The organism is Azospirillum baldaniorum, assembly GCF_003119195.2.
GTDB lineage: Bacteria > Pseudomonadota > Alphaproteobacteria > Azospirillales > Azospirillaceae > Azospirillum > Azospirillum baldaniorum.
In genome coordinates this window covers 115,035-171,775 of sequence record NZ_CP022261.1, presented here as the reverse complement: position 1 = coordinate 171,775, position 56,741 = coordinate 115,035, and the positions used below count along the sequence as shown (strand labels likewise).

Sequence of the window (56,741 nt, the reverse complement as noted above, 5' to 3'; positions counted from 1 at the left end):
GAAGCGCTGGAAGCGACGCTGGATCGCCTCTGCCAAGTCCGACGCCGGGGCCGGCTGCCCGGCCAGGACGTCGCGCAGGATCAGGCGCGGCTCGTCCAAATTCCGAATGGTCAGGTCGCCCACGCACCACTCTCCCGCACCGTCATCCTGGTCGCTCCCATCCATGGTACGGCAGCGTACCGTCGCCATCAAGATTCGGCGTATCCGCCGATGGCGCGCAGCATTGCCGGACGGCGGGAGTGTCCTACCGTTCCCACGCGATATGAAGGCCCAGGATTTCCGACAGCATCAAAGAGACGGCGCGAACAAGCGGGCGTCCCACAGCACGGGCCGCGGCCGGGACGCGCGGATGTCGGCGAAATCCGGGTGAAGCTGGTTGATCAGGAGGTTGCGCTCGAAGCCCATGGCCGGGTGCGACGGCACGACCAGAACCGCCGAACGCCGGCTATCGTACCACGCATCACCATAGGCCCGGCTGGCGGCGTAGCCGGAATCGTCCCATCCGGTTACGTCGCCGGGGCCGATCTCCTCCACCACGACGTGCCCTGGGACGAAGATCTCCGCGAACTGCTGGCCGGTCGGAATTCTGCCGATTCGGGTGTGCGCCAGTTTCTCGAGCATCGCGGTGGCAAAGCCGAGCCCGGCGTAGACGACGTATCGCCCCTTGGAATTCCAGCGGCCGCCGGTTTTGAAGGCCCCGCCGCCGTCCAACAGGGGGAAGCGGTCATCCGCGATGCGGAAGGCCGTCAACGGGCCGGTCGGGTGCGATGGCATGGGTTACGCGGGCAGCCCGTGCAGGATCGCGTCAAGGATGTCCTCGACATGCCGGGCCCCGAACTCGTCGACGGCCACCTCGATGGGGGCACGGTCGGCGAATTCCGGGTGCGGCGTCGTCAGCCACTGCCGGGCGTCCTCGACATTGCGCCACACGTACTCGGCGTGCGCGATGACGTTCGCCACGCGCGCGGTGCGCTCACCCTCCGCTGGGGTGAGCCGTCCCTCCCGAAGGCGGCGCTTAAGCGTCCCCTCCGGCACGATGCGGTTCATCAATATCCGGCGCGCCGCCGGATCGGCGTAGACGTGCCTGGCGACCCGGTCGAGGGCGTCGACGGCCACCCCCTCGCCGATCCGGCGCTGCAGGTCCATCGGCGTGGCGACGGTGCGGCCGAACGTGGCGCGGCCACCCATGACGTTCACGATCTCCTGAACCTGCATCACCGCCTCCAAACCATCTGGTCCCATCATATAGGATCAGATGATCGGTGCGCAAGGTGCCTTGGGACCGTCGGTGTCCTATGGTGGCCCTGTCCAAGAGGGCAGGCATCTCCTAGCTACGACGTGGGCCCGGCCAATGGAGCCACCTTTCCCGTCAGGGCGCCTTCTGCTCCGCTTGGATCAGCAGGGACGCCTGCACCGAGGTGAGCTTGGTGTCGATCAGCGACGACAGTTTGCTGTAGCGCTGCAGCTGCTGCTCAATGTGCCGGCGCACCTCCGGGGAGGCGAGCGCGTCGGCCACCAGCGAGGCCAGGTACGGCTTCACGGCCCGATGCCGCCGGACGAGGTCGGGAGACCCGGCCCGGATGATCGCCCGTACGCGGTCCGGATCGGCTCCGGCCTTCAGCGCCGCGACGGCGACGACGCGGTCGACGGCGTCCGGATCGGTCAGGCCGTAATAGCGCGAGATGGCGGCCTGCTGCTCGTAGACCTGCCGGGCCTGCTCCTCGGCGAGCGGGCCGTTGTACCCCGCGATGCCGTCCAGCTCGCCGATAGGGTCCACAGCGCCTTCATAGGCCATGCTCCGGCTGTCTTCGACCCCCTCCACGACATCCGCGGCCCGCTCCAGAAGCATCCGGCCGGCCGGGGCGAGTCCGCCGTCGTCGGCATACAACTTGACCGGCGGCCCGCCGGAGAGCTGCCTCTTCGTTCCGACGACCATGCCTCCGCGCTGCCAGTGCACGGCGCGCGGGTCCTGGCCGGCGATGGCCGTCACGAGCCTGGCGGCGGCGGTCAGAACCCGCGGCGCCGTGCCGAGCGGGTCCCCCTTGGGGGCCAGACGGACGAAAGCGTCGTAGCGGGCGGACCCCCGGACCACACAGGCCGGCTCCAGACCCGCCGCGGACAGTTTGGCCAGGCCGGGCTTGGTGACGCGGCTGATCACGACGAGACCGTCCGGCGCCTCGGGTGCGATGCTCACATCGTAGCCGCTGTCGCTCCACTCCCGGACGAGGCCGACGGTGAGCGCCGCGGCGGGCAAGCGACGGCTCATCCGGCGCTCCGGATGGAAAGGGTCGGCCAGCCGGACCAGGAGTTTCTCCACCCGCAGGGCCGCGACCTGCTCCGGCACGCCCAAGCCGGCTCCCGGCCGGCGAAAGGAGCGCGCGGACGCAAAAGGCACTGCGGTCTGTTCACTCCCAAACGCCCTGTCCATCCCCATCACCAGTCGTCCGCCAAAGCCTCTGCCGTCAGCGACGGCTCGATGTGTCCCGGGAAGGCGGCCACCACCTGCAACTCGTGCGGCGGCGCCACGCGCAACTGCACCAGCCCCATCGCGGCGAGCCCCGTAGCCGCCCGGGTGTGCGCAGCGGCCGACGTCAGGACGTCGCCGCTGTACCGCCAGTATGCCACCACCGTGTGTTCGCCCGCCACCTCACCGTTCGGCGCGGCCCGTGCCCCGCTCCCGAGCAGGAACGCATCGATGTCCTGAACCAGGGCGGAGGGCTCCAGGCGGCCACGGTAGACGGCCACGCAGAGGAAGTCGGAGAAACCGCTTCTTCGGCGCGCCTCGCGGGCCGCCTCGAGCGTGCTTCCGCCGTCGACGTGGTCGACCAGCCCCGTGCGGGCGCCCGGATCGAAGCCGACCACGGTCCACATCATGGCCGGGTCACGCGGCCGGAGCCACGCGGCCGGCCAGATCGTCGGCCATGATCCGGGGAGCGAAGTCCTTGCCGTCACGCCGCGTGGGCATGTACTGCAGGCGCGCGTCGGTGATCTCGACGCGCACGCCGTCGTTGACGAAGCCGTTCGCCTCGATGGCCGCCCGGTCCCACACCACGACCTCGTGGCAGGCCCGGCTCTGTCTGCCGTCCGGCGCCTCGACCACGGTTTCCAGATCGAAGGCCAGATAAGCCGCCTTGTCGCCCCGGCCTTCGCTGAAGCGTGGATCGCCGTGGACGACGCCTTCCAGATGAACGCGGTTGCAATCCTGGACCCCCTTGGCCTCGTCGTCCGGAATCCGACCGATCGAGCCGAAGTCGGCGTCGACCTTCACCCGGACACGCTGCGGGTCGCGGTCGCCCTCCCCCGGCTCGTAAGCGATCCGGCCATGGACCCGGACGATGTCGCCTTCGCGGAACTCGTCGCGAAGGTCGGTGGCGAGATCGCCCCAGACGCTGATCGGGTGGTAGCCCCGGATGTCCCGGTCGGCGCCCTCGAGTTGGACCTGGGTGTGCACCGACAGCCAGAGCGACGCGACCTTGCGGCCCTGGCTGTAGGTCGGCTCTCCCGCGACGGTGCCGACCAGTTCGATCTCGCTGCGCCCCGGATCGGTCGGAGTTCGGTCGTCGGCTCGGCCGCGGTCTCCACGACCTCGCCCGTTGCCGCGATCCTCTCCGCCGCGGCCACGATCGCCCCGTTCGTTCCGGTCGCGGTCGCTCCGACCGCGTGCGCCGCGATCCTCCGCGCTGCGCCCGTGGTCGCCTCGATCGTTCCGGTCGCCCCGCCCTCGGTCGGTCGACCGACCGGAGCGGTCGTCGCTTCCGCCGCGCGCGCTCCGGTCGGCGCCGGAACGCTCCCCCGCACGCCCGTCATCGCGCCGATCATCTCCCCGGCGGTCATCACCCCGGCGGTCACCGCGGCCGTATCCCATGTCTTGCCTCCAGCTCATAGAATGGACGATGGAGGCAGCGTAGCGACGCAGGGATTCGCCGTTCGAGCACCCGCGTGCACCAGTCAGCGGACACGCCCGTCCCGACGTTCCCGGCGTGGCTGCGAGGGTGTGCCGGCACGCTCCGGCGGCATCGCGGCGGCCATGCGTTCCACACGCGCGCGGATGGCGTGCACGAGATGGTCCGCGTCTCCGGCGGGGAAGGTCCGATCCACGGTGTCGGCCAGAACGGCGAGTCCGTGACGGCGGGCGGCGCGGTCGCGCGAGGCTTTCGCATCGGTCGCGCTTGCCCGGGCGGCCTCCCAGCTCGATTCCCCGGGATCGCCGAAGGCCAGCGGGCGATGGGCGGCGTACCAGGCCGCCAGCTTCGGGTCTTCCGCCGCCATCGCGTCGCGGGACCGGGCAGCTGCGGTGGGATCGATGGGGAGACCGTCCCGACCGGCCTGCGCCCGCTCGATGTAGCCGGACCCCCACGCGGCGGTCCAGTTCGGGACGCGGCGCTGCAGATTGTCGAGTTCCTTCATCAGCGGCGGCTCCGCGTCCGGGCGGTCGCAGCGTCGCTCGGCGCTGACGTCGAAGCCGCTGGCCCGGGCGTTGCGGGCAAGCGCCGCGCGCAAGGCGTCGAGGACCAGCCCGTCGCGATCGAGGCGCAGCGGAGCGTCGGGCGGGGTGCCGATCACCGCATGGACATGCGGATGATCGGCGTGATCGGTGTGCAAGGCCCAAAGCACCGTGTTGTCCCACACCGCCAGAGTCTCGCGGATCGCCGAGGCCACGGCGATCTCCACGCGCGGGGCATCGGCCGGATGGTCGACGGGAACCGTGAAGACCAGATGACGCGCGCGGACCCGGTGATCATCGGGGCCCTCCATGGACGGCCAGGACGCCAGAACGGCGTCGATCTCCTGCGGCGGGACCGGGCGGCTCCACTCGTCGAAGACGGCGACGGCATCGCCCGGACGGATCGCCGCGCCGTCGGCAAGTGCGGCCTTCTGCTCCGCGGCGAAGTCCTCGGGGGCCAGCCGGTCGGCGCGCGCGATGTAGTCCACCAGCCGCGCCACCGAGGCCCTGGTGCGGCGTCCGGCACCGATCGACTTGACGACGCAGGGCCGCAGGCCGCGGCGCTGCGCCCCGGCGGCGATGCCCGCCCGCTCGAGAAGGGCCGCGCGCAACGCGCTTTGCAGGTTCAGGCTCACGTTCGGTCTCCGGATCAGCGGTGCGGCGGACGCCGCACGTAATCGCGTTGCGGCTTCGGCGAGGGCCCGCCGGTGCGCCGGAAGCGCTCGGCGGTGCTCGTCACCGCGCCCTCGGGCGCCGGCGCCGCCACGGCGGCGGAGGGTTCCGGCGGGCGATCCGTGGAAATGGACGAGGTGACGGGTTTCGCAGGGCGACGTCCGAGAAGGTGGGACAATGGCCCGAGGACGTCCCGCTCGATGGCGACCAGCACGCCCTCGATGCGAAGCCCGCTCACCTCCGCCGAAGGCCGCGAGCCGCGTTTCTCCAGATGAACGTCCCGGACGAGCTGGTTGAGGTTGGAGCAGGCGCCCGTCACCTGGGCGAGGATGCTGCGCAACGCCTCGGTTGCCGCCGGGGCGAGAGGCGGTGGCGCTGGGCGTGCCGGCGCGGGGTTCGAGGCCGGGGATCGCGCGTCCATGGGCCCATCCATCGCCGCGCAGTCGGCCTTCACGATGGCCCGGAGGTACCCGCTGACGTTGGGCTTCCCGTCACCGTCCAGAAAACCACGCCGGCACGCCGCGTCCTTGAGCTGAGCCCGCTCGCTCGGCGAGATCCGGAACTGCACCAGCTCGTTCCGCTGCTCGCCGCGTGGCAAGGGAGGCCCTTCGGGGCGGGCGCTTGCACGACTGTAATGTGTTGTCACGACATGCACCTAATCTTGCCTGCACAAAACGTCTGTCGCATCGACCGCCTAATGGGGGTTGGGCACCCACGCCGCAATCCCGGATTTCGGTCACCGAACCCTAGAGTCCAACCTTCGTGGGCAAACGACAACCCTATGTACGGACGGCGGCGGAAAATGCATCCGATCGCCACCCACGGCTCAGAAATCGTTCGGAATCCAGACCTGTCCCTTGGTCAAAGGCACGTCTGGAGGCACGGCTTCCAGAGCCGGGTTCAGGTCGTAGATGCGCTCCAGCCGGACGCCGTGCCTTTGCGCCGCCCGCGCCAGGGTTTCGTCGTCCCGGATGTCGGCCACGCGCCGCCGGGCGTCCGCGCGCGGCTTGGCGGGGGCCGCCTTGGGGCCGCTGGAGGCTGTCTTGGGCGCGTCCTTCGGCTTGTCCGGCGCTGGGGCGGATGCGGCGGGCAGGCCGGCCAGGCGCTTGCCCAGCTCCGTCTCCACCGCGCTCAGCCGCTCCAGCGTCCGGTCGGCCTGGTCCAATATGTCGGCGAGGCGGCGCACGGCCTCGGGGTCGACCGAAGGGGTCGGCGCCGCCGGCACGGCGATGAAGGGTGGCGACGCTGGAGCCGGTGCGGCGTCCGGCGGCGGCAACGCCGGCGGCGGTGACGGCGAGCGATCGACCGGCTTGGTCTCGGCCGCAGCCTTTTCCGCAGCCGGTGGCGGTGCCGATTGCCCTCCGAAGGCCGGCGATGGTTTCGACGGCGCGGCGGGTGGCAACGAGGCCACCTCGATGGCCGCCGCCGGCGTTGCGGTCGGCGGAGCCGCGAGGCCGGGAAGCACGCTGCGACCGGCATCGCCCTCCCCTCCGGCGGACGACAGCCCAAGCAGCATCGGCGCCTCCCGGCTGTCGGCTTCGCTCGGCGGCGCCGTGACGCCGTTGCTCTGGGTCATGACAACGCCGAGGATGGCCATGGCCGCGGTGCTGGCGATGAGGACCATCGCGGCGTTCCTGGTGCCGCGCAGAACCGCCTTGCAGAAGCGGTCGACCCTGCCGCCCAGCGTCGACTGCGGCGAGGCCGGCGGCGTTACGGGCCGATCGGCGCGGACATCGGTGCCGGACCGGTCGGCGGCATCCGGAGCGGAAACCATTCCCGGGATATTCCCATTCCCGGCACCTCCAAGGCGGGCGCTCGGCGATCCATGAACCGGCGCGCCCATCGTCCGCGCGGACGGATGTTCCGCCGCCATCCGTTCCGCCTGGAGCAGGCTTTGCCGCGCCGCCTCCAGCACCCCCTCGAGCTCGGTGATCCGCGCGTGCGCCGCGCCAAGCGCCTGGTCGGCCACCGTCAGGCGGCGCTGCAGATCGCTCGCATGGGCGGCGTTCTCCTCGCCCCGGCGCCGGGCATCGGCGAGATCCGCCGCCATCTCGCCCAGGCGGCGCTCCAGCTCCTGAAGCGCGCCTGGCGGATGAAGTTCGACGTCGCCCGACCCTTCCTTCAGCAGGGCCGCGACCAACAATCGGACGGTCGCCGCCCCGTCGCGCACCAGATTGGCGACGCGCACGGTCAGCGGATCGCCGACCACGGCCAACCCCTGATCGGCGGCGAGCAGGTCCAGCAGACCGGCGGCATCGGCCTCGCGGTTCGCCCGTGACAGGTCGGCCAATCGGCGCGCCATCTCCTTCGCGGGAGCCGTTCCCTTGAAGTTGAGGCGGTGGATGCCGTTCTCGTCGCCGTCGTCGGGCGGTGGTCGCGGCGCGTCCGCCATCGGGGAGGGTGATGATCGCTTTGCCATGCCGGGGCTGTCTGAAGAACCGATGGCAGTACGGTAGCCGGGGTTGGTATGGGCGTTCGAGCACCGGCGGAAGGCTGGGCGCCCAATTTTTCGATTTGGGCGCCCAACCATCGGGCCGTGATCGGAAATAATGTTTCAGGTCATAAGGTTAGGTTTGGGCGCCCAGCTTTTCGAACTGGGCGCCCACTGGACGCCCAGCATTCGGGGGTGGAGCGGAAAAATTGTTTCCGGTCAGAGGGTTGGCATTGGGCGCCCAACATTCCGAAGCGGGCGCCCGGTGGGCGTCCAATCTCCGTGCCTGGGCGCCCAACCCAAAACACTGGGCGCCCACTGTCGCCGGTCGAGCGCCCGGCCTCCACGCACGGAAGGCTTTTTAAGGCTCTGCGACCAAGGGAAGGCGCCCGCCTTGGGGATGGATGGGGGAAACGGGCGCCCGCCTTGGCCACGCCGTCGGACCGGGGGAGGGAGAGCAGGTCGCCGGGGCGTCCCTGCGACAACCCCAGCGCGAACACGGGGCGGCGAAGGCCTCCCCTCGGCGCGAGCGGCGGAAGCGGAAGGCGCTGAGTGCACCCAGCCGGACGGTTGAGGACGTCCGCCGGACGTCCGCCGGACGTCCACAGGAACGGATCAGGCTTTCCAACGAGCCATGTCGGGGAGCCGGTGGCGTGCCGGGCGGACGGGAAAGCCGCACACCGGGACGGCGGACCGGAGGGCAAGGCGATGCCGCACAGCCCAGGATAGCGGAAGTGGCCGAACGCCCGGGGCAGCCGGCGGCCCGGCCCGGGCAGTGCGGCAGTTCCATCTTCAGGGTTTCCGGGCGGACGGGGATGGAAGCGTTCCGGGCGAAAAGCACCCCTGGCGGCGTCGCGGAACGACTGCGGGCGCCCGCCTCGCCCGGAGCCGACACAAGGGCGGAATGCAGGGCGCCCAATGGGCGCCTGGATCTCCCGACACGGGTCGGCGACGGAACGTTTCTCCGCCTGCGGCCCCTCCCCCACCCCGTCCCTCTTCGTAACTGGGCGCCCAATTTTTCGATTTGGGCGCCCAGCATTTGGACGTGGGCGCCCACTGGGCGCCCAACAAAACGCGTTGGGCGCCCAAGCATCCGGCTAAGATCGGAAAAGCCGTTTCCGATCATACGGTTACCTTTGGGCGCCCAAATTTTTGAGCTGGGCGCCCACTGGGCGCCAAAGCATAGGATTCAAATCGGGAAAACTGTTTTCGGTCAGTGGGTTGGCATTGGGCGCCCAGTGTTCGGAACCGGGCATTTTTGCCGAGCGACGCCCGGCGAGGCATCCAAACCAACCGCTGGGGCTCGATTGGCGACCGCAATGACGGGCATGGTCGACGAAGCCACCTCACCATCCGGGACCCCGACGTGTCATGGTGCCCTTGACCGCCGCCTGCATTGCCGCCGTCAATCGAGCCTTGGCAGCTGGTTGAGGGCACTGCACGAAAGTGCGCTTCGACTTTGCGCGTTATGGGATTGCCGCCTCTGTTGGGAATCGGTTCACAAGTTCAGCCGTGGTGCGGGATGATTAGGATTACGGCGCGTAGCAGGCGACGTCGACGAGCCATCGGAGGATCGGCGGCGGCATTTTGAGCATGTCGCCCTCATGGAGCGACCTCTTCACGCCCAAGGGGCTCGACCGGCTGCGACTGAAGGGACCGAACGGGACCTGCGACGAGTTTCACCTCGCAGCTACCGCCCAGAACCTTCGCAAGCGGCCATCTTCGCAAAGGCGGTGTTGTTCCGACCAGAGACATCGTATCTCAGCCCGTCATCCTCCTGACCATGTCGAGACGCACGGAACGGGCGTCTGCTGGACGGGCGCCGCATCCCCTTCCGGATCGTTGTCACCGCGGCCGGCAGGACCCGCGCGCCACGGCGGAATTTTGGCGATGCAATGGCGCGCTTCACATCGACGCCCACATCATTGCAGCCATGCTCGCGAGTCCCCGGCCAACCGGAGCACTCCATGGTGACGGGCTTGAGCCTGCCGCGGCGCTCCTTGGTCGAGACAATCCACCCGGAGGAGACCCCATGTCGCATGGAGCAACGCCGCAGACCACCGAAACAGCCAACCTCCAGGGCGGTGCCTGGCAGTTCGTCGACAAATCGCCGGACGTGAGCGGCCTGATGCTGATGAACGTCCAGAAGGACAACAAGGAACAGGTCGCCTACACAGCGACATTCGACGATATGGCCCCCGTCGCGGTGAAAGTCTCCCAACTCGCCACCAACGCGCAGCACCTGTACGTCTATGCCAACCCCACCGTGATCAATGGGACGGGCAAGGAATGGACCGGCATGCAGACCAGCCTGGTCTCCAGCAACCACGTCGCCGCCGACGGCGTCCATCCGCCGTTCGCCCACTTCCACGAAAAAGAACCCGCGACGCCGAACTGGACCACCCCGACGCTCGGCCCCTTCACCGTCATCGGTGGCGGCAACAGCACCAAGGGCATCGTCCCCGGCGGCCCGCACGGGCTGACCGGTGCGGACGAGTTGTACGCCAATGGAACGCTCGGCGCGGGCGAAACGGCACAGTTCCAGAACCTGGGGGTTCACCAGTTTCCCTACTCGGTGAACCAGGGACTGGCGCAGGGCGGCGAGTTCTACATCGTCCACACGCCCAACCACCTGCCCATCCACACCAGCCTCACCTACGCCATGCCGAGCCTGCAATCGGTCACCGAGGGCGACGGGAACGACAACGGCCTCACGGGCAACGCCGACAACAACCTGCTGTTCGGTTATGGCGGCAACGACGGTCTCTTCGGGGGGCTCGGCCGCGACGTGCTGGCGGGCGGCACCGGGTTCGATCTCCTGAAGGGTGAAGAGGGCGACGACTGGCTGTTCGGCGGCGCCAACGAGGACACCCTCGTGGGCGGCAAGGGCAAGGACCTGCTGGACGGCGGGGCCGGCAAGGACGTTGCCTCTTATGAAGGCGAGGAGGCGGCTGTGACCGTCAACCTGTCGGGGCCGATGACGGCCGGGTTCGTCACGGCGAAAGTGGGCGGTGTTGACGAGGATATCCTGGTCAACATCGAGGACATCTGGGGCGGGCTCGGCGACGATGCACTCACCGGCGACACCAAGGACAATTTCCTCAAGGGTGGCATCGGTGCCGACACCCTCAGCGGCGGCGACGGCAACGACCGCCTGCAGGGCGATCCCGGCAAGGACGTCCTGAACGGCGGCTTCGGCACGGATTATGCGGTGTTTTCGGACAACCTCTCCGCGTATGAGATCAAGACCACTGGCACCGAGACGACCGTCAGTTACAAATCCGACGCCGGGAACGTGGACGTTCTGTCGGGGGTCGAGTTCCTGTCCTTCGCCGACCAGACGATCGCGACGCCGAAAGACCCTTCTGCCAACGCTCCCTTCGTGCCCGACCCGAACCCGCCCACCAAAGCGCCTCCGGGGGCGAACATGATCAACGGCACGGCGGGGAACGACCCCAGCCTGACCGGCACCGGCAACGCCGACGGCATCCTGGCAGGCGGCGGCAACGACACGGTTGACGGCAAGGGCGGGGACGACTTCGTATCGGGCGGTGACGGCAACGACGTGATTCAGGGCGGCACGGGATACGACCTGATCCGCGGCGGCCAAGGGCAGGACAAGATTCATGGCGGTGCGGGAGCCGACATCATCTACGCGGACTCCGGGAACGACCAGGTCTGGGGCGACGGGGGGGCTGACCAGCTCTGGGGCGGCCTGGGCGCCGACACGCTGAACGGTGGTGACGACGACGATCTCATCGTCGGCGAGAAGGGTGATGACCTGCTCAACGGCGGGGCCGGGGTGGACGTGTTTGGGTTCTGGCCAGGCGACGGCAAGGACACGGTGACTGGGTTCGAGACCGGCGATAGCCTGGTCTTCAAGAATTTGACCGCCGCCGACGTCGCCGTAACCATGAGTGCCAGCAACACCGTCTTTACCTGGGCCACCGGCAGCGTAACGGTCAACGCAACGAGCGGTATGGCCGAGGGAACCGACTACTTCTTCGTCGGATAGGGCCATCCTGTTCCACCGCTTCGGCCACCCACAGGCCATCGCCGATCCGCGCCAGGGGAAGCCGATCTGAGCTGGCCAGCAATAAGGGCGTTCCGAAGAGCTCTGTTGCAAACTCTTTCTGTAGGGGTCACTGCACGAAACTGCGCAAATTGTCCGGGATGTGAAGACGTGGCATGAACGTGAGCTCCGCCGCGCTTTAGCGCTCGTTTTCACGACGGGTCAGAGGTCCGGTTCCGGTGTGCACAGGAAGTACGGCCAAGTCGTACTTTCTCCTTGATGCAACTACGGCTCAGCCGTATATTGCCTCTCATGATCACGCACCGCTGGAACCCCGCCAAAGCCGCCCTGAACCTCGCCAACCACGGCTTGCCGTTCGAACTGGCGGAAGTCCTCTTCACCGGCCCGGTGCAGGAGGTGACGGACACCCGCCGCGGATATGGCGAAGTCCGCATCCAGGCTTATGGCCGCATCAACGGCCGCCTGTTCCAGTGCGTGTTCACGTGGCGGGATGAAGGGCGCACCCGCTGGATCATCTCTTTCCGCAAGGCCAACAAACGCGAGGAACGCCGCTATGGCTGACACGACCAAGCTCTCACCGGCGGCCCAGGCCGCCCTGGCGGCGGTGGACTGGAAAGCCATCGACGCCATGACCGACGACGACATTGCGCGCCAGATCGCCGCCAACCCCGACGCCGTGGACCTCGGCAACGCGCCGCCGGAAGCGCTGCGCGTGGTGCACCCGCCCGGTGGCGTGGCTGTGCGGGCAATCCGCGGCAAGCTCGATCTGACCCAGGCCGAATTCGCCGCCCGCTTCGGGTTCTCGATTGGCGCGGTGCGCGATTGGGAGCAGGGGCGCAAGCAGCCCGACGCGCAGGCCCGCGTGCTGCTGCTGCTGATCGACCAAGCCCCCGACATGGTGGCAGACGCGGTGCGCGCCGTCGCCGCCTGACCGCCCTTCCCAACCCTACTGACCAGGCCGCCTTCGGGCGGCCTTTTTCGTGCCAGAACCGAGCGGTTCCGGCACGGTCCGCCTAAGCCACCGTTTTTGCTACTCAGCAGGGGGACGATAACGCGTAGCTGAGCTTAAGTTCATGCCACGTCTTCACATCCCGGACAGTTTGCGCAGTTTCGTGCAGTGCCCTCAACCAGTTGCTGGGGCTCGATTGGCGACTGCAATGACGGGCATGGTCGACAAAGCCACCTCACCATCCCGGACCCGACGTGTCATGGTGCCCTTGACCGCCGCCTGCATTGCCGCCGTTGCATTCACCTACGCGCCGCTGCTCGGCGATCCCCCTTTCCTGGTGGAGCAGGACCTCTACACGCTCTTTGGCGCCGAGCGCGGCCGCGTCGGCGAGTGCGTTCCCAACAAGGACCGGAAGACAGGGAAGATCACGTCGTGGGACTGTGGACCGTTTCAGATCAACACCGGGAACGGCCCAGCCCTCGCCAAGCTCTTCGGCACGACACCGGAGGAGGCCATGCGCCGGGTGACGAACGACGGGTGCCTGAACGCGCATGTCGCCGGCTGGCTGCTCGTCGAGAAACGGCGGGCGGCCAAAGGTGATCGGCACGACGCCCTCGGCCGCTACAACAGCGCCACACCGGGGATCAAGGAAGCCTATCAGGATCTGCTGGAAAGGAGACGCCGGCAGCTGTTCGGAGACGCGGCCATTCCCGCAGCCCGCGCCGACGGGACCACGCCCGGTGCGGCCCGTTAAGCGGGGTGTATGGATCTGCGCCTCATGGCAGTACCTCGCCCTTCAGGATCTCGGTCAACCGCATTCGGCTGCGCGCCAATGCGCTCCACAATGCGCCGGGCGCTGAGCTGAGCGGTTCCCCCGGATCATCGGCCGGTCGGCGCCGAGCGGCACACGGACACGGCTGAAATCAGGGCCGACGTCGCAGGTCCGAAATTTAGGACATCAGGGCTTTTAACCAATCGATAATCCGGTTGACCGGATTGGGAGTGCTGAAACCGACCACGATGAGGATCGTCAGGGCGATCGAGAGGAACCAGCCGTACACGCTGGCCTTCACTCCCGCCCAGGTCCGCGTGCGTCTTTCGACATGGGTGATGATGTTGGTCTGCAGCGTCGCCAGGTTGCCCGACACCTCGTCCAGCTTCGCCCAGATCGCCGTGCGCTGCAGACCGGGCTTTTCTGCTTCGAGGATCTTGGAGCTGTACTCCTGCAACAGCGTCCGCGCAGCGCGGCGCAGATTGTCAATGGTGTTCGAGCCCGGGTTGCGCGATGCGCCCGGCTGAACCGGGAGACCGCGCTCGCGATCCTCGGTGATGCTCTGTTTATAGAGAGCATACGCGAGCAGCCCTTCGATGTCCTTCGGGTTATCCCCCACGAAGTTCCGAAAGGCTTGGCTGAACGTGTTGGGCGGGGTAGCGGCCGGCGAGCCGTCCTGGTATGCCGGCGTCGGGTGATCCGGCGCCGGCGTAGTCCGGTCGGTCATGCAGCTCGGTCGTCGTGCTTGAGCCTGATGGCGTCCTGATATACGTCGTCGCGCACGATGGTGCGCCGCTTGCCGTCCACCACGATGGTGCGAACGGGCGGCAACGGCACGTCGCTGGAGCGCTTCATCGGCTTCAGTTGGACCTCCGGCTTCTTCCCGAACAAACCCGTGATAAACCTCACCGCGATCTCCATCGGTCAATCGACAGCACTTCATCATACCCTAACATATGGCGCATGACTCTGGGCAAGTCATACCTCTTACACGCAAGAGGAATGATGATCATGCTGGCCGCCCCCGGACGAAGGCCCGGCTTGCTTCCGGATGTCGGGATGGGCGGCGCTCCGCCGGGCTCGGCCCATCGCCCACCATTCCTCAGCGGTCAAGTCACAGGGGCGTGCGATACCGGCAAGATGAGCCACGAGCATGCCGCACTTCGGACAACGCTCTCCTGGCAGAGGAGGCCAGTCGACCGCGATTCCGGTCCGCCGGTAGCATGGCAGGCCGAATTGCTTTCTGAGCGCTTCCGGTACCGAGGGGATCATCGCCTCACCATCGACGGCCGGACGGGTGATGGATGGACACCGGTGCCGCAAGGAGCTGTGCCGTCGAGAGGTGACCGCCCAAGACTCAGGAGCGAGCGGTTGGCCATCTCCAGCATTTCCGGCAGCGAACGGACACGGCCGTTGATCTTGAACAGCCCGGGCCCGGCGCCGACGATGGTGTGATCGCGGCTCATCAGGTGGCGGCGCGCCTGATCGACGATGCCATCGGACACCGGTGCCGTGACGGACGCGGCACGACGCATCCGCCCGCCACTCCATGCGGTCCAGCAAGCGTCGATGCGCAAGCGGCGCCTCCCGCCTGCTCGGCGCTCGACCTTGATGGTGCCGTCGTCTTCGAGGCTTTGCAGGAAACGCACGACCGGGGTTTCGCCGCAACCGACGACGTCCGCAAGCGTCGCCATACCCGGACAGGGGCGCTCGTCCCGGGCGACGGCCCGTAGATAGTCCAGCAGCAGCGCCCTGTCGGTGGCGGACAGTACCCTGATCCTCGGCGTCGAGGGCCGTGCCGGTTGATCCTCCATGGTACGCCTCGCTTCTCGTTCGTGGCTTGTCTTCGGTGGCGCGCCCCTGCGACAGGGCAATCAGGTGACAGGGAAATCAGGCATCCCGGTCATCTTCATGAGCGCCCTGCCGCTGCCGCCGATGGCGGCGTCGCTCGCCACCGCCTTCCTGGCCAAGCCCTTCACCGCGGACCGGCTGCTCGCGGCTGTGGAGCGCTCCCTGGCTGGCCGACCACGGGAATGACCCCTTAGAGCGCCTAACAGAACCATCTCTGGACGAAGCGCCAGCAGATGAGGCTGGCCGCGATATGGTGAAAGGCAGTGAAGATGTCGGCGCGCCGTTCGTAGCGGACGGCGATGCGGCGGAAGCGGGCAAACCAAGCGAGCGTACGCTCGACCACCCATCGATATCGGCCGAGACGCTCGCTGCTTTCGACGCCACGCCGGGCAATCCGCGGAATGATCGCTCGTTGGCGCAGCGCCCGCCGGCAGTGAGCGAAGTCGTAGCCCTTGTCGGCATGCAGCTTGGCCGGTCGCCGCCGGGGCCGGCCCGCACACTGGCGGATCGCCGGCACGGCATCGACCAGCGCCTCCAGCAGCTTGCTGTCGTGCCGGTTGGCTGGCGAGATCCTCAGGGCGAGCGGGATGCCGTTAGCATCGACGAGGATGTGGCGCTTGGAGCCCGGCTTGCCGCGATCCGTCGGGTTCGGGCCGGTCTCCTCACCCCCCTTTTTGCCGGGACGCTGGCGCTGTCCACCGCCGCACGATCCCAGTTGATGGCGTTGGCATAGCCGAGACGGTCGAGCAGCACACGATGCAGCCGTTCCCACACGCCAGCCCGATGCCACTCGTGCAGACGCCGCCAGCAGGTCATACCCGAGCCGCAGCCCATCTCCACCGGCAGAAGCTCCCAAGGAATACCCGTGCGCAGCACGAACAGGATGCCGGTCAGCGCAGCACGATCGCACAGCCGGGGCCGTCCGCCTTTCGGCTTGGGCGGCTCCGGCGGGATCAGAGGTTCGATGATCGCCCACAAGGCGTCGCAAACAAGAGGGGCTGCCATGCCCCTACCAACCGTTCCCAGCCGGTTTTGTTACGCACTCTTAACCTTCTGGTGTTGAATGTCTACGATCAAGGCACGCCTCCTGATCGCGCTCGGCGCGATCAGCGATTTTCTCCTGGCGGTCTCCGCAACCGGATGGATCGCGCTGAGCCAATCCAACCAGGGGATCGGCAACGTCTTCAACAATCGCGTCGTGCCGCTGAGGAATCTGAAGGTCACCTCGGACCTGTATGGTCTGAACATCGTGGACACCGCCCACAAGGTCCGCAGCGGTGCGCTGACCTGGGAGCAGGGTGTCCAGTCGATCAATCCGGCCGTCACCGACATCGGCAAGCGCTGGGCCTTCGTCCAGCTCACCGGGATGACGCCGGCCGATTACCGGCGGTGTTCGGCCGGCAGAACCGCGGATGTGCCGGTCTCCGGCAAAGCCGCCGTCTGATACGCGAAGGTTCGGGATGGGGAATTTTCGATTGGTCGATTCATTGGGGCGGTTTCCTTTCGCTCTGTCGGCTGCGGAAACGCAACCGATCGATCAAAATCCGGAAAGCGGCCGAGTTGTTTTTCTGTGTCTGGTAGTAGATATGATAGCCAGGGAATAATGGGCACCAGTCCTCTAGAAATCGGACAAGACGGCCATCGCGGATCATTGCTTGCGCATGATCCTCGATGAGACAGGCAATACCGTGTCCATCCAGTGCTGCGGCAAGAATCATATCGGGATCGTTGAAGGATAATTGTCCTGAAACACGAACCTTCACGTCCTGCTCCTCCCTCTTGAACTGCCATGCGTAGAATTCGCCGGAGGCAGGCAGACGAAAGTTGATGCAGCTATGCTGCACCAGATCATGGGGCGTCGCAGGAACGCCATGTTGGGCGACGTAACCGGGGGAAGCGACAATGGCCAAGCGCAGATCCGGGCCGATCCGAACTGCGACCATGTTCTGCGCAACCAGTTCGCCCAATCGGATGCCGGCATCAAACCTGTCGCCTGCCAGATCGCGCGCCGCCGCGTCGATGTTCACGTCCACTTCGATGTCCGGGTAATCCTTCACGAAACTCCCGAGCATCGGCCATAGCAGGCTGACGGCGGCGTGCCGGGGGGCGGTGATCCTGATCTTGCCTTTCGGGCTTTTCCGCAGCGAGCCGATCGCCCCGAGGCTAAGATCGATCGCGTCGAATGCGGGTTTCAATCCCTGCAGGAACTCCTCCCCCGCCGGGGTCAGGGTGACGCTTCGCGTGGTCCGGGTCAGCAGACGAACGCCCAACCTCGCTTCGAGCCTACGCAACGTGTTGCTCAACGCTGGCTGCGAGGTGCCAAGCCGTGTTGCGGCCCTTGTGAAGCTCCCTTCCTCCGCAACCGCGACGAAGGCGTTCAGGTCGATCAGATCGTCACGATTCACTGGTTCACTCCCTCCTTATTTATAATCTGCAGATATAATTGTTTTGTGATCTTTATATCTAAATCTTACGAACGAGAGTCTGCAAAATTCCGCCTTCGGCAGATGCCGAACGAAGCGCGATGCTCCGGACTGCCAGTCCGGAGCGCACAACAGACGGACCCAACGACATGAGCGATTTCTCACGCCGCGCATTCCTCGCGGGAACCGCCACCGCCACGATCGCAGCCACCGCATCGGGGACGGTGAGTTATGCCGCGGCAAGCGACGGGGCGTCTGCCGGAGCAAAAGGAACCATGCCCGGCATCTACCGTCAGAACATCGGCGAGATCGAACTGCTGTCGATCACCGACGGTGCGAACAGCTTCCCCCGTCGTGATAATTTCGTTTCGAACAGATCGGCGGACGATGTCGCCAAGGCCTTGCAGGAGGCTTTTCTGCCGACCGACCAAATCACGCTCACCTTTACGCCCGTTGTCCTGAAGAGCAGCGGGAAGCTGATCGTGATCGACACCGGACTTGGAGAAGCGGCTTTCAAGCAGAGCAGCGGGGTCGGCGGTCAGTTTCACACCAATCTGGCTGCGGCCGGCTACGATGCGGGGTCGGTAGACCGGGTCCTGATCACGCATTTCCACGCCGATCACATCGGCGGCTTGGTGACTGCGGACGGCAAGCCGGCCTTCCCGAAATCCGAGATCTGGGTGCCGGCGGCCGAATATGCCTTCTGGATGGATAGCGGAAACAGGGCGCGAGCGTCATCGGAAGCCATGGTCGCGAATTTCGAGCGTGCCCGCCGCATATTCGGAATTCTCGGCGACGGGGTGAGGAAGTTCGATGCCGATACGGAGGTTGCGCCCGGCGTCACGTCGATGGCCACTCCCGGACATACCCCCGGCCATTCGTCCTTCGTCATCGCCTCCGGTACTGACAAGCTGATCGTTCAGGGCGACGTGACCACGCATCCCGCCTTGTTCATCCGTCATCCAGGCTGGCATGGGGCCACGGATATGGACCCGGTCACGGCGGAGCGGTCACGGCGAATGTTGTATGATCGAGTGGTGGCGGAACGGATCCTGCTACAAGGCTTTCATTTTCCTTTCCCGGCTCTGGGTCATCTGACGCGCGAAGATGACGGCTATCGACTGGCGCCGGTCATGTGGAATCCAGCTCCGTAACCGCAACAGAAAGGAATGCCGTCGCTGACGGTATTCCTCCATCCGGGTCATGCTGTCGGAGCGCCAATCAGAAACTGCGCCCGACGGCACCGGATCCGGGAGAAGCCGTCATAAAGCTGGCCTGGGTGAGACAATGGGGGCGGGCTGACCGTCCCCGCGCGCGAGGCCCTGGCGCGCGGTGGGGGCGCGGTTGTACAGGGCGGTTTGCCATATCGCCGTAAGCGGTGTTTTCAGGCCACGGCAGTTTCGGCCTGCTGAGCATAGCTCCAGGGCAGCAGCTCATCGAGCCTGGTAGTCAGATGCCCGCTGGCGAGTTTGGTCAGGACATCGGCGAACCAGGCCTGCCGGAACCGTTGGTCGGGGCTGAAACTCGCACGCACCCTGCTGAACGCCCTGGTCAGCGCCTTCGTCCCGGACGGCCCGATCGTCATCGGTGTCGACCATACTCTTGAACGGCGCCGGGGAGCCCATGTCCGCCCAGCCAGTCATTGCTTCGACTCCGTCCGGTCCTCGACGGAGCAGACGGTCACTAGCGGCGGGCTGCGCTGGATGACCGCCATGCTGCTGGTCGAGGTTCCATTCGCCGGCCGCATTTGGGGGCTGCCGGTGCTGAGCGCACTTGTGCCGAGCCGCGCCTGGTGTGAGGCACAGGGCCGGCATTACCGGCTGACCACCACCTGGGCCCGGGCCATCCTGCTGCGCCTGGATGCGCGCCTGTTCGATCCGCCACCAGACCCGCCCTTGACCTTGCAGCAGGTGGTGAAGGGTGCCCGCCAGCCCAACTTGCGGTCCCGTCTGACGGACAAGGCAACGGTCTGGCGCCGGGCTGCCCAACCAAGTCGAACCCGGTGGCGCTCCAGCGGCTGGATCGACTATGCCTGCGGCACGGCGCTGTGGCACCACCAGGGCAAGCCGCTCGTGCCGATCCTCTGGGTGATGGTGCGCTATCCCGATGGCCGGCGCGATCCGGAAGCCTTTCTGTGCACTGACCTGTCGGTGCCACCACGCACCGTCCTGGAATGGTTCAACCGCCGTTGGGCGATGGAGACGACGTACGAAGAGAGCCGGGCACATCTCGGCATCGAAACCCAGCGACAGTGGGCGGATCCGGCGGTGTTCCGCACCGCACCGCTGCTGTTCGGGCTTTACTCGTTGATCACGCTGTACGTCCATCAGAATGCCGGCCGCCTCGCTCTCTCGCCCCGGCGCGCCATTTGGTATCCGAAACCAGCGCCCACCTTCGCCGACGCCTTGGCCCGTCTGCGCCAGCACCTGTGGTTCGAGCAGGCCGTCATGTCGCCCGCGAAAGGGGACATGCTCCAAACACCGCCACCGTTTCTCCGCCGGCTCGTCGACATCGCCTGCTACGCGCCGTAACCCCCCATCATCTGCATTATTGCTGGACTTGTGAACCGGCTCCTAAGCGAGACGGCATTCCTGAAATGCGCAAAGTCGAATGATCAGATTGTCCGGTTCGTGAGAACGTAGGCGGAACCCTTCAGGTGGAGAGTTCCGAAGCGTCCGAGGACGCTTCGCCGAGCGCCGCGTACAGCGCGGTTTTGCCCACCTTGATCCGTGCCGCGGCCTCGCGAACCGTGAGACCCTGGGCGATGAGCATTCTGGCCCGGCGGAGCTTCTCCTCCGTCACCACCGGTTTTCGTCCGCCCCGACGGCTGCGGGCCACGGCGGCGTCGAGGCCGGCACGGGTCCGTTCCCGGATGAGGTCGCACTCGAACTGCCCGAGGGCGCCGAAAATATGGAAGATGAGCCGGCCACCGGGCGTGGTCGTGTCGATCGTCTCCGTTAGGGAGCGGAAGCCGACGCCGCGGCCTTCCAACGCGGTTACCGTCTCGATCAGGTGCGGCAGCGAGCGGCCGAGACGATCCAGCTTCCAGACCACCAGCACGTCGCCCTCGCGCAAGAAGGCCAAGGCCGCCGCCAGCCCAAGGCGGTCGGTCTTGGCGCCGGACGCCTTATCCTCGAACACCCGGGCACAGCCGGCCTTGGTAAGGGCGTCGAGCTGGAGCGCCGGGTCTTGGTCGGCCGTCGACACCCGCGCGTAGCCGATCGCCGCCATCCCGCCCCATCCTTTGTCCGGAAACCCGTCCGGCAAACTGTGTGTCCGGAAAGCCGTCGTCAAGGCGGATTAGCGGACAGGGTGGAGGCTGGCCGGGAAAGGGCCGATTGCCGGACGAGCTATGAGGTGGCCCCTCTTGTCGAACGACCATTTTGCAAGCCCGTCAGATTACTCCCAGACGGGCATGGGAGCTTGACGTGTCACTGACAGCCGCCGGCTTGATGCGGAACCATGCCGCATAGAGAGCGGGGAGAAACAGCAGGATCAGTACGGTGCCGACCGCCGTGCCGCCGATCAGCGTGTAGGCCATCGACCCCCAGAAGACCGAGTGCGTGAGGGGGATGAAGGCCAGCACCGCAGCGAGGGCGGTCAGGATCACCGGCCGCGTCCGCTGCACCGTGGCTTCGATGACGGCGTGATAATCGTCGAGGCCGGCCGCCTGGTTCTCCTTGATCTGTTCGGTCAGGATCAGCGTGTTGCGCATCAGGATGCCGGCTAGACCGATCAGCCCGAGGATGGCGTTGAAGCCGAAGGGCTGGTTGAAGGCGAGCAGCATGGGCACGACGCCGACGACGCCGAGCGGTGCGGTCAGCAGGACCATGGCCATCATCGAGAAGGACCGCACCTGCAGCATGATGAAGACCAGCATGGCGGCGATCATGACCGGGAAAACCTTGCCGAGGGCGGTGTTGGCCTTGACGGATTCCTCGATCGACCCGCCCGCTTCGATGCGATAGCCGACCGGAAGCGAGGCGATTAGCGGTTCAAGAGCCGTCATGATCTGCTTGGAGACCTCCGGCGGCTGGGTCGCCTCGTTGTAGTCCGAGCGGATCGTGATGACGGATGTCCGGTCCCGGCGCTTCATCATCGGCTCCTCCAGGCGGATATCGGCATGGCCGATCTGGTCGAGCGGGATTTGCTGGCCGGTCCGGCTCGTCAGGGAGAAATCCGTCAGACGCGCCGGGTCCAGACGTTCTCCGCCGGCGCTGCGCGCCACGATGGGGACGTTGCGGATGTCCTCGCGCACCTGGGTGACGGCGATCCCGGTCAGAAGGAACTGGAGTTGCTGCCCGACCTCCGCCGGTGAGAGACCGATGAGGTTCAGGCGATCCTGGTCCGGGGTGAAGCGAAGCACCGGCGTGCGGTTGCCCCAATCCCGGTTGGCCTGCCGGACATCCGGCACGCTCCGCATGATGGCGAGGGCTTTTTCGGAAATGGCGTACAACTGCGCCGGATCGGGGCCCATCACCCGGAATTCGACCGGGAACGGTGTGTAGGGTCCGAACACGAGCTGAGTGACGCGGACATAGGCCTCGGGCACCAATCCCTGCGCCACCGTCTGCCGCAGCCGGTGCTTCAGGGCCTCGCGCGTCTCGGCGTCCGGGGTGAGCACGACGATCTTGGCGAATGCGGGATCGGGCAGTTCGGGCGACAGGGCGATGAAGAAGCGGGGAGCGCCTTGGCCGACATAGCTGGTGACGATCTTCGCCTCTGGCTGTTCGGCCAGCCAGTGTTCGATCTTCTCGACCGAGGCTGTCGTCGTCTCGATGCTGGTGCCTTCCGGCAGACGGACCTCCACCAGCACCTCGGGACGGTCGGAGGTCGGGAAGAACTGCTGCTTTACGCCGCCCATGCCGACGATGGCGACGGCAAAGGCGATGCCGACGACGCCGCAGGTCAGGACCTTGTGCCGCACGGCGAAGCTGATGACCCGCCGCAGGCGCTGGTAGTTCGGAGTGCCGTAGATCGCCTCGTGACCGCCGGCGACCGGTTTGATCGCCGGCAGCATCTTGATGCCCAGATAGGGCGTGAAGACCACCGCGACGATCCAGGAGACGATCAGGGAGAATCCCACGACCCAGAAGATGTTGCCGGCATATTCGCCGGCGGTGGAGCGCGCGAACCCAACCGGCAGGAAGCCGGCGATCGTCACCAGCGTTCCGGACAGCATCGGCGCCGCCGTGTGGCTCCAGGCATAAGCGGCCGCCCTGATGCGGTCGACGCCCTCCTCCATCTTCACCACCATCACCTCGATGGCGATGATGGCGTCGTCCACCAGCAGGCCGAGCGACAGGATCAGCGCGCCGAGCGTGATGCGGTCGAAGAAGCGGCCGGTTTCCAGCATGATGAGGAAGACGACGGCGAGCGTCAGCGGCACGGCCGCCGCCACGACGATGCCGACGCGCCAGCCGAGACTGAGCAGGCTGACCAGCAGCACCACGCCCAGCGCCATGGCGAATTTGATCATGAACTCGTCGACCGCCGAGGTGATATTGACGGCCTGATCGGTCACTTTGTCGAGCGTCATCCCGAGCGGCAGCGACCGCGCGATGCCGGCCGCCCGCTCCTCCAGCGCCTTGCCGAGCGCGAGGCCGTCCCAGCCCTCCTGCATGACCGTCGCCAGCATGACGGTGGGTTCGCCCTGGTGACGGATGATGTAGGTCGGCGGATCCTCGTAGCCGCGGCGGACCTCCGCGATGTCCGACAGCTTCAGCGTCCGCCCGGCGGCGACGATTGGCGTGTCGGCGATCGCCTGCACCCCGTCATAGGCACCGTCGATCCGGATGAAGACCTGGGGCCCCTGGGTGTCGATCGAGCCGGACGGCGTGACGGTGTTCTGCCGCTGCAAGGCGGCGATGATGTCCTGGGCCGACACGCCGAGGGTCGCCAGCTTGGCATAGGAGAACTCGACAAAGATCCGTTCCGGACGCTCGCCCAGGATGTTGACCTTCTTGACGCCGGGCACATGCAGCAGGTTCTGGCGGATCGTCTCCGCCTGCCGTGCCAGCTCGCGCATCGGAAGGCCCTTGGCCTTCAACGCATAGAGGGCGAAGCTGACGTCGGAATACTCGTCATTGACGAAGGGGCCGAGCACGCCGGGCGGCAGGTTGCGCGTCTCGTCGCCCATCTTCTTGCGGGCTTGATAGAACTCCTCCTGCACCTTGGCCGGCGGCGTGCTGTCCTTCAGCGTTAAGGTCATATAGGCATAGCCGGGCCGCGTCGTCGTCTCCACCCGGTCGTACCAGCTCAGTTCTTGAAGGCGCTTCTCCAGCGGTTCGGCGACGAGATCCTGCATCTCGCGCGCGGTGGCGCCCGGCCACACGCTGGTGACCGTCAGGGTCTTGATGGTGAAGGAGGGATCCTCCGCCCGGCCGAGCATGACGAAGGCGAAGGCGCCTCCCGCCGCCAGCAGGAGGATGAAGAACAGGGTGACGGCCCGTTCACGGACGGCGATGGCGGAAAGATTGAGGCCCATCACTGGCCTCCGCTCTCGGCGGCGGTCCTAACACGGACTCCGTCCTGGAGAAGATGGGCGCCGAGCGATACCACCGGATCACCGAGGCCGAGCCCGGAGATCACGGCGGTCTCGCCGCTCACCCGGACCAGCCGGACCGTCTGGAAGCGCACCGTCGAACTGGCGCGGTCCAGGGTCCAGACACCGGTTTTCCGGCCGTCGTCCAGCACGGCTCCCAGCGGCACCTGCATGTCCGCCTGACCCGTCCGGCCCGCCGTCCATCCGGCCAGCCTGATGGTGACCGTCGCCCCGAGCGGTGCCGAGGCGGCGTCGCCGTCGAGCACGTAGCGCGCCTCGTAGGTGCGGGTCTGGGCATCGGCGGCGTCCGACAGCTGCCGCAGATGCGCGCCGTAGCGCTGCCCGTCTGCGCCGTAGAGGCTGGCCTCAGCCGGCGAGCCGATCTGCGGCCGGATGGTTTCGGGCAGCGCCACCACCGCCTCGCGCGGGCCGGCCTGGGCGATCCGGACGACGGTCTGGCCGGCGGCGACGACCTGTCCCGGTTCGCCGAGCGTTTCGACCACCGTGCCGTCGCTGTCGGCGACCAGGACCGAATAGGTCGCCTCGTTCTCGGCGACCCGCGCATCGGCTTCCGCACTGGCGAGCTGCGCCCTGGCGGTGTCCAGCGCGGCCTTCGCCTGTTCATGACGCTGCCGGGTGGCCCAGCCGTCATTGACCAGACTGGCGTAGCGCCGTTCGTCCGCCTGGGTCTGCACGGCCGTTGCACGCGCCGCGGCGACCGCGTTGCGCTTTGCCGTGAGGGCGAGGCGCAGGTCCGTCTCGTCGATGCGCATCAGCGGCTGCCCGGCCTTGACCGGCTGCCCGACCGTCGCCAGCCGTTCGATGATCTTGCCGGGGACGCGGAACCCGAGATTGCTCTGCACCCTTGCCCCGACGACGCCGGTGAAGCCGCGCTCCGATCCGGCGACCGGAACCGCCGCGGCAAGCCGGACGATCGGCGCCTCTTGCCGGGGGTCGCTCACCGCCGACGCCTCTTGTGTGTGCATGGACAGCGTCACGACCGCGGCGGCGCCCAGCGCCGCCGTCAGAACGCCACCCGCCACGACCATGGGTCTCTTTTTCATGCCCGCCGCCTCGACCAAATTAGATTGCGGACGACATCTATATCGATTATAGATGTCGTCCGCAATCTAAATAGCAGGACGCTCTCACATGGCGGCACCGCTATCGGCGGCGCTTCCGGGGCCGATCCCGACACAAGGAAGAAAGAGAGAGTTCGATGGCAAAGATCGATCGCGGCATCGCCTTGGTGACGGGCGCGTCGTCCGGCATCGGCTACGCGGCGGCCAAGACCCTGCAAGCCGCAGGATTCGATGTGTTCGGAACCAGCCGTCACGCGGATGCCAAGGGCCCCGAGGGCGTCACCATGCTGAGCTGCGACGTCACCGACGACGCCTCCGTGGCCGCCCTGGTCGATGAGGTGCTGGACGACGCCGGCCGCATCGATCTGCTGGTCAACAATGCCGGCGTCGGGCTTTTCGGCGGTGCGGAGGAGTCCTCGCTCGCCCAGGCACGGGCGCTGTTCGACGTGAACATGTTCGGCGTCATCCGCATGACCAACGCCGTGCTGCCGATCATGCGGCGCCAGAAAAGCGGCAGGATCATCAATCTCAGCTCGGCGCACGACTTCATTCCGGCCCCCTGTTTCGCGCTCTACGCGGCGACGAAACATGCGGTGGAGGGCTACTCCCAATCGCTTGACCATGAACTGCGCACGCTCGGCATCCGGGTCACGCTGGTCGAGCCCGCCTATACCCGGACCTCGTTCGACAGGAACCTCATCAAGCCGGATCGGTCGCTCGACGCCTATGCGTCGGCGCTTGCCGGCGTGACCGTGGCCGTCGAGGACGCGATCAGGAAGGGCGACACGCCCGAGACCGTGGCCGAAACCATCGTCAAGGCCGCGACGGACTCCGAACCGAAGCTGCGCTACCCGGCGGGGAAACTCGCCCAGCAGGTCAGCCTCCTGCGCCGATTCGTCCCGGCCGCCGCCTTCGACAAGAGCCTGCGCAAGATGCTGCGGCTGCCGGTCTGATCCCGTTTTGGGAGGAAACCCGTTACATCCGCTGCAAGAAAGGAGAGTCCATGACCGCCCTGTCCCGTCGGGAGGGTCCGGCGGCCCCGGCACCAGCCTACAAAGTGCCGCCCGGCGTTCTCGACGGGCCGGTGGTGCCGACAATGCTCCGCCTCGCGGTGCCGACGACCCTGGTGCTGGTCGTCCAGACGCTGGTCGGGGTGGCCGAGACTTGGTTCGTCGGCTTTCTCGGGACCGATGCGCTCGCCGGAGTCGCCCTGGTCTTTCCCGTGCTCATGCTCATGCAGATGATGGCGAATGGCGGCATCGGCGGCGGCGTCTCCTCGGCCGTCGCGCGGGCCTTGGGGGCGAAACGCCGCGAGGATGCGGAAGCGCTGCTCTGGCACGCGGTCGTCCTGGCCGGCGCATTCGGCCTGCTCTTCACCGTGGCGGCTCTTCTCGCCGGACCGATCCTCTATCGGGCGATGGGAGGAACCGGACCGGCGCTGACGGCGGCGCTCACCTATTCCGGGGCCGTGTTCGCCGGCTCCATTCCGGTCTGGCTCACCGCCCTGTTGTCGTCGGTCCTGCGCGGCGCCGGGAATGTGAGGGTGCCGGCGTATGTGATCTCGGCCGGCACCGTGCTCCTCATCCTCCTGTCGCCGGCCCTGATCTTCGGCTGGGGCCCCTTGCCCCGTCTCGGCGTTGCCGGCGGCGGGGCCGCGGTGGTCATCTACTATCTGTTCGCGGCGCTTGCACTGACGCTGTATCTGCGCTCTTCGAGGAGCCTGCTTAAGCTCAGGGTCGTTACCCTGCGCGCCCGCCTGTTCAAGGATATCCTCGGGGTCGGTTTCCTGTCGGCGATCGGCACCGTCCAGGTCAATCTCACCGTCACCCTCGTCACCGCCGCGGTCGGCCGGTTCGGCGCCGATGCCATCGCCGGGTACGGCATCGCCTCGCGGCTCGATTACATCCAGATTCCGCTGATCTTCGGGCTCGGCACCGCCTTGGTCACCATGGTCGGCCACAACATCGGGGCCGGGCAGCCGGCGCGGGCGCGCAGCATAGCCTGGACCGGCGCGGCCATCGCCTTCGGGATGACCGAGGCCATCGGCCTTGCCGCCGCACTCTTCCCGCAAGCCTGGATCGGCCTGTTCAGCGATGATCCCCAGGTGCTGTCAATGGGCACCCACTATCTGCGGAACGTGGCACCGGCTTACGGTGCGGTCGGGTTGGGGCTGGCGCTCTATTTCGCCAGCCAGGGAGCCAAGCGTGTCCTGTTTCCCGTCCTGGCCGGCACCGTCCGCATGATCATCGCCGCCTTCATCGGCTGGGCGGCGGTGATCTGGTTCGGTGCCGGACTTTCGACCCTGTTCCAGATCACGGCCCTGGCAGCGGTTTCGTACGGGCTTCTGACGGCCGCCGCGATGATGGGTGGTGCCTGGGGCCGGCATCACGCTTCCCATCCGCTACCTCGGAGACGTCCTGCGGAGTAGGTCGAGGTGGAGAATTGTGTCCGTCATCCATATCTCCTATAGATGTCATTCGAAATCTAAATAGGAGCGTACCATGCGTGTGAGTCGCATTCAGGCTGAGGAAAACCGGCAGACTGTGATCAACGTGGCGAGCCGTCTTTTTCGGGAGCACGGTTTCGACGGCATCGGTCTCAAGGATTTGATGGAGGCAGCGGGCCTGACCCAGGGTGGCTTCTACAAGCAGTTCGCCTCTAAGGAGGATTTGGCGGCTCAGGCGTCGACGCGGGCGTTGGAGAGCGCTTACTGCCGATGGACAGCGGCGGTCACTGCAAATCCTGAGGATCCGCTTGGCCCGGTGATCGGCTTCTATCTCAGCGCCGGGCACCGCGAGGAAAAGACCGACGGTTGTCCAATCGTGGCGCTCGGTTCCGACGCCGCTAGACACGGCGTCGCGGTGAAGGCGTCGTTCGAAGCTGGGATCAGGACTTATCTCGACATCCTCGAACGTCTGATTTCGGAAACGCAGGGCGAAGAGTTCAAAAGCAAGGCGATGGCAATTCTTTCATTGATGGTCGGTGCGCTGACGCTCTCGCGTGTCGTCAACGATCCCGGCCTTGCTCAGGCCTTTCTGGATACGGCTGCTGCGCAAGTCCGAAATATTGCCGCCGCGTGATCGGGCATGACCACACCGTGAACTAGTCGATCGGAGGGTGTTTGACCATGCCAGCAGGTACATCCGTCCGGCGGACCGCAATCCTGACGATCGCCGGCCGAACCTTTCTTCGACAGGGCTATTCCGATGCCTCGATGGATGGTATCGCCGCCGAGGTGGGCGGCTCCAAGAGCACGCTCTATCGTTATTTCCCTTCCAAAGCGGCACTGTTCGCAGCCTATGTCGAGGAAGTCGGGACTTTGACCTGGTCTGCCCTTGCCGCTGTGCAGGTGGAGGAAAAGGGAACCGAGGCTGTACTGGAGAACACGGCGCGAGCCTATCTGAACTTGATACTGTCCCCTTCAGCGCTTGCCGTGACCCGCCTCGTGATGGCTGAAACCGGTCGTTTTCCGGAGATTGGCCGGACCTTCTACGAGCGCGGAATTCGGCGCGCGGAAAGTCAAATCGCAGCCATATTGCAGCGTTTGGCAGAGCGGGGCGACGTACCCGGCTGTAACTTTCTGGCACTGCCCGGCGCTGCCGCTCATTTCCGGTGTCGCTTTCTTCTGAAAATTATCTTTGAAAAATCTGGGCGCCAAAGACATTGTCTTCTCGATACCAGAGTGCCTCTCCCCCTTCCGAATCAATCGTTTAATCAGCGCTTTCTAAAGATAATTTTCAATTGCAAACTCTACTTGAGCATCAACGTAAACTTCGGCATGGATTTCTATCAACTTCTGCTAAAGCTGTTGCAATTCCGAAATTCAGGTCCGTTCGCTACCTCTCATGAGACGTGCGCGCGGATGGGAGTATCTAGCGGGAGATCCGGGCGTTGAGTGCCATGGAGGCGGTTGGTTGGTAGCCCATAGCCGAGGGTGCTGAGGACGGAGGCAGGGGTGCTGTAGACACATTTCTCCCCTGATCCATGCTGGGACGGGCTTCGGGACGGTCGCCGCTCGGCGCAGGTTGTCGGCGATGGAGGTGAGCCGAACCTGCAGACTAAAACGCGCCAAGCCGCAGTAGCGGGCGCGGCGCAAGCCACAGCTGCGCTTCCAAGTGCCAAAGATCTTTTCCAATTGACGCCGGATGATCCCCACCTGCCGGTTCCACGCCTCCAGCCGACGCAGCGCGGCCTCGCCATTCCCCGGCGTCAAATGGCGGCCAGCGGCAGAAAGCGCATGCTGTGGCGTTGCGCGATGGCCGGAATGTTTGGGTACGTCATAGTGGCTGATCATCGGATCGGCGACGGTGTGGCACGCACGATGAAGGCCGTGCAGGATGCGGCGGTTTACCCTGCCAAACAGCACAATGTCCGGAACGGAACAGCCCAACTGGGCCCTTTTTTGACCAAAATGGGCTTGGCTTTTGGACTTTTACAGGAACCAACAACGTTCTATCCTCACTGAAATGCCTTCTGGTGAATACCGTGACCGACCGAGACCTCGATCTTACGGCACTGACTGCAACTGTCACTGCCGCATATCTCGAGAACAACAACGTTTCGATGCAGACTGTGCCGTCCGTGATCACTTCCGTCTACGCGGCTTTTGCTAGCCTTGGGAAGGCTCTGCCGCCGACGGAGGCGGAGCGTCCGGCCCCGGCCGTGCCGATCCGTAAGTCCGTGACGTCGGACTACATCGTCTGCCTGGAGGACGGCAAGAAGCTGAAGATGCTGAAGCGCCACTTGCAGAGCGCCTACGGCATGACTCCGGACGAATACCGCACGCGCTGGGGCCTGCCGGCGGACTATCCGATGGTGGCGCCGAGCTACGCCGCGACCCGCTCGAACCTGGCGAAGGCCGCCGGCCTGGGGCGGAAACCCGGCAGCGGCCAAAGACGGGGCACAGCTCCTGTCTGACGCGAACCATGAGCACTTGGCGCCGGTCAACGCCGGGTGATCACGCACCCCACCCCTTTGATCAACCCTCCGTGACCGCGTCCTTGACGGCCTCCTCGATGTCGCCGCGCCCTGACCGGCCTCACGACCAAACGTCAAGGCCGCCCAGCGGCGCCAGGGCGCTGGAGGACAAGTTGGCGCGCTGACCGAATTCATCATAACCGAACGATGATCAGGCGATCTTGCGGGTGACCGGCACGTCCAAGCTGGTCATGATGTTCATGCCATTGCCGTCGGCTGGGCTTCAGTTCATGTGGCGTTTTGTCCAGTTTCTTGAGTAGCCACATTCAACTGTGTGCGCAACGTTTCGGCCAAGAGCTTGGCCGAAACCGGCTTGTGCAGGATGAGGAGCCCATGGGCGGCCGCCTCACGCAAGCTCTCCGTGCCGGTTTCCCCGGTCAACAGGACCCCAGGGATGGTGTGCCGGCAGGAGTCCCGTATCCGGGCAACCGCCTCCGTTCCCAGACGCCCTTGGCCCAACCGGTAGTCAGCCAAGATGATATCAGGGCATCGCCCGGCAACGCGCAGGCGATCGATGGCCTGATCGGCACTCGACGCAACGACAACGGTGCAGCCCCAGTCTTTAAGCATCGTCTGCAAGGCCATCAGCACCATCACATCGTCGTCGATGACAACGGCAAGCCACTCCCGGTCCAGCCGTGCGACCCCCGCCTCTTCGACCGGACCAGAGGGCAATGCGGCGGCTCCGCGCGGAACCGCAAAGATGAACGTCGAGCCGTGACCGACTTGGGACCGGACGTTGACCTGATAGCCAAGCAGGCTGGCGATCCGCTGCACGATCGCGAGGCCCAGTCCGAGCCCCTGCTGCCGGTTGCGCTCGACGTTGGCAACCTGATGGAACTCGTCGAAGATGCGGTCGAGTTCCTCCGATGGAATGCCGATCCCGGTGTCTTCCACCTCAATCCGGATGCGCTCCGGCTCCGGCACGCAGCGGACCGTGATACCCCCGCGCTCGGTGTAACGCACCGCATTCTCGATCAGATTGCGCAGCAGGCGCCCCAAAAGGACACGGTCGCTGCGGACCGTCTCGAAACAGTCGAGCATATGCCATGTCAGCCCCCGGCTCTCGGCGACCGGCTGGTAGGCGATACGGAGTTCGTCGATGACGGTGTTCAAGGGGAAGTCCTCGAGCGTGACCTTCACCAAGCCGGCGTCAAGCTTGGACACGTCGAGCAGGCTGTCGAGCAACCCCTTAAGGGCATCCAGACTACGCTCAAGATGGGCCAGTTTCTCCCGTCCCGATCCGTCGAGGTGCCGTTCCAACGCTCCAGCGAACAGGAACAGCGACTGCATGGGCTGGCGAAGGTCATGGCTGGCGGCGGCCAGGAACTTGGACTTCGACCGCGAGGCCGCCTCGGCTTCCCGCTTGGCGGCGTCCAGCAACTGCTTGGCCCGGCGCTCTTCCGTCACGTCACGGACAATGACGCCAACCGCGACGACCGTGCCGTCGGCCCCCTTCAGAGGGTAGAAGTCCTCGATCCAGTCGAGTTCGGTGCCGGGGTGGCGATCCGTCGTGCCGTGCAGTTCAACGCCGCGGACGGTTTCTCCGGTGTCGAGGACTTGGCGAAGCAGGGGCTCCGCCGTTTCGCGCAGGGATGGGACAACGTCCCATGCATGCCGCCCGATGTGGTCGGCGACCGACACGCCATTTATCTCGGCCAAGGCCTCATTGACGCGGACGAAGTTCAGGGCGCGATCGAACACGGCGAGGCCAATGGGGGCGGTGTGGTAGAGGCTTTCCAACTCGTCAAACTGCCGGCGCTGAGCGGCTGCGGCTTGTTCGGAGATGGTCTTGGCGCGCTTGAGTTCCTCCTCGGTGCGCTCGCGGTAGCGCAAGTGACGGCGCAGCACCCATGACACCGCCAGCACCGATCCCAGGAGTACGGTTGCGGAAATCAGCAGCGACCGCAGCATCGCGGCGTCGGCCACTGCCATCCTGCCATCCCGATCGATATTCAGGATGCTGCGGGTTTCCCTCACGCCGACTTCCGGCGGCGAATGCGCCGTAATCAGACGCCTGCCCCTGCCGTCATCGATGTCGGTCACCTCGCGTTGCGTTGCCCCGAGCAGCGGGTGCAGGAACTCCGGCAACCCTCCCGGAGGGGCACTGCCTTCCGGAGCACGCGCGAACAGCGTCCCCGCCCGGTCCGCGATCAACAGGCTGGCGTGCGGAGGCAAGGGCTTGCGCTGCAGGAGATCTTCAAGCCAGGCGGTGTCGATCACCGCGTTGACGGTTCCGGCAAACCGTCCGGCATCATCCACGTACCGCCTGACCAATGGAATCATCGGCTTGCCAGAATACTCTGACGGTCGGCTTAAGCCCTGAATGATGCCGTCAGTGATGTGGGCTTGTTGGAAGGTGGACCGATCCGCAATGGAGTGACCGAGCGCTAAGGGTTCGGTGGAGCACCGAATGACACCATTGGCGTCGGTGACGGTGAACATAAAGTGACGTGGGTAGTATGTTCTCAGACGCGCCAGGACAGTGGCGCATTGGGCTGAGCTCATCGCCCCGACCCCGGTGTCGATGAGCGCACTCAGCGCGCGGCCGGCTTCGCCAAAGACATGCTTCTGCTCATCTTCGATGTTGATGAGCCAACGGTTGGCCTCTTCGTAAAGTTCGGCTTCCTGCTCGGTCCTGACGCTGAAAGCACTGGTGAGGATGATGGCGAACAGGGGGGCTGCGATCAGAAGCAGAAGCAGCGGGACCCACGTGGAAGCCTTCTCGGTCGTGACCAGGCCGAGCCACCTGTCAGTCGTCACGAGGGGCATCGCCTTTGGTGCCGAGACGGGGCGACGTCGGTTGGTCGTTGGGCATGTGGTGGCTTGATAGCGAGAAGTCCGAATGTCCCAGGACCGTACTGGGTCTCATGGGGAACGTCGATCATTCAATGGGCATATGACGGGTCGGCAGTGTCGCGGGAACGGAAATAGCGCTTCGCACTCAACATGCGCGCAACTCGTTCGTGCTGGCGCGGTCGTGGCTTGCCAAACGGCCATGGCCCGCTTCCAGAAGGTGCGCCGGGTACCCTGTCGTGTGCACCCCACGCTCCAGTCCGGCCCGACGGCAATCTTCAGGCCGTTCGGCCAGCGGGCTGACGTCGATGACAATGTCCAGGTCGCTGCTCGCCTTCTACGCCTTCCCCGCCGAGCACTGGGACCATGTGCGGACCACCAACCCCATCGAAAGCGTGTTCGCCACCGTCCGCCACCGGACCGTCCGCACCAAGGGGGCGCTCTCGCAAGACACCGCCAAGCTGATGGTCTTCAAGCTGATCACTGCCGCCGCGAAGACGTGGCGCCGCCTGCAGGGGGAAAACCAGTTGCCCAAGGTCATCCAGGGCGTCACATTCCGTGACGGCATCGAGGTCACCGAAGCCGCCTCACAGGACGCCGCCTGACCAGACCGTCACCCAATTTCCTGCATAGCTCTCCAACACGTGGCGCATCTTGGCCGCCAACGCCTCGCGGCTGAAGGGTTTGCTCAACAGCGACGCGCCCTCGTCCAGCCGTCCATGGTGGACAATGGCGTTGGCGGTGTAGCCGGACGTGGCCGGGGCTACAGTTCCGCCTGGCTCGCCTCCGTGATCAGGAGACGCGGACAGAGTTCGGGCGTCCGAGGTCGAGCATGCGGTTGAGGACTGCGGCGGCGATGGCCACCTCGGTGGCTTGCGCCTCATCGGCGTGGAAGCGCAGGGCCGGTCCGATGACCTGCTTCCAGCGGCCGATCTGACCCTCTACCCGCGCCCGCACATTGTACTGGCTGTCCCGTTGCCAAGCCATCCGGCCGTTCTCCGCGATCATCTGGATGTGCCGGTCGCGCTGCGTGGGCGCGGTCGCGGCGGTGTCGCTGAGCACAACGTCGGCACGGGGCGGTGCCACGACCGCGGCTTCGGGATGACGCTGGTGGACCGAGGCGTAAACCCCAGTCCGGTCATAGGCACCATCCCCGGTGAGCGCGGCCACCGGTTCGTCGATCTGGTCGAGCAACGGCCCGACCTGAGCGGCATCGTCGCCGTCGCGGTCGGTCAGCGTGGCCGCAACGATCCGGCCGTTCTCCGCATCCACGCCGAGGTGCAACTTCCTCCAGGAGCGCCGCTTCTTCGTGCCATGCTTCTCGATCAACCATTCGCTCGGCCCGCACAGCTTCAGCCCCGTGCTGTCCACCAACAGGTGAAGGGGGCCGCTGGATGAGCGTGGCTTGCTGGGCAGCGCGACGGTCCTGGTGCGCCGGGCGATGGTGGAACGATCGGGCACCGGCAGGTCGAGCCCGAGCAGCTGCAGGATGCAGCCGATCAGCCCTTCGGTCTGGCGCAACGCCAAGTGAAAGACCGCGCACAGCATCAATGCTGTCGTGATTGCCAGATCCGAGTAGTTGGGCTGCCCGCCCCGTGTCGTCCGTGGCGCCGCCTTCCAGCTCGCAATCGCCTCATCAGTGACCCAGACCGTCAGGCTGCCCCGCTGCCGCAAGGTGGCATCGTACTCTGCCCAGTTCGTCACCCGGCACTTGGGCCGGGGAATGTGATGACGACGAGCGGCGTTGGCCTTTTGCGGCATGATGTACAACCAGAGAGCGGACGGGGCCTCTGCCTACGCCAGCAAGCCCATCCATGCAACACGCGGACACCCTGTCTCAACATGCGCAAAGTTGAAGGTCACTTTCGTGTAGTGACTCCTGCTCCGCGATCATCGAAAGAAGAAATAAAATAACAAAATCTGATGATGCTCAGTGATTGCGTGAACTGATGCCGAGCTCCTCGTACGTTTTAATCGCAGTCACCGGGCGATGCCCAGTCACACCACGGAGATTGCGATGACCATCACTGCGACCGCGACCGAAGGCGCCGACACGCTGCAGGGCACTTCCATTGACGATACTTTCAAAGGACTGGGCGGCAACGACCAGATCTTTGGCGGAGCCGGGGCGGACACCATCACCGGCAACGCTGGCGACGACATGATCTATGCGGACAGCTACGGCGGCACCGGGGCCGACACCGAGGGCACGTGGAACAAGCTGTTCGGCGACGCCGGGGACGACGTGCTGGTCAGCGGCGCCGGTTTCGACGACCTGTGGGGCGGGGTCGGCAACGACACGCTGACCGGCGGGGCCGGTTGGGATTGGTTCGTGTTCGAGCCGGGCAGCGGCGTGGACGCCATCACCGACTTCACGCCGGGCAGCGACCAGATCATCGTCATGTCGAACATGAACGGGGCCGGCGATCCGGTGCTCAGCCAGAACGCCGACGGCACGGTGGTCGACTTCGGCGCCGGCAACGCCGTGCTGCTCCAGGGCGTCGCCCTGGCCGAGTTGCCGGCCGACGCCATCGTCACCGCCCCCTACAGCGACGGGCCGTCCTTCTACACCACCGCGGTGGAGGCCCTCCTGGGCTGAGCTTCGCGTTTCCTTCCGCTTCGGATTTGCCAAGTGAGAAACCTCGGGCTCCGCGCCATCCGCGCGGAGCTCTTTCTTTGTCAGCTCTTCTTTTCCGCAGTCGCAAAAGGCGAAACGCATCCGCCTCTGCGCCGTGTCGGGCGGATGCGGTTGGGGAGTAAGCTGGTCCCCGGTCGGACTCCTGCCCGCCGAATGGACAAAGAGGAGGGGTGCCCATGGGCCGGGCCTCTCTGCTGCCATGCCTGCTGACCGAGTTTGCCATTCTGGCGGCGGGAATGGTTCGCGCCGAAGACCCGACGACGGCCGATCAGCTCGCCCGGCAGGCCGAGGCGCACCGGGCGGAAGGCAAGCTCGAGCAGTCCTTCAACGAGCTGCTGCGAGCGCGCGCCCTGGCGGAAAAGTCCAGCGATCCGGGCCTCCTGTCCGCCATTGACGCCGCTCTGGCGGATGTCGGAAGTGCGGGCGAGTTCGACGGACGGGCTCGGGAAGGCTGGGCAAGGGCGCTCGACCGCCTGCTGGCCGAAATCGATCCCGGTCAGGAGCGCACCCGGGCGGCGGCGCTCAACACACTGGGCCGGCTGCGCGACACGCCAGATTCCGTGGACGCCTTCCGACAGAGCGCCGTGCTGGCGCGGCGGGCCGGCGACCCGGCGCTGGCGGCGACGGCCGGCATCAACGCCGCGCGCCGCCTCGCGGCTATGGGTGCGCCGGCACAGGCCGAAGCCGCGCTGACGGAGGTGGAACGCGATCTGGCGGCGCTGGAGGACGGCGGCGCAAAGGCCTTTCTGCTCGTCGCCCAGGGCATCGCCCTGATGGACGTGCAGGCGGCGGCGCGGCAGAGCCGCGGCTCCCTCGCCCGCCGCAGCCATGATTGCTTCGTAAAGGCCGCCGAGCTGGCGCGGGCGGCCGGAGACCGGCGCACCCTGTCGGCCGCGCGTGGATATTTGGGCACCCTGTATGAGCGGATGGGCCGCCCCGACGATGCGCTCGTCCTGACGCGGGAGGCCAGCTTCTGGGCGCAGGAGAGGATGGCCGCGGACCTCCTGTTCCGCTGGCACTGGCAGGCCGGGCGGCTGCATCGCAGCCAGGGCCGGACGGCGGACGCCCTGATGGCCTATGACGCCGCGACCGCCGCCATCCGGCGCATACGCTCCGACCTGCTGCGCGCCTATGGCGGTTACGGCTCCCTGTTCCGGGAGGCCATCGGGCCGGTCTATCTGGAATCCGCCGACCTGCGGCTCCGTCAGGCCTCCGCCCTGCGGGGCACGCCCCAGGCGCAACGGCACCTCGTGGCCGCCCGCGACGCCCTGGAGCAACTGAAGGCGGCGGAGCTGGAGGACTATTTCCAGGACGACTGCGTGGCGGCGCTGAAGGCCAAGGTCCAGACCATCGATCCGCTGGCCCCCGGCACCGCCGTGCTCTACCCCATCCTGCTGCCCGACCGGCTGGAGCTGCTGCTGAGCCTGTCCGACGGGCTGCACCAAGCCACCGTTCCGGTCGGCGGGGCCGAGGTCGGGGCGGTTGCGGCCAGCTTCCGCCGGCAGCTGGAGCAGCGGACCAGCTCCCGCTTCCTCGGCGATGCGCGGCGGCTCTACGACTGGCTGGTCCGGCCCTTCACGCCGCTGCTGGAGGCGCGGAAGGCCGACACGCTCGTCCTCGTGCCGGACGGGCCGCTGCGCAGCATTCCGATGGCCGCCCTCCACGACGGGAAGCGTTTCCTGGTGGAGCGCTACGCGCTGGCGGTCACGCCCGGCCTCAGCCTGATGGAGCCGAAGCCGCTGACCGTGCAGCAGGCCGAGCTGCTGCTGGCCGGGTTGACCGAGAGCGTGCAGGGCTTCCCCGCCCTGCCCTTCGTCGAGTCGGAAATCAAGACGATCCATGGCGCGCTGGGCGGGACGGTGCTGGAAAACCGCAGCTTCGTCATCGAACGGGTGGGGCGGGAGCTGAACGCGGCGCCCTACTCCATCGTCCACATCGCCTCGCACGGAAAATTCGAGCCGGAGGCGAGCGACAGCTACATCCTGGCCTACGACGGGCGGCTCAGCATGGACCAGCTCGAGCGCTTCGTGAAGCTGAGCCAGTACCGGGAGGAGCCGGTGGAGTTGCTGACGCTCAGCGCCTGCCAGACGGCGGCGGGAGACGACCGGGCGGCCCTGGGCCTCGCCGGGGTGGCGATCAAGGCGGGGGCGCGCAGCGCGCTCGCCTCGCTGTGGTTCATCAACGACCAGGCTTCGTCGCAGCTGATCGCCGACTTCTATCGGCGGCTGGCCACCGGCGCGCCCGGCAAGGCGGAGGCGCTGCGGCAGGCCCAGATCTCCATGCTGACGGATGTGCGTTACCAGCACCCCGGCTATTGGGCCGCCTTCCTGCTGATCGGGAACTGGCGATGAGGGAGCGGATCGTCCCGTCGCTGCTGATCGGGCAGGCCGCCGTGTTCGCGGTGCTGCTGATGCATCTGCTGGGCTGGCTGCAACCGCTCGACCTGCTGGCCTACGACAACGGGCTGAAGCTGCGCGCCCGGCCGGCGGTGGACGACCGCATCGTGCTGGTCGGCGCGCGGGAGGCGGATCTGGCGGCGCTCGGCTGGCCGTTGTCCGACGGTCAGCTGGCCGACCTGCTGAAGGCGCTGTCCGCCGCGAAGCCGGCGGCCATCGGTGTGGACATCTACCGCAACTGGCCCATCGGCGACGGCCAGGGCGAGCTGGAGCGGATGCTGCGGGAGAACCCCGACATCGTCTGGGTCAACCGCCAGCCGTCGGAAGCGGGCGGGGCCATCGCCGCGCCGTCGGTGCTGGCGACGCCGGACCGCATCGGCTTTTCCGACATCCTGGTCGATCCCGACGGGGTGGTCCGCCGCAGCCTGCTGTTCCTGGAAGACCCGTCGGGGCAGCACGCCACGGCGCTGTCCATGGTCATGGCGCTGCGCCTGCTCGGACACCGGGGTATCGTCCCGCAGTCCGACCCGGAGGAGCCGGAGCACATGCGGCTGGGCGCCGCCACGCTGCGTCCGGTGGAGGCGACGGACGGCGGCTATGCCGGGGTGGACGCGCGCGGCTATCAGTTCCTGCTCGACTACGCCCTGGGGCCGGGGCCGATCCGGGATTTCTCGGTGCGGGAGGCGCTGGAGGGGCGGGTTCCGGCCGAGGCGTTGGCCGGGCGGCTGGTGTTCGTGGCGGTCACCGCCGACAGCGTGAAGGACTATTTCCGGACGCCGGTGGACAGCGGCTTCGCCTTTGGCGCCGTGGTGCACGCCCAGGCCACCGGCCAGCTTCTCCGCATGGCCCTGGGCGAGGCGACGCCGACGGCGAACCTGCCGGACTGGGCCGAACTGGCGGTGACCGTCGCCGTCGGGCTGGCCGGTTCCCTCCTCGCGCTGGCGATGCACGGACCGCTGGCCTTCGCCCTGCTGCTGGCCGGGGGGACGGCGCTGCTGACCGGGCTGTGGTTCGCGGCGCTGGCGCAGGCGCTGTGGGTGCCGCTGGCCGCGCCGCTGGGGGCATGGGCGCTGGCGCTCGGCCTCGTCACCGCCTTCCTGTCCCGCCGGGAGCGGGCCGACCGCGAGGCGCTGATGAACCTGTTCTCCAGCCACGTGCCGGGGCCGGTCGCCAAGGAGCTGTGGGAGCGCCGGCACCTGTTCATGGACGGCGGGCGGCCCCGGCCTCAACGGCTGACGGCGACCGTCCTGTTCTCCGACGTCGCGAATTTCACGCCGATTTCGGAGAAGATGGAGCCGGAGGAGCTGGACGCCTGGCTGCACGACTACATGGGCGCCATGGTCCCGGTCATTCAGGATCACGGTGGCCTGCCCCTGCGCTTCGTCGGCGACGCCATCCTGTCCGTCTTCGGCGTGCCCGTCCCTCGCGAGACGGAGGAGGAGATCGACCGCGACGCCGGCAACGCGGTCTGCGCCGCACTCGCCATGGCCGACGTGCTGGCCCGCCTGAACGAGGGCTGGGCCAGGCAGGGCCTGCCGCCGGCCGGGATCCGGGTCGGCATCTACACCGGCCCGATGGTGGCCGGCAGCATCGGCGCGCCGGGGCACATGGAGTATTCGCTGACCGGCGACGCCGTGAACACGGCGGCCCGCCTGGAAGCGCTCGCCAAGACGGTCGGCACCGACGTGCCGGGGCGGCCCTGCCGGATCCTGGTGGGCGATCCGACCTGGGAGAGGCTGCGCGGCGCCTTCCGGAGCTCGGCGGTCGGCGAAGTGCCGCTGAAGGGCAAGGACCGCAAGGTCGGCGTGCACGTCATCCTCGGCGAGGCGGGCGCGGAGGTGCCTGACGCGGAGGTGCCTGACTCGGGGGAGCCGGACGCGGACGTGTTGCGGCTCACAGCGCCGCCGGCCCCGGCGCCGCTAACATCCGGACCATCATCGACCGATGGGGCCGGACCGATCACCGATTCACGCAAGAAGGGAGCCACGGGATGACGCGCCATCCGATCCTGGCGGCGACGCTCGCCGCGACCACGATTCTGTCCGCCGGCCTGCCGGTTGCCGCCCAGGCGGCCTCCTCCGAACGCGGCGGCGCGCAGGAGGCCGCCGTGCCCGGCGGCGGCATCGTCTATGTCCCGCCGTCGCGCGGCGCGCCACAGGGGCGCATCGGCGGCAGCACGCGCGGGCCGGTTGGCGGGTTGCCCAGCCTGGAGGTGCTCGCCCCCGACCATGCCGGCCTGACGGCCTCGCCGCAGCCGACCCTGCTCTGGTACCTGGGGGCACCGGCGAAGGGGCCGATCGAGATCGTCGTCGATACGGTGGAGATGTCGGGACGCCCGCCCCTGCTGGACGTGACGCTGCAGCGCCCATCACCCGGCATCAACGCCGTCGATCTGGCGCAGCACAAGGTCCGGCTGGAGCCGGGGCGGCTCTACCGCTGGTCGGTCGCGATGCAGGTGGATCCGGCGCAACGGTCGGGCGACGTGCTGGCGTCGGGAATGATCGTCTACCAGACCGGAGCGAGCCCGGCGGTGGACCGCAAGGCCCCGGCGGCAACGGCGGCGAGCCGGTTGGCCGCCCAGGGATACTGGTACGACGCGCTGGCGGTCCTGTCCCGCGCCATCGCCGGCCAGCCCGGCGACGCCGGCCTGCGGGACCTGCGCGCCTCCCTGCTGGAACAGGTGGGATTGCGCGAGCCGGCGGCGTACGACCGCGCGGGCAGGAGGGAGTGAGGCCGTCGCACCGGCCCGGGGCGGCCGGGCGGGGATCTCAGAAAACCCTTGCGGTGACGCGGAACTGCACGCCGTGGTCCTGGAGGGAGTCGCCGTCCGCATCCGGCACGTCGCGCAGGGGCCGGGCGTAGGTCAGTTGCAGGCTGACGTCGGGGGAGACGTCCCAGCGCAGGCCGAGACCGACGCCGGCGATGGCGCGCGGGGCCGGCGTCGGTTCCCCGTGGTTCCAGCCCCGGCCGTAATCCAGGAAGGGGACGAGCGACACGCGCCCGTCCTCGGCATCGCGCGACAGCGGGGGTAGCGGGACCTGGAACAGCGGAAACCGCCCCTCCAGCGACAGGACGAGCCCCTGGTCGCGGACCAGCGTGTTCTCGCGGTAGCCGCGCACCGTGTCGAAGCCGCCGATGGCGATGCGCTCGTTGGGCAGCAAGGTGTCGTTCGAGAGTTGCGCGTCGGCCCGCAGCACGATCTGGTTGCCCCGCTCGTCCAGGCGCCTCGCCCATTGGAACTGGCCGAGCCAGGCGAGGAACTGACCGTCGGGCGCACCCGGCTCATGATGGACGGTGGCCCCCAGCGCGTCGATGCCCAGGCTGAAGACGGAGCGCAGAGCGATCACCTCCTCCGGCCGGCGGCGCAGCCAATTCTGCGACAGGCGCAGCACCGTCAGGGTCGCCCGGCCGTCGTCCACCCCTTCGGAAAAGGTGAAGGGCCGTCCCAGCAGGAAGGTCTCCGTCCGGTTGCGCGACAGGGTCAGGCCGACGTCCAGGCGGTCCCGCGCGGTCAGGATCACCGGGTGGGAGACGCCGGCCTCGTAGGTGCGCACGCGGCTCTCGATATCCAGCTCGTCCAGCGGGGCTTCCACGATGCGGGCGCGGGCGTCCTCCGCCCGCAAGCGCAGCGTCGTGCCGGCGGAGGTCACCGGAAGCTCGAAGGCCGCCCAATAGTCGTGGGAGCCGCGCGTCTGCTCCAGGTCGATCTCCAACGCGTCGCCCCAGCCCGTCAGGTTGCGGACGATGCCGAAGGCGTTGCCCCGCAGTTCCCCCGTGGTCGGGGACGAGGCGTTGTCGACGTTCAGCCACAGCGCGTAGGGCCGCGCCCGCGTCACCGCCACGCCCAGGCGGCTTTCCCCCAGCCGTTCGCCCGGCCCGAGTTCGGCGTTGATGCGCTCGATCAGCGGGTCCTGGAGCAGCAGCAGCACACGCTCCCGCAAAGCGTTGACGTCCAGCGGCGTGGTGACTCCGCGCGCCAGCCGGCGTTCGACGTAGCGGGGGTCGAGCCTGCCGGTCCCGGTCACGTCGATGCCGGAAAGCACGCCTTCCACGATGCGGACGGTGACGATCCCGTCGGTGACGTCCTGGTCCGGCAGCACGGCGCCGGAGGTGATGAAGCCCCGCTCGATGTGCAGTTCGGTCAGGCGCCGCTGGAGCTCCTGCAACTCGTCGGCTTCGACCTCCCGTCCGGCGAAGGGGGCGGCGGCGGCGGCCAGCTCGGCCGTGGGGATCGCCGTGTTGCCTTCGAAGCGGTAGCCCTTCACGAAGACGCGTGGCGCCTGCGAGAGCGGCGGCGCCCGTTCCGGCCGGTCGAGGACGGGGGGCGGCAGGATGTCCGGTCCGGAGGGTTCGAACCCGGGAAGGTCCGGGCGTTCGCGCGTGCCCCGCTCCGGCAGCGGGGGCGTGATTTGGGGCGGCATGATTTGGGCCGGCGTGATTTGGGCCGGCGTGATTTGGGATTGGGCCGATGACGCCGTGGCGATCAGCAGGGCCATGGCCCCGGCGATGCACCGGCCCGCGGGCACCGGGTCACCGCGCCGGCTGGCCGTAGTCGGCGATCTGCTGCGGCTGCAGCAGTGTGATGTAGCCGTTCTCCACCGCGATCAGCTCCTCGTCCTGCCAGGTGCGGAGCTGTTTGTTGATGCTCTCACGGCTGGTGGCGATCAGGTTGCCGAGATCCTTCTGAGACAGCTTCAGGTCGATGCGCAACCCGTCCCGGGTGCGGCGGCCGTAGCTGGCGCCGAGCCGGACCAGCAGGCGGGCCATGCGCTGCGGCAGGTCGAGCAGGGCCAGATCCTCCACCAGCAGGCTGGTCTGGCGCAGGCGGTCGCACATGACCTCCAGCATCTTGATGGCGACCTGCGGGCTCTTTTCCAGGAAGGGGACGAAGTCGCGCCGTTCGATGACCAGAAGCACGCAGTCCCCGATGGCGGTGGCGTCGGCGGTGCGCGGGCGTCCGTCGAGCAAGGCGATCTCGCCGAAGATGCCGCCGGTTTCCACGACCTTGAAGACGATCTCCTTGCCGCTTTCGGAGACCGTGCCGATGCGGACGTTGCCCAGCAGCACGGCCATCATGCCGCTGCCTGGATCGCCCTTCTGGAAGATGGTCTGGCCGTTCTTGCACCGGCGCTCCCCTGCGAAGGCGAGGATCGCGTCCACGTCCTTGCCGCTGATGCAGCGGAACAGGTCGTGCTGAAGAAGAAGCTGGCGTTTGAAGACCGGATCGAAGCGACGCACGAATCCCTCCCATGTGGCTCCAGGGAGATCCGAACCATCGGTTGCGGCCTCCCCACTTAACGTCACCCGGAAAGCCCGTGCCAATGGAGCATCGGGGTTATCCGAATTTCGAAATGTTTGGCACCGGCGTGCCGTGCTGCGTTCGGACGCCGCCCCGGCATCACTCCTCGCGGAAGGCGCGGGCGAAGCTGTCGGTCAGCGGTGCCAGGAAATAATCGGCGGCGGTGCGGCGGCCGGTCACGACCATCACTTCCGCCGGCATGCCGGGCTGGAGGTTCAGCCCCCCGGCCCGCTGCAACTCGCCGCGGTCCACCACGATGTGTGCGCTGTAGGAGGCATCGCCCGTGCGCTGGTCGGTCAGCGCGTCGCCGGAGACATAGGTCACGCGGCCCGACAGGACGGGGGTCGTCCGCTGCTTGAAGGCGGTCAGGCGGATCCGCGCGGGCAGCCCGGTGTGGACATTGTCGATGTCGGTCGGCCGCAGCCTGGCCTCGATCAGCAGGCTGTCGTCGTCCGGCGCGATGTCCAGGATCGGCTTGCCGGCCCCGATGACGCCGCCCGCCGTGTGGACCTGCACGTTCATCACCATGCCCGTGGCCGGTGCGCGCACCACCGTCCGATCCAGCACGTCCCCGGCGGCGTGCAGGCGCTCGTCCAGTTCGCGCAGCTTGCCCTGCACCTCGCGCAGTTCCGTCGCCAGTTCCTCCGCGCGCTTGTTGCGCAGGTCGAGGATTTGCAGCCCGGTCTCGCCGCGCCGCTGCTCCGCCCGCGCAATGGAGGCGAGATATTCGCCGCGCCGGCCGCCGAGGTTCGCGGCCTCGCGTTCCAGCGACAGCAGGCGCGACTTGCGCTCCAGCCCCTTGACGACGAGGGTGCGCGCGTCCTGCATCTCCTCCGCGATCAGGCTCAGCTGGACTTCCGTGCTGGCGACCTGGGCGCGCAGCCCGTCGGCCTCGGCGTCGAGCTGGGCGGTTCGCTGGATCAGGATGTCCACCTGCCCCCGCAGGCTTTCCCACCGCGCGGCGAAGAGGCGGCGCTGCCCGTCGAGCAGTTCGGCGATGCGGGCATCCTGGTCGTGGGCGGCCCGGACGGCGAGATGCGGCGGAAAGGCCACCTCGTCGGCTCCCGCCCGCTCCGCCAGCAGGCGGGCCTCGCGGGCCAGCAGTTCATCCTGCTGGGAACGCAGCGTGTCCAGCGCGCTGCGCGCCTGGGTCTGGTCCAGGACGACCAGCGGCGCGCCGGCCTCCACCCGCGCGCCCTCGGCGACGAGGATGCCGCGCACGATGCCGCCTTCCAGATGCTGCACGGTCTTGCGGCGGCTCTCGACCACCACGTGTCCGGCCGCCACGGCCGCGCTGTCCAGCGGCGCCGTCAGGGACCAGGCGCCAAGGACGCCGGTGAAAACCGTGAGGGACAGGACGCCCGCCAGGATGATGCGGCCGGGGTTGGGGGCGGCGGCGACAGCGGAGCTGAGGGCGGAGCTGGCGGTGGAGTTGGTGGCGGTGGAGTTGGGGGCGGAGTTCGCGGTGTCGGCGATGCTGGTCATGGCGGGGATCCTTTCGCGAAAACGAGGGTCAGGCGGCGGAAGAGGAGATGGCGTCCCGAGCCTGGGCGGGGCGGGGCTGGCCCAGGGCGGCGATCACCTCGTCGCGCGGTCCGAACCGGGCCACAGCGCCGTCCCGCAGGACGAGCACGCAGTCGGCGACGCGCAGCAGGTTCGGCCGGTGGCTGGTGGCGACAACCGTGGCGCCGCGCGCCTTCAGCGCGGCGATGGCCTTCTGCAACGCCGCCTCGCCGGGGCCGTCGAGATGGGCGTCCGGCTCGTCGAGCACGACGAGGCGAGGGTTGCCGAACACGGCGCGGGCGAGCGCCAGACGCTGGCGCTGTCCGGCGGACGGCAGGAAGCCTCCGCTGCCGAGGCGGGTTTCATAACCCCGGGGCAGGCGCAGGATCATGTCGTGGACGCCGGCAATCGTCGCCGCCTCGGTCACGCGGTCCAGCGGGGCCTCCTCCATGCGGGCGATGAAGGCGCGGACGGTGCTATCGATCAGGTCGCCGTCCTGCGGCAGATAGCCGACATGGCGCCCGAGTTCGCCCCGGTCCCAGCCCGCCACGTCCACGCCGTCCAGCCGCACCGCCCCGGCCTGGGCCGGCAGCGCGCCGACCAGCGTTCGCGCCAGCGTGGTCTTGCCGGCCCCGGAGGACCCGACCACCACCAGCACGGTACCCGGCTCCATCGCGAAGGAGACGTTCTTCAGCAGGGACCGGGCACCGGGAATGGGACTGGCGGCGATGCCTTCGACCGACAACAGGCCCCGTGGCGGCGGAAGGCCGCGGACGGTGCGCCGCGGCGCCGGAGTTTCCAGATGGGCTGCCACGCGCCGCCACGCTGCACGCGCCGCCGCCAGCGTCCGCCATGCACCGATCACCTGCTCCACCGGAGCCAGCGCACGGCCGAGAAGGGTGGCGCTGGCGAACAGGGCGCCACCGGTGATCGCATGATCGACCACCAGATAGGTGCCGACCGCCATGATGGCGACCTGCACGACCAGACGGACCCAGCGGGTCAGGGAATAGGCGGTGGCGTGCCGGGCGCAGGCGCGCTCCCCCTGGTCCAGGGCGGCGGCGTTTCCCGCCGCCCAGCGCTCGACCACGGCGGCCGACATGCCCATGCAATGGATCTCTTCCCGCGAGCGGACCGCCGCCTCGACGAAGCGCTGGGCGGTCGTGCCGGCCTCGCCGGAGGCGGCGACGGCGCGGCGCGTCAGAATCTCGCCCGCCCAGGCGATGGCGAACAGCGTCAGGGCGCCGCCGGCCGCCACCAGCCCCAGCAGCGGGTGCAGGGCGAACAACGCCACCAGATAGACCGGAACCCACGGGACATCGGCCAGGGCGGCGACCACGGGGCTGCCCATGGTCTGCCGCAGCACCGCCAGTTCGCGCAGGGTGGTGAGATCGGCGCCCTGCCGGCCACCGGACATGGTCAGCGCGCGGCGCAAGCACTCCGGGGCGAAGCGCCGCTCCACCCAGCTGGCGACGCGCAGCAGCAGGCGGGCGCGCAGGATCTCCAGCCAGCTGACGAAGACGAGTGCGACCAGCGCGATCACAGTCAGATAGAACAGCGTCTCCAGGCTGCCGCTGGACAGGACGCGGTCATAGACCTGCATGGAATAGAGCGGCAGGGTCAGTGCCAGCACGTTGATGGCGGCGCTGAAGCCCGCGGCGGCAACCAGGCAGCGGCGGGCGGGGGCGAGCGGTGACATGACGGGCGATTTTCCCTTTCCGGTGCGCCGGAGCCATCCCCACGGCGTGCCGTCATTCCGCCACAGGCTTGTGCGCGGGGGAGTGAGCGCCACCACCACCCCTCCGTGTTCCGCGCAATTCCTGCAAAGCTGCCCCAGAAATTCCAACGGACTGCAAAGGAAATAAAATATCAAAATTTGGCGATTCTCGGTGATGGCGTGAACTGATGCCGAGCCCTCAATGCTTTTTAATCGCAGTCACCGGGCGATGCCCAGTCACACCACGGAGATTGCGATGACCATCACTGCGACCGCGACCGAAGGCGCCGACACGCTGCAGGGCACTTCCATTGACGATACTTTCAAGGGACTGGGCGGCAACGACCAGATCTTTGGCGGAGCCGGGGCGGACACCATCACCGGCAACGCTGGCGACGACATGATCTATGCGGACAGCTACGGCGGCACCGGGGCTGATACCGAGAGCGCCTGGAACAAGCTGTTCGGCGATGCCGGGGACGACGTGCTGGTCAGCGGCGCCGGTTTCGACGACCTGTGGGGCGGGGTCGGCAACGACACGCTGACCGGCGGGACCGGGGCGGACTGGTTCGTGTTCGAGCCGGGCAGCGGCGTGGACGCCATCACCGACTTCATGCCGGGCACCGACCAGATCATCGTCATGCCGAACATGAACGGGGCCGGCGATCCGGTGCTCAGCCAGAACGCCGACGGCACGGTGGTCGACTTCGGCGCCGGCAACGCCGTGCTGCTCCAGGGCGTCGCCCTGGCTGAGTTGCCGGCCGACGCCATCGTCACCGCCCCCTACAGCGACGGGCCGTCCTTCTACACCACCGCGGTGGAGGCCCTCCTGGGCTGAGCGTCGCGTTTCCTTCCGCTTCGGATTTGCCATGTGAGAAACCTCAGGCTCCGCGCCTTCCGCGCGGAGCTCTTTCTTTGTCAGCTCTTCTTTTCCGCAGCCGCAAAAGGCGAGACGCATCCGCCTCTGCGCCGTGTCGGGCGGATGCGGTTGGGGGGTAAGCTGGCCGGCACTCGGAACGCGGAGGGCGTCGCATGCGGCGGAGACTCCTGCTCACCCCCGTGGTCGCCCTGCTGTCACCGGCGGCCGCCTTGGCTCAGATTGCCACCGACGGCACGACCGGCCCACGCGTGAGCCTATCGGGCAAGGTTGTGGAGATCGGCGCCAGCCTCGGCACCCAGGCCGGTGGGAATCTGTTCCATAGCTTCGACCGCTTCAACGTCAACCAGGGTCAGACGGTGACCTTCACCGGGCCGGGCAACGTGCGCAACGTGGTCGGCCGGGTCACCGGCGGCAGCCCGTCGGCGATCGACGGCACGCTGCGCTCCACGGTCGGGCAGGCCGATGTCCACCTCATCAACCCGGCCGGCATGACCTTCGGCCCCAACGCCGTGGTGGACGTACCGGCCAGCCTGCACGTCGGCACGGCGCACGAGGTGCGCTTCGCCGACGGCGCGCGCTTCTCCGCTCTGGACACGGGCGGGAGCAGCTTCACCGCCTCCCCGCCGGCCGCCTTCGGTTTCCTCGACCGGCCCGCGGGGGCGCTGAAGGTCGATGGCGCACGGGTGTCCGTGAAGCCGGGCAAGGCCCTGTCCCTGGTCGGCGGCGACGTCGAGGTGCGCGGCGGGGCGACGGGTCGCGTCGAGGCGCCGGGCGGGAGCGTGACCGTGGCGTCCCTGACCGGGTCCGGGCAGGTGCGCCTCGCCGACGGCGCTGTGAACGCCGTCAGGCAGGGGAAGGTCCGGCTGCACGACGGCGCGTCCATCGCCTCCAGCGGCGACGGCGGCGGCAGCGTCCTGATTCGCGGGGACTCCCTGACGGTCGAGAACGCGACCGTCGCGGCGAACAACACCGGCGGCGCCGACGCCAAGGGCAGCCTCGACGTCCGGAGCGGGTCCCTGGACATCGCTGGCGGCGCTCTCATCAGCGTCGCGACGGGGAGCGGCCTGGGTGCGCCCATCAGCCTCCAGGCCGCAGACGTGACGCTGCGCGGGGGAGCGCGCGTCAGCAGCATCGCCTTCGGCCCGGGCGGTGCCGGCCCGATCGCGGTCACCGCTGGCCGCCTGTCCATCGAGGGCGTCGGGGTGAGCTTCTCGACCCTCATCGACAGCCAGGCGGCCTTCTTCGCGACCGGGTCGGCCGCCCCGATCACGATCGCCGCCGACAGCGTGGACATCCACAAGGGTGGCGCGATCCTGAGCCGCACCTACGGGGGAAGCAGAGCCGCCGATATTTCCGTGAGCGCCGGCAGCCTCACCATGTCCGGCGATTCGTCGGGCGGCGTGCGGTCGCGGATCGTCAGCGAGGGCTATCCCTGGGCGACCGGGGACACCGGGTCGGTCACGCTGGGGATCACCGGGCCGCTGCGGATGAGCGACACCGCCCAGATCGGCAGCCGCATCGAAGGGTTCGGCCACGCCAGCCCCGTCACCGTCGATGCGGGCACGATCACCATCACCGGCGGTGCGGGCGACGTGTTCACGGGCCTGATCAGCCAGGTCACGGAGACCGCGACGGGGACCGGGGGCGTGGTTTCCGTCCGTGCCGGCGCCATCGACCTGTCCGGCCCCTACGCGCAGATCGCCAGCGACACGCTCGGAAGATCTCGTGCCGGCGACGTGACGGTCGAGGCCGGACGCCTGTCGATCACCGGGGTGAAAGGCGTCTTCGACGATTTCAGGGGCGTGTTCGTCGGCATTCAGGCCAACACGAGCGGCGGCGGGCACGCCGGCACAGTCCGCGTCAGCACCGCCGGCCCGCTGACCATCGCCGACGGCGGCGAGATCGGCAGCAACACCTTCAGCGCCGGTCACGCCGGAGACGTCACGGTGACCGCCGGCTCGCTGTCGATCACCGGAACCGGGACGTCCGTCCTGACGGGGATCACGAGCAACGCCGACAACGGCTCCACCAACGACGCCGGCACGGTTCGCGTGATGACGACAGGCCCGCTGACCATCACCAGCGGCGGTGAGATCGGCAGCAACACCTTCACCACGGGAAACGCCGGGAATGTCATCGTGACCGCGGGGTCGCTGTCGATCACCGGCAATCACGGCAAGAGCTTCACCGGCATCTCCAGCAACGCCAACCGCCGTTCCAGCGGCAATGCCGGCACGGTCGGCGTCGCCTCGGCCGGCGCGCTGACCATCGACCAGGGCGGCGAGATCGGCAGCAACGGCTTCAGTTCCGGCAACGCGGGCGACGTCACCGTATGGGCCGGCTCGATGGCCATCACCGGCGACGGCGGGCAGAGCTTCACGGGCATTTCCAGCAACGCCAACCGGGGCTCCAGCCCCGACGTGCGCGAGGGCAACGCCGGCATGGTGACCGTAGGGGCCGGCATGCTGGCGATCAGCCAGGGAGGCTCCATCGCCAGCGACACCTTCGGCGACGGCAACGCGGGGGCGGTGACGGTCCATGCCGGAACGCTGGCGATTATGGGCATCCCCGACGAGGTTTTCACCGGCATCTCCAGCAACGCCGAGCCCGGATCCAAGGGCGATGCCGGAACGGTCCGCGTCACCACCACCGGCGACTTGGCGATCCTCAACGGCGGTGAGATCGGCAGCAACACCTTCGGTGAGGGCGATGCCGGAGCCGTGACGGTCAAGCCCGGATCGCTGTCGATCCACGGCGTCGACGGTCCGCCGCGCCTGACCGGAATCGGAAGCAGCGCGGAACAGGGCTCGGGCGGCCAGGGCGGCATCGTCCATGTGACGACGGCGGGGCGGATTTCCCTGACCCATGGCGGCCAGATCCGCAGCACCACCTTCGAGAAGGGGAATGCCGGCTCGGTGACGGTGCAGGCCGGCCAATTGCTGATCGACCGCCAGGGCGTCCCGACAGCGACCGGAGTGCTGAGCAGCGCCCAGCCGGGCTCGACCGGCGATGGCGGCTCCGTCACCATTCGCGCAGGCGATCTTCTCCTGCGCCGGGACGGGACGGTCAGCGCGGAAGGCGAGGGAACGGGGACGGGCGGATCGGTCGCGATCACGGCGACGGACCAGTTGGCGCTGGACGGTGCGGCCATCCGGACCCAGACCACCACGGCGAACGGCGGCGACATCACCATCCAAGTCGGCCGGCTGCTCGACCTGCACGAAAGCGCGATCACGACCTCGGTCGCCGGCGGCACCGGCAGCGGCGGCAACATCGTCATCGATCCGCCCTTCGTGGTGCTGGACGACAGCCGAATCCAGGCCAACGCGCAGAAGGGCAACGGCGGCAACATCACGATCCGGGCCGACCAGCTGTTGTCCTCCCCCGCGACGGTGATCGAAGCGTCTTCGGCCGAGAGCGTGTCGGGGACCATTTCCACCCCGGCGCCCGACAACACCATCGCCAGTAGCCTGGTCAAACTGCCGGAGAGCTTCCTGGGCAGCCGGGACCTGCTGCGCGACACCTGCGCCGGCCGGGGCGGGCGGGCGAGCAGCAGCCTGATCGTCGGCAACGGTGGCGGCCTGCCGCTGGACCCCGCCGTCCCCCTGCCCTCTCCCTACGGCGTGCCGGCAGGCGGAAAGGCCGGTGACGCATCAGGGCCGGCGGCGCCGCTCCGGTTCCAGATGGCCGCGAGGCCGGGTTGCCGATAGGCGGGCGAAAGGAAGGCCCCCGGTTCCGGCTTCGCCCCACCGGAGGCCTCCCCTGAGCGGGTCACACGGCTGCGATCAGGCAGCCGCGATCAGGCGGTCATTATCGGCGATCCAGTCGAGCAGCGTGCCGTAGCTCGCTATGACATCATGGGCGGCAACGCCGGTGGAGACGATGCCGACGACGTGACCGACGCCGTTCTCCTCGTACCAGACCGGCCCGCCGGAATTGCCGGGATGGACCTCCAGACCACTGATGTCGATGAAGTCGTCGAACGGGTTGTCCGCGACCCAACCCATATCGTTCATCATGTTGTTGCCATACAGATCCGGGAATCCGGTCAGGTTGACGCTGCCGGACACGAAGGTCGGATCGATCTCCATCCAGCCCGTCTCGTAGCCCAGCGCCACGCCGAGATCGAGCAACGCGTAGTCGAGTTCCACCCCTTCCAGGCCCGCGCCGCCGTTGCCGGACACGATCAGGCCGTCCCCGTTCGGATCGAAGTTGGCGTTGTAGTGCCACGAGACGGCGTCCACGCTTCCGAACGGCGCCGTGAAGGGAGACGGGTCGAAGGCCGGGGTGACGGTGATCTCGATCGGGCTCTGGCCCGTCGTCGAATCGTAGACGACGTGGGATGCCGTCAGGACGTCATTCGGTCCGACCATCACACCGGACCCGGTGTGGACCTCGCCGTTCGCGTAGGTGGAGGTGATGAAGACGATGCTCTGCCAAGGATACTCGGTCTGGCTGGTCACTTCGACTTGGGACATCGCTGCTGCTCCTGTGCTGTGAACCGATGAATGGAGAATTCCGGGCACCGATCCCGAACACCATCATTGAACCCCAGGAACGAAGTACCCACAGTCGAAACGGTCACTGAAACAGCGAAAGATTAGCAATAATATTTCTAATCAGGACTGTTTGATTTTCCCAAAAAAAAGGGCCCCGCGCGAACAGCGCGGAGCCCGGAGTTTCACCATTGGAAAACCTGATCCAGGAAAACTTGGCCGATCTTGCGATCAGCCTAGAAGAGCGTTTACTGCCGTACTGTAGAAGGATGCCACGTCGCTGTAGGGGGCGGTGACGATGGCGTCGGCCGGCAACTCGGCCAGGGCGACGCCCTGGAGCAGCACCGCGTTGCCGGCGCCGAAGTCGACCACCGTGCCGTCGGCGTTCTGGCTGAGCACCGGATCGCCGGCCCCGTTCATGTTCGACATGACGATGATCTGGTCGCTGCCCGGCGTGAAGTCGGTGATGGCGTCCACGCCGCTGCCCGGCTCGAACACGAACCAATCCCAACCGGCCCCGCCGGTCAGCGTGTCGTTGCCGACCCCGCCCCACAGGTCGTCGAAACCGGCGCCGCTGACCAGCACGTCGTCCCCGGCGTCGCCGAACAGCTTGTTCCACGTGCCCTCGGTGTCGGTCCCCAGGCTGGGTTCGCTTTGGCCGGCATAGACGTCGGCGAAGATCACGTCGTCGCCGTCATTGCCGCTGATGGTGTCCGCGCCGGCCCCGCCGAAAATCTGGTCACCACCACCAAGTCCATTGAAAGTATCGTTGATGGACGTTCCCTGAAGAACGTCGGAGCCTTCGGTCGCATTCGGAACAATTCGCATGGTTTCCTCCTTGGTTTGGCAGGGCATCACCCTGTGAGGAGGATTAAAGCGCATATGTTTTCCGAGATAAGTTTAAATGTTCACTTTCTCTCCGAATATCTTGTTATCTTCTTTCTTTTCATATAACCACAGAGTGGTGCATTTCATTTGATTTCAACGACACCCCTCGTTGTAAACCATCTTGGTGCCGCGGTGCTTTAGGGCTGGGACTCATAACCAGTAGCTGACGAGAGCAGCGATCTGGACGGCCGCCAAAAAGTTGACGGCGAGGCGGTCGTAACGGGTGGCGATACGGCGAAAATCCTTCAACCGGTTGAACATGCGCTCGATGGCATTACGGTTGCGGTACAGGTAGGGAGAGAAGCAGCTCTTCCAACGGCGGTTGACCTTGGGCGGGATGTTGGGGGCGGCCCCCTTGGCCTTGATCTTCCGGCGCACGGCGTTGGTGTCGTAGCCCTTGTCTCCATGCACCAGATCAGCGGCGGTCAACTGGTCCAGCAATTGGTCGGCGGCCGTGCAGTCGGCGACCTGCCCACCTGTCAGCAGGAACGCGATGGGGCGGCAGGCGGTGTCGGTCAGGGCGTGGATTTTTGTCGTCCGCCCGCCGCGGGACCTCCCGATCGCTTGGCGGCGCTCCCCCCTTTTCCGCCGGAGGCACAGCGGTGTGCTTTCACGGCGGAACTGTCGATCAGAAGCTCAGCCGGTGGGCCGCACGCACTGGCCAACGCGTGGAACATGGTGGCCCAAATGCCTTTGGCTGCCCACCGCTGAAAGCGGTTGTACAAGGTCTTACGGGGGCCGTAGACGGCAGGAGCGTCCTTCCACCGGCAGCCGGAGATCAGCACATGAATGATCCCGCTGATCACCCGACGGTCATCGATCTCTTCGCACAGCTGGCTGACCTGGCTCTTGGAGATGCCGCCCATACCGAGCGCCTTGACCATCTCATCCACCGAGCGCGTCGAGATGCCGTAGACGTAGGCTTCCTGGATCACGGCGGTCAGTGCCTTCTCGGCCATCCGGCGCGGTTCCAGGAAACCAGGGAAGTAGCTGCCCTTGCGCAGCTTGGGGATGCGCAAGCTCGACGGTGCCGGCACGGGTCTCCCAGTCGCGATCCCGGTAGCCGTTGCGCTGGACCAGCCGCTCGGCGGAGCGTTCGCCATGGCCGGCGCCGGTCAGGCCCCGAACCTCCAGTTCCATCAGCCGCTCGGCCGCGAAGCCGATCATCTCGCGCAGCACCTCAGCGTCAGGGCTTTTCTCCAGTAGCGCGCGAAGCGCCATCATCTCGTCGGTCATTGTGGTCACCCTTCGGTCGGGTTGAGGTGTGGTGACTAGGGTCTGGACCCATAAAGAGCCTTTCCCGAAGGGAATCGTTATGATTCAAAGCCCTGGAAAGGGGCTTTGTGATGAACGACGGTCAGTTCTGGTTGACGGTGGAGCAGTTCGGACGGCTTGAGCCGCACCTTCCGCGCGATACCCGAGGCAAGCCGCGCGTTGATGACCGACGTGTGATCAGCGGGATCGTCCATGTGCTGAAGTCGGGTGGGCGCTGGGCGGACGCGCCGCCGGTCTACGGTCCGCGCAAGACGCTCTACAACCGCTTCGTCCGCTGGGCGGCCAAGGGCGTGTGGGAGGATATCTTCCATGCGTTGGCAGCGGCAGGTGGCCCACCGGCCCAGGTGATGATCGACTCCACGGCGGTCCGTGCCCATCGTTCGGCGAGTGGCGGGAAAGGGGGGAGCGCGCCCAGGCCATCGGACGGTCCCGTGGCGGACGAACCACCAAAATCCACGCCCTGAGCGATCCGCGCGGTCGGCCGCTCGCCTTCCTGTTGACCGGCGGTCAGGTTGCCGACTGCACCGCCGCCGACCGTCTGCTCGACCGGATGCCCGCCACCGATCTCCTGCACGGCGACAAGGGATACGACAGTGCCGCTGTTCGCCGGAAGATCGAAGAGGCGGGAGCCGCGCCCAACATCCCGCCACGCGCCAACAAGCGCTGGAAAAACTGCTTCTCTCCCTACCTCTATCGGAACCGCAACGTCATCGAGCGCATGTTTGGGCGCCTCAAGGACTTCCGGCGCATCGCCACCCGCTATGACCGCTCCGCCACCAACTTCATGGCCGCCGTCCACATCGTGGCAACCGTCGCCTACTGGTTATGAGTCCGGACCCTAGACTCTACCGAAGACCCACGATGGCCGCCCCGCTGTGGACAACCGGCCCGCCTACGCCAGCTCAGGGGGCGCTCCGGCGGGCCGGTTCCCCACAGCTCCTACACCACACCGTGGGGCACGACCCGTGGCGCAGCCGTGAAGTACCTATCCCATACCGCGTCCCTTTCCTGGGTGCCCACTTCCCTACCATGACACCCTGGGACTGAACATCTAACAGATGGGTCGCACAGATGGGTCGCAGCGTTCCGCATCTCGCCCCGGCGCGGTGCCCGCCGACGCAAGCGAGTGGCGATCTCGCGGCCGAACTTCCGGGCCCACTGGCACACTGTCTCGTAGCTCATGGGGATGCCGCGCGCCGCCAGCAGTTCCTTGACCATCCGCAGGATCAAGGGAAACCGGAAGTACAGCCACACCGCCGTCACTATGATCTCGGCGGGATAGCGGTAACTGGCGTAGCGGGCATCAGGGCGCGTCGTCATGGCCCTTCCATACCCGGCCAATGCCGGCCCCGGCAACCAAGTGACTGACATGTTGACGGTGCTGGGCCGAGGTCGCTGGCGCCCCCTGGCAGCGTAATCACCGGACCGCCATCAGCCTCTGGGTCAGATTGGACACTCGCCCAGCCCGGTCATCAACAAGTTGACGGTGCCGTTCCGGCTGCAGGGCGAAGCTGGTCGAATCGGCCATCACCTTTGCCAGAAGAGCCGCTTCGACCCGGTTCCGGACCTGCAGCTTTTCAAAAATCTTCGTGAGGTAGTGCTTGACCGTCTTTTCCGCGAGGTCAAGGCGTCGGCCGATTTCCTTGTTCTGGAGCCCTTGCGCCACCAGGGTAAAGACTTGGCTTTCCCGGTGGGTCAGATCGGCGAGCGGATCGGGGCGGGAGGAACGGACCGCGGCCATGGCGCCGGTCCGCGCCATCATACTGGCAGCCAGGGTCGGTGAGATATAGCCGTCACCGCAGGCGATGGCCCGTACGGCGGCAATCAGCTCGTGCCCACCCACCCCCTTCAGAACGTAGCCCCGCGCACCTATGGCAAGCACCTGCCGGAGTTGCTCCTCGTCACCGGTCATGGTCAGGACCAGCACCCGCGCGACCAGCCGGGGATCGCCAATAGCACGCAACGCCGCAACGCAGCCACCCGGTATATTGGCGTCCAGCATGATGACGTCTGGCGTGATGGACTCCAGCGTAGTGACGGCTGGTAGCCGGCCCTGCGCCAGCGCAATGGCATCGGCAGCGCTGGCTCCTTCCCCCACCACATCCATGCCGGCGCATGTCAGCACATGCACGACGCCCTGCCGGAACAGCGGATGATCGTCCACGACCGCGACCCGAACCTTGTCCATGCCCGCCCCCTCCATGATTCCCCCCCTTTACGCCCGATCCATCCGCCGGTAAGGCAGGCGCGCCGCCAGACGCCTCACCTCTCCCGGACGGTGGATGATGTCCATGGTGCCGCCGAGACCTTCGATACGGTCGCTGAGGCCGGTCAGGCTGAGCCGGCCTGTGATGCGCTCCGGCGACCGGTCCCGTCCGGTCTCTCCATCCGCAACTTCCGCGATCACCACGCCCGCCTCGTGACGGACCGACAGGCGAGGCGAGGTCCCCGCCCCGATCCGGACGGTGCCGTTCAGCCCTTCCTTCAGGAAGCGGCATAGGCAGACTTTCACCAGCGGCGGCACGGCGGCCGGCAGATCCATCGCCTGGACATTGACCGGCGCGCCGGTCCGGTGTTCATGGTCGAGGATGGTGAAGGCGACCGCCTCGCGGAGCGACAGTCCATCGATCTCCGGCATGTGCAGGTCGCCGCAAATGCCCCGGACGTCCTCCAGC

Annotated in this window: 51 protein-coding genes and 3 pseudogenes (2 of these 54 cut by a window edge); 22 read left to right on the top strand and 32 right to left on the bottom strand. The window is 67.2% G+C overall.

Annotated features, from left to right (window positions below; translation table 11 throughout):
* From Sp245p_RS31320 to Sp245p_RS31280, 9 genes are all read right to left on the bottom strand, one after another.
* Positions 1-123, bottom strand: partial view of a hypothetical protein gene (locus Sp245p_RS31320; protein ID WP_041814775.1) — the 5' portion only. 63 nt of this gene lie to the left of the window's left edge; 123 of the gene's 186 nt are visible here — the first part of the coding sequence; it begins with the start codon at positions 121-123; the stop codon falls past the left edge of the window.
* A gap of 165 nt (positions 124-288) precedes the next feature.
* A complete protein-coding gene (locus Sp245p_RS31315; protein ID WP_052584595.1) occupies positions 289-750 on the bottom strand; it encodes an RES family NAD+ phosphorylase in 462 nt (153 codons plus the stop codon).
* 27 nt (positions 751-777) lie between these two features.
* Positions 778-1,215, bottom strand: a complete 438-nt coding sequence (locus tag Sp245p_RS31310; protein ID WP_014242719.1) for an antitoxin Xre/MbcA/ParS toxin-binding domain-containing protein — start codon at positions 1,213-1,215, stop codon at positions 778-780.
* Between the two features lie 154 nt (positions 1,216-1,369).
* Complete coding sequence (locus Sp245p_RS31305; RefSeq protein ID WP_158310486.1) at positions 1,370-2,344, bottom strand: RepB family DNA primase; 975 nt, start codon at positions 2,342-2,344, stop codon at positions 1,370-1,372.
* An 89-nt stretch (positions 2,345-2,433) separates the two neighbouring features.
* Entirely contained in the window at positions 2,434-2,874 is a 441-nt protein-coding gene (locus Sp245p_RS31300) for a hypothetical protein (RefSeq protein ID WP_014242717.1), read from the bottom strand.
* 7 nt (positions 2,875-2,881) lie between these two features.
* Positions 2,882-3,865 (bottom strand): single-stranded DNA-binding protein, encoded by a 984-nt coding sequence (locus tag Sp245p_RS31295; RefSeq protein ID WP_014242716.1) that lies wholly within the window; start codon positions 3,863-3,865, stop codon positions 2,882-2,884.
* A gap of 83 nt (positions 3,866-3,948) precedes the next feature.
* Positions 3,949-5,079 carry a hypothetical protein gene (locus Sp245p_RS31290; protein ID WP_014242715.1) on the bottom strand — a complete coding sequence of 377 codons (1,131 nt, stop codon included), beginning with the start codon at positions 5,077-5,079 and terminating at the stop codon, positions 3,949-3,951.
* A 14-nt stretch (positions 5,080-5,093) separates the two neighbouring features.
* Positions 5,094-5,537 carry a hypothetical protein gene (locus tag Sp245p_RS31285; RefSeq protein WP_129557282.1) on the bottom strand — a complete coding sequence of 148 codons (444 nt, stop codon included), beginning with the start codon at positions 5,535-5,537 and terminating at the stop codon, positions 5,094-5,096.
* A 405-nt stretch (positions 5,538-5,942) separates the two neighbouring features.
* A complete protein-coding gene (locus Sp245p_RS31280; RefSeq protein ID WP_129557281.1) occupies positions 5,943-7,535 on the bottom strand; it encodes a hypothetical protein in 1,593 nt (530 codons plus the stop codon).
* 2,140 nt (positions 7,536-9,675) lie between these two features.
* Here Sp245p_RS31280 and Sp245p_RS31275 point away from each other — a divergent pair.
* The 4 genes from Sp245p_RS31275 to Sp245p_RS31260 all read left to right on the top strand — a co-directional run bounded on the left by Sp245p_RS31275 (position 9,676) and on the right by Sp245p_RS31260 (position 13,283).
* A complete protein-coding gene (locus Sp245p_RS31275) occupies positions 9,676-11,562 on the top strand; it encodes a calcium-binding protein (RefSeq protein WP_165360027.1) in 1,887 nt (628 codons plus the stop codon).
* Positions 11,563-11,871: 309 nt separating this feature from the next.
* A complete protein-coding gene (locus Sp245p_RS31270; protein ID WP_014242710.1) occupies positions 11,872-12,141 on the top strand; it encodes a BrnT family toxin in 270 nt (89 codons plus the stop codon).
* The gene (locus Sp245p_RS31265) at positions 12,134-12,511 is read left to right on the top strand and encodes a helix-turn-helix domain-containing protein (protein WP_014242709.1); all 378 of its coding nucleotides are present in this window, start codon (positions 12,134-12,136) and stop codon (positions 12,509-12,511) included. The genes Sp245p_RS31270 and Sp245p_RS31265 overlap by 8 nt, the downstream gene beginning before the upstream one ends.
* 277 nt (positions 12,512-12,788) lie before the next feature.
* Complete coding sequence (locus Sp245p_RS31260) at positions 12,789-13,283, top strand: lysozyme family protein (protein ID WP_014242708.1); 495 nt, start codon at positions 12,789-12,791, stop codon at positions 13,281-13,283.
* A 196-nt stretch (positions 13,284-13,479) separates the two neighbouring features.
* Here Sp245p_RS31260 and Sp245p_RS31255 read toward each other — a convergent pair whose 3' ends face one another.
* The 3 genes from Sp245p_RS31255 to Sp245p_RS31245 all read right to left on the bottom strand — a co-directional run bounded on the left by Sp245p_RS31255 (position 13,480) and on the right by Sp245p_RS31245 (position 15,115).
* A complete protein-coding gene (locus tag Sp245p_RS31255) occupies positions 13,480-14,028 on the bottom strand; it encodes a hypothetical protein (protein ID WP_014242707.1) in 549 nt (182 codons plus the stop codon).
* Complete coding sequence (locus Sp245p_RS31250; RefSeq protein ID WP_041814770.1) at positions 14,025-14,222, bottom strand: hypothetical protein; 198 nt, start codon at positions 14,220-14,222, stop codon at positions 14,025-14,027. The genes Sp245p_RS31255 and Sp245p_RS31250 overlap by 4 nt, the downstream gene beginning before the upstream one ends.
* 347 nt (positions 14,223-14,569) lie before the next feature.
* Complete coding sequence (locus tag Sp245p_RS31245) at positions 14,570-15,115, bottom strand: hypothetical protein (RefSeq protein WP_014242705.1); 546 nt, start codon at positions 15,113-15,115, stop codon at positions 14,570-14,572.
* A 97-nt stretch (positions 15,116-15,212) separates the two neighbouring features.
* Between Sp245p_RS31245 and Sp245p_RS36390 the strand changes: the two genes are divergently transcribed.
* Positions 15,213-15,338: a hypothetical protein gene (locus tag Sp245p_RS36390; RefSeq protein WP_014242704.1), complete on the top strand. Its 126-nt coding sequence runs from the start codon at positions 15,213-15,215 to the stop codon at positions 15,336-15,338.
* Positions 15,339-15,351: 13 nt separating this feature from the next.
* Here the strand turns inward: Sp245p_RS36390 and Sp245p_RS31240 are convergent.
* Positions 15,352-16,157 (bottom strand): IS5 family transposase gene (locus Sp245p_RS31240; protein ID WP_088123925.1). Its coding sequence is split into 2 segments (ribosomal slippage): positions 15,352-15,830 and positions 15,830-16,157, totalling 807 coding nucleotides; the frame shifts between segments, so codons are not numbered across the junction.
* A gap of 58 nt (positions 16,158-16,215) precedes the next feature.
* On the opposite strand from Sp245p_RS31240, the gene Sp245p_RS31235 reads away from it, so the two are divergent.
* A complete protein-coding gene (locus Sp245p_RS31235) occupies positions 16,216-16,596 on the top strand; it encodes an MCP four helix bundle domain-containing protein (protein WP_014242608.1) in 381 nt (126 codons plus the stop codon).
* A gap of 40 nt (positions 16,597-16,636) precedes the next feature.
* On the opposite strand, the gene Sp245p_RS31230 is transcribed toward Sp245p_RS31235, so the two are convergent.
* Positions 16,637-17,557: a LysR family transcriptional regulator gene (locus Sp245p_RS31230; RefSeq protein ID WP_014242607.1), complete on the bottom strand. Its 921-nt coding sequence runs from the start codon at positions 17,555-17,557 to the stop codon at positions 16,637-16,639.
* A 167-nt stretch (positions 17,558-17,724) separates the two neighbouring features.
* On the opposite strand from Sp245p_RS31230, the gene Sp245p_RS31225 reads away from it, so the two are divergent.
* On the top strand, positions 17,725-18,729 hold the full coding sequence (locus tag Sp245p_RS31225) for an MBL fold metallo-hydrolase (protein ID WP_014242606.1): 1,005 nt from the start codon (positions 17,725-17,727) through the stop codon (positions 18,727-18,729).
* Positions 18,730-18,959: 230 nt separating this feature from the next.
* Here the strand turns inward: Sp245p_RS31225 and Sp245p_RS31220 are convergent, their stop codons facing one another.
* The gene (locus Sp245p_RS31220) at positions 18,960-19,160 is read right to left on the bottom strand and encodes a transposase domain-containing protein (protein WP_052584589.1); all 201 of its coding nucleotides are present in this window, start codon (positions 19,158-19,160) and stop codon (positions 18,960-18,962) included.
* A gap of 127 nt (positions 19,161-19,287) precedes the next feature.
* Between Sp245p_RS31220 and Sp245p_RS31215 the strand changes: the two genes are divergently transcribed.
* On the top strand, positions 19,288-20,106 hold the full coding sequence (locus tag Sp245p_RS31215; RefSeq protein ID WP_129557279.1) for a hypothetical protein: 819 nt from the start codon (positions 19,288-19,290) through the stop codon (positions 20,104-20,106).
* 121 nt (positions 20,107-20,227) lie between these two features.
* On the opposite strand, the gene Sp245p_RS31210 is transcribed toward Sp245p_RS31215, so the two are convergent.
* From Sp245p_RS31210 to Sp245p_RS31200, 3 genes are all read right to left on the bottom strand, one after another.
* On the bottom strand, positions 20,228-20,806 hold the full coding sequence (locus tag Sp245p_RS31210; RefSeq protein ID WP_014242604.1) for a recombinase family protein: 579 nt from the start codon (positions 20,804-20,806) through the stop codon (positions 20,228-20,230).
* 163 nt (positions 20,807-20,969) lie between these two features.
* A complete protein-coding gene (locus Sp245p_RS31205; protein ID WP_014242603.1) occupies positions 20,970-24,062 on the bottom strand; it encodes an efflux RND transporter permease subunit in 3,093 nt (1,030 codons plus the stop codon).
* A complete protein-coding gene (locus Sp245p_RS31200) occupies positions 24,062-25,183 on the bottom strand; it encodes an efflux RND transporter periplasmic adaptor subunit (protein WP_041814721.1) in 1,122 nt (373 codons plus the stop codon). Before Sp245p_RS31200 ends, Sp245p_RS31205 begins: the two co-directional genes overlap by 1 nt.
* A 155-nt stretch (positions 25,184-25,338) precedes the next feature.
* Here Sp245p_RS31200 and Sp245p_RS31195 point away from each other — a divergent pair, with 155 nt between their 5' ends.
* The 4 genes from Sp245p_RS31195 to Sp245p_RS31180 all read left to right on the top strand — a co-directional run bounded on the left by Sp245p_RS31195 (position 25,339) and on the right by Sp245p_RS31180 (position 29,096).
* Positions 25,339-26,154, top strand: a complete 816-nt coding sequence (locus Sp245p_RS31195; protein ID WP_014242601.1) for an oxidoreductase — start codon at positions 25,339-25,341, stop codon at positions 26,152-26,154.
* 50 nt (positions 26,155-26,204) lie between these two features.
* Entirely contained in the window at positions 26,205-27,629 is a 1,425-nt protein-coding gene (locus tag Sp245p_RS31190) for an MATE family efflux transporter (protein ID WP_014242600.1), read from the top strand.
* 73 nt (positions 27,630-27,702) lie between these two features.
* Positions 27,703-28,281 (top strand): TetR/AcrR family transcriptional regulator, encoded by a 579-nt coding sequence (locus tag Sp245p_RS31185; protein ID WP_014242599.1) that lies wholly within the window; start codon positions 27,703-27,705, stop codon positions 28,279-28,281.
* 47 nt (positions 28,282-28,328) lie between these two features.
* Entirely contained in the window at positions 28,329-29,096 is a 768-nt protein-coding gene (locus Sp245p_RS31180; RefSeq protein WP_109139240.1) for a TetR/AcrR family transcriptional regulator, read from the top strand.
* Here the strand turns inward: Sp245p_RS31180 and Sp245p_RS36620 are convergent.
* Entirely contained in the window at positions 29,025-29,357 is a 333-nt protein-coding gene (locus tag Sp245p_RS36620; protein WP_420867261.1) for a transposase, read from the bottom strand. The two genes, Sp245p_RS31180 and Sp245p_RS36620, sit on opposite strands and share 72 nt — an antisense overlap.
* Here Sp245p_RS36620 and Sp245p_RS36115 point away from each other — a divergent pair.
* The gene (locus tag Sp245p_RS36115; RefSeq protein ID WP_244439585.1) at positions 29,337-29,666 is read left to right on the top strand and encodes a hypothetical protein; all 330 of its coding nucleotides are present in this window, start codon (positions 29,337-29,339) and stop codon (positions 29,664-29,666) included. The two genes, Sp245p_RS36620 and Sp245p_RS36115, sit on opposite strands and share 21 nt — an antisense overlap.
* Positions 29,667-29,677: 11 nt before the next feature.
* Positions 29,678-30,118 carry a Ros/MucR family transcriptional regulator gene (locus Sp245p_RS31170; protein WP_420867259.1) on the top strand — a complete coding sequence of 147 codons (441 nt, stop codon included), beginning with the start codon at positions 29,678-29,680 and terminating at the stop codon, positions 30,116-30,118.
* Between the two features lie 288 nt (positions 30,119-30,406).
* Here Sp245p_RS31170 and Sp245p_RS31165 read toward each other — a convergent pair whose 3' ends face one another.
* Positions 30,407-32,950 carry an ATP-binding protein gene (locus Sp245p_RS31165; protein ID WP_014242595.1) on the bottom strand — a complete coding sequence of 848 codons (2,544 nt, stop codon included), beginning with the start codon at positions 32,948-32,950 and terminating at the stop codon, positions 30,407-30,409.
* 347 nt (positions 32,951-33,297) lie between these two features.
* On the opposite strand from Sp245p_RS31165, the pseudogene Sp245p_RS31160 reads away from it, so the two are divergent.
* Positions 33,298-33,579: pseudogene (locus Sp245p_RS31160) on the top strand (transposase); the annotation flags it as partial.
* Positions 33,580-33,766: 187 nt separating this feature from the next.
* Here Sp245p_RS31160 and Sp245p_RS31155 read toward each other — a convergent pair.
* The gene (locus Sp245p_RS31155; RefSeq protein WP_014242593.1) at positions 33,767-34,735 is read right to left on the bottom strand and encodes an IS5 family transposase; all 969 of its coding nucleotides are present in this window, start codon (positions 34,733-34,735) and stop codon (positions 33,767-33,769) included.
* 256 nt (positions 34,736-34,991) lie between these two features.
* Between Sp245p_RS31155 and Sp245p_RS31150 the strand changes: the two genes are divergently transcribed.
* The 4 genes from Sp245p_RS31150 (at position 34,992) to Sp245p_RS31135 (ending at position 40,739) form a co-directional block, all read left to right on the top strand.
* Positions 34,992-35,573, top strand: coding sequence for a calcium-binding protein (locus Sp245p_RS31150; RefSeq protein ID WP_014242592.1), 582 nt, complete (start codon positions 34,992-34,994; stop codon positions 35,571-35,573).
* Between the two features lie 215 nt (positions 35,574-35,788).
* Positions 35,789-37,963, top strand: coding sequence for a CHAT domain-containing protein (locus tag Sp245p_RS31145; RefSeq protein WP_014242591.1), 2,175 nt, complete (start codon positions 35,789-35,791; stop codon positions 37,961-37,963).
* Positions 37,960-40,002: a CHASE2 domain-containing protein gene (locus Sp245p_RS31140; protein WP_014242590.1), complete on the top strand. Its 2,043-nt coding sequence runs from the start codon at positions 37,960-37,962 to the stop codon at positions 40,000-40,002. The genes Sp245p_RS31145 and Sp245p_RS31140 overlap by 4 nt, the downstream gene beginning before the upstream one ends.
* Entirely contained in the window at positions 39,999-40,739 is a 741-nt protein-coding gene (locus Sp245p_RS31135) for a DUF928 domain-containing protein (protein WP_014242589.1), read from the top strand. The genes Sp245p_RS31140 and Sp245p_RS31135 overlap by 4 nt, the downstream gene beginning before the upstream one ends.
* 37 nt (positions 40,740-40,776) lie before the next feature.
* Here the strand turns inward: Sp245p_RS31135 and Sp245p_RS31130 are convergent, their stop codons facing one another.
* From Sp245p_RS31130 to Sp245p_RS31115, 4 genes are all read right to left on the bottom strand, one after another.
* The gene (locus Sp245p_RS31130) at positions 40,777-42,429 is read right to left on the bottom strand and encodes a ShlB/FhaC/HecB family hemolysin secretion/activation protein (RefSeq protein WP_158310475.1); all 1,653 of its coding nucleotides are present in this window, start codon (positions 42,427-42,429) and stop codon (positions 40,777-40,779) included.
* 109 nt (positions 42,430-42,538) lie between these two features.
* A complete protein-coding gene (locus Sp245p_RS31125) occupies positions 42,539-43,246 on the bottom strand; it encodes a Crp/Fnr family transcriptional regulator (protein WP_041814719.1) in 708 nt (235 codons plus the stop codon).
* A 160-nt stretch (positions 43,247-43,406) separates the two neighbouring features.
* On the bottom strand, positions 43,407-44,792 hold the full coding sequence (locus tag Sp245p_RS31120) for an HlyD family type I secretion periplasmic adaptor subunit (RefSeq protein ID WP_014242586.1): 1,386 nt from the start codon (positions 44,790-44,792) through the stop codon (positions 43,407-43,409).
* 28 nt (positions 44,793-44,820) lie between these two features.
* On the bottom strand, positions 44,821-46,509 hold the full coding sequence (locus Sp245p_RS31115) for a type I secretion system permease/ATPase (protein ID WP_041814717.1): 1,689 nt from the start codon (positions 46,507-46,509) through the stop codon (positions 44,821-44,823).
* A 274-nt stretch (positions 46,510-46,783) separates the two neighbouring features.
* Here Sp245p_RS31115 and Sp245p_RS31110 point away from each other — a divergent pair, with 274 nt between their 5' ends.
* Together Sp245p_RS31110 and Sp245p_RS31105 are read left to right on the top strand one after the other, a co-directional pair.
* A complete protein-coding gene (locus tag Sp245p_RS31110) occupies positions 46,784-47,365 on the top strand; it encodes a calcium-binding protein (RefSeq protein ID WP_014242584.1) in 582 nt (193 codons plus the stop codon).
* Between the two features lie 194 nt (positions 47,366-47,559).
* Positions 47,560-51,117: a two-partner secretion domain-containing protein gene (locus Sp245p_RS31105; RefSeq protein ID WP_109139238.1), complete on the top strand. Its 3,558-nt coding sequence runs from the start codon at positions 47,560-47,562 to the stop codon at positions 51,115-51,117.
* A gap of 75 nt (positions 51,118-51,192) precedes the next feature.
* Here the strand turns inward: Sp245p_RS31105 and Sp245p_RS31100 are convergent, their stop codons facing one another.
* The 4 genes and pseudogenes from Sp245p_RS31100 to Sp245p_RS35285 form a co-directional block, all read right to left on the bottom strand.
* Positions 51,193-51,885 (bottom strand): trypsin-like serine peptidase, encoded by a 693-nt coding sequence (locus Sp245p_RS31100; protein WP_014242581.1) that lies wholly within the window; start codon positions 51,883-51,885, stop codon positions 51,193-51,195.
* A 249-nt stretch (positions 51,886-52,134) separates the two neighbouring features.
* Positions 52,135-52,731, bottom strand: coding sequence for a calcium-binding protein (locus tag Sp245p_RS36385; RefSeq protein ID WP_014242580.1), 597 nt, complete (start codon positions 52,729-52,731; stop codon positions 52,135-52,137).
* Positions 52,732-52,941: 210 nt separating this feature from the next.
* A complete protein-coding gene (locus Sp245p_RS36615; RefSeq protein WP_420867260.1) occupies positions 52,942-53,352 on the bottom strand; it encodes an IS5 family transposase in 411 nt (136 codons plus the stop codon).
* A 170-nt stretch (positions 53,353-53,522) separates the two neighbouring features.
* A pseudogene (locus Sp245p_RS35285) lies at positions 53,523-54,027 on the bottom strand (transposase); the annotation flags it as partial.
* 110 nt (positions 54,028-54,137) lie between these two features.
* Here Sp245p_RS35285 and Sp245p_RS31085 point away from each other — a divergent pair.
* A protein-coding gene (locus tag Sp245p_RS31085) for an IS5-like element ISAzba5 family transposase (protein WP_088123913.1) occupies positions 54,138-54,895 on the top strand; the annotation gives its coding sequence in 2 pieces (ribosomal slippage) (positions 54,138-54,471 and positions 54,471-54,895; 759 coding nt in all).
* A gap of 263 nt (positions 54,896-55,158) precedes the next feature.
* Here Sp245p_RS31085 and Sp245p_RS36100 read toward each other — a convergent pair.
* The 3 genes and pseudogenes from Sp245p_RS36100 to Sp245p_RS31075 all read right to left on the bottom strand — a co-directional run.
* Positions 55,159-55,386: pseudogene (locus Sp245p_RS36100) on the bottom strand (IS6 family transposase); the annotation flags it as partial.
* Positions 55,387-55,483: 97 nt separating this feature from the next.
* Positions 55,484-56,254 (bottom strand): LuxR C-terminal-related transcriptional regulator, encoded by a 771-nt coding sequence (locus Sp245p_RS31080; protein WP_103041659.1) that lies wholly within the window; start codon positions 56,252-56,254, stop codon positions 55,484-55,486.
* A gap of 27 nt (positions 56,255-56,281) precedes the next feature.
* Positions 56,282-56,741 carry the final stretch of a sensor histidine kinase gene (locus Sp245p_RS31075; RefSeq protein WP_014242650.1) on the bottom strand. It continues 941 nt past the right edge of the window, so the window shows 460 of its 1,401 coding nt (coding positions 942-1,401); its start codon lies off the right edge, out of view; the stop codon is at positions 56,282-56,284.

Coding starts and splice junctions, on each gene's coding strand:
- Sp245p_RS31310 (WP_014242719.1), bottom strand. CDS start 1,215: ATGCAGGTTCAGGAGATCGTGAACGTCATGGGTGGCCGCGCCACGTTC.
- Sp245p_RS31300 (WP_014242717.1), bottom strand. CDS start 2,874: ATGATGTGGACCGTGGTCGGCTTCGATCCGGGCGCCCGCACGGGGCTG.
- Sp245p_RS31295 (WP_014242716.1), bottom strand. CDS start 3,865: ATGGGATACGGCCGCGGTGACCGCCGGGGTGATGACCGCCGGGGAGAT.
- Sp245p_RS31285 (WP_129557282.1), bottom strand. CDS start 5,537: ATGGACGCGCGATCCCCGGCCTCGAACCCCGCGCCGGCACGCCCAGCG.
- Sp245p_RS31280 (WP_129557281.1), bottom strand. CDS start 7,535: ATGGCAAAGCGATCATCACCCTCCCCGATGGCGGACGCGCCGCGACCA.
- Sp245p_RS31275 (WP_165360027.1), top strand. CDS start 9,676: ATGCTGATGAACGTCCAGAAGGACAACAAGGAACAGGTCGCCTACACA.
- Sp245p_RS31270 (WP_014242710.1), top strand. CDS start 11,872: ATGATCACGCACCGCTGGAACCCCGCCAAAGCCGCCCTGAACCTCGCC.
- Sp245p_RS31265 (WP_014242709.1), top strand. CDS start 12,134: ATGGCTGACACGACCAAGCTCTCACCGGCGGCCCAGGCCGCCCTGGCG.
- Sp245p_RS31260 (WP_014242708.1), top strand. CDS start 12,789: ATGGTGCCCTTGACCGCCGCCTGCATTGCCGCCGTTGCATTCACCTAC.
- Sp245p_RS31255 (WP_014242707.1), bottom strand. CDS start 14,028: ATGACCGACCGGACTACGCCGGCGCCGGATCACCCGACGCCGGCATAC.
- Sp245p_RS31250 (WP_041814770.1), bottom strand. CDS start 14,222: ATGGAGATCGCGGTGAGGTTTATCACGGGTTTGTTCGGGAAGAAGCCG.
- Sp245p_RS31245 (WP_014242705.1), bottom strand. CDS start 15,115: ATGGAGGATCAACCGGCACGGCCCTCGACGCCGAGGATCAGGGTACTG.
- Sp245p_RS36390 (WP_014242704.1), top strand. CDS start 15,213: ATGAGCGCCCTGCCGCTGCCGCCGATGGCGGCGTCGCTCGCCACCGCC.
- Sp245p_RS31235 (WP_014242608.1), top strand. CDS start 16,216: ATGTCTACGATCAAGGCACGCCTCCTGATCGCGCTCGGCGCGATCAGC.
- Sp245p_RS31225 (WP_014242606.1), top strand. CDS start 17,725: ATGAGCGATTTCTCACGCCGCGCATTCCTCGCGGGAACCGCCACCGCC.
- Sp245p_RS31220 (WP_052584589.1), bottom strand. CDS start 19,160: ATGACGATCGGGCCGTCCGGGACGAAGGCGCTGACCAGGGCGTTCAGC.
- Sp245p_RS31215 (WP_129557279.1), top strand. CDS start 19,288: ATGCTGCTGGTCGAGGTTCCATTCGCCGGCCGCATTTGGGGGCTGCCG.
- Sp245p_RS31210 (WP_014242604.1), bottom strand. CDS start 20,806: ATGGCGGCGATCGGCTACGCGCGGGTGTCGACGGCCGACCAAGACCCG.
- Sp245p_RS31205 (WP_014242603.1), bottom strand. CDS start 24,062: ATGGGCCTCAATCTTTCCGCCATCGCCGTCCGTGAACGGGCCGTCACC.
- Sp245p_RS31200 (WP_041814721.1), bottom strand. CDS start 25,183: ATGAAAAAGAGACCCATGGTCGTGGCGGGTGGCGTTCTGACGGCGGCG.
- Sp245p_RS31195 (WP_014242601.1), top strand. CDS start 25,339: ATGGCAAAGATCGATCGCGGCATCGCCTTGGTGACGGGCGCGTCGTCC.
- Sp245p_RS31190 (WP_014242600.1), top strand. CDS start 26,205: ATGACCGCCCTGTCCCGTCGGGAGGGTCCGGCGGCCCCGGCACCAGCC.
- Sp245p_RS31185 (WP_014242599.1), top strand. CDS start 27,703: ATGCGTGTGAGTCGCATTCAGGCTGAGGAAAACCGGCAGACTGTGATC.
- Sp245p_RS31180 (WP_109139240.1), top strand. CDS start 28,329: ATGCCAGCAGGTACATCCGTCCGGCGGACCGCAATCCTGACGATCGCC.
- Sp245p_RS31165 (WP_014242595.1), bottom strand. CDS start 32,950: ATGCCCCTCGTGACGACTGACAGGTGGCTCGGCCTGGTCACGACCGAG.
- Sp245p_RS31155 (WP_014242593.1), bottom strand. CDS start 34,735: ATGCCGCAAAAGGCCAACGCCGCTCGTCGTCATCACATTCCCCGGCCC.
- Sp245p_RS31150 (WP_014242592.1), top strand. CDS start 34,992: ATGACCATCACTGCGACCGCGACCGAAGGCGCCGACACGCTGCAGGGC.
- Sp245p_RS31145 (WP_014242591.1), top strand. CDS start 35,789: ATGGGCCGGGCCTCTCTGCTGCCATGCCTGCTGACCGAGTTTGCCATT.
- Sp245p_RS31140 (WP_014242590.1), top strand. CDS start 37,960: ATGAGGGAGCGGATCGTCCCGTCGCTGCTGATCGGGCAGGCCGCCGTG.
- Sp245p_RS31135 (WP_014242589.1), top strand. CDS start 39,999: ATGACGCGCCATCCGATCCTGGCGGCGACGCTCGCCGCGACCACGATT.
- Sp245p_RS31130 (WP_158310475.1), bottom strand. CDS start 42,429: ATGCCGCCCCAAATCACGCCCCCGCTGCCGGAGCGGGGCACGCGCGAA.
- Sp245p_RS31120 (WP_014242586.1), bottom strand. CDS start 44,792: ATGACCAGCATCGCCGACACCGCGAACTCCGCCCCCAACTCCACCGCC.
- Sp245p_RS31115 (WP_041814717.1), bottom strand. CDS start 46,509: ATGTCACCGCTCGCCCCCGCCCGCCGCTGCCTGGTTGCCGCCGCGGGC.
- Sp245p_RS31110 (WP_014242584.1), top strand. CDS start 46,784: ATGACCATCACTGCGACCGCGACCGAAGGCGCCGACACGCTGCAGGGC.
- Sp245p_RS31105 (WP_109139238.1), top strand. CDS start 47,560: ATGCGGCGGAGACTCCTGCTCACCCCCGTGGTCGCCCTGCTGTCACCG.
- Sp245p_RS31100 (WP_014242581.1), bottom strand. CDS start 51,885: ATGTCCCAAGTCGAAGTGACCAGCCAGACCGAGTATCCTTGGCAGAGC.
- Sp245p_RS36385 (WP_014242580.1), bottom strand. CDS start 52,731: ATGCGAATTGTTCCGAATGCGACCGAAGGCTCCGACGTTCTTCAGGGA.
- Sp245p_RS31080 (WP_103041659.1), bottom strand. CDS start 56,254: ATGGACAAGGTTCGGGTCGCGGTCGTGGACGATCATCCGCTGTTCCGG.